Consider the following 56,267-nt stretch of genomic DNA (forward strand, 5'->3'; position numbering starts at 1 on the left):
TATGCAATTGAATTTGGCGATGGGTGCGGTGGCTGATGGGGACCGCGCACCAAAGGCATGTGATGCAGCTTGCTCAGAGGCGGCAGGGGACAAATCGGCAATGAAGCATGATGCGCTGTTTGAACGTTTTAGCGCGCGGCTCAAGGCACAGGTTGGTCCGGAAGTCTATGCGAGCTGGTTTGCACGGCTGAAACTCCATTCCGTTTCAAAAAGCGTCGTTCGTTTTACCGTTCCGACGACCTTTCTGAAGTCCTGGATCAATAACCGTTATATGGACCTGATCACCAGCCTCGTGCAGAGCGAGGATCCGGATGTGCTGAAGGTGGAGATTCTGGTCCGCTCGGCCAGCCGTCCGGTGCGCCCGGCCCAGGCTGAGGAGCGGACACAGCCCGCTCAGGAAATCGGGGCGGTTCAGCGCAACAAGCCTTTTGTCCCGCAGCAGCCCGCGGCGGCGCCTTCTGCGCAGCCCGTGGCCGCGCAGGCAACCCTGCGTCAGGGAGGCTCCGGTCCGCTGTTCGGGTCACCGCTGGATACCCGTTTCACCTTCGAGACGTTTGTAGAAGGTTCCTCCAACCGTGTTGCGCTTGCAGCCGCAAAGACGATCGCAGAAGCCGGCGCTGGCGCCGTGCGTTTTAATCCGCTGTTCATCCATGCGGGTGTGGGCCTCGGCAAGACACATCTTCTGCAGGCCATCGCGAATGCGGCCATCGACAGCCCGCGCAATCCGCGCGTGGTTTATCTGACGGCCGAATATTTCATGTGGCGTTTCGCAACCGCGATCCGTGACAATGACGCTCTGACGCTGAAGGATACGCTGCGCAATATCGATCTGCTCGTCATCGATGACATGCAGTTTCTGCAGGGCAAGATGATCCAGCACGAATTCTGCCACCTGCTGAACATGCTGCTCGACAGCGCCAAGCAGGTCGTGGTTGCGGCTGACCGCGCTCCATGGGAACTGGAATCGCTCGATCCGCGCGTGCGCTCCCGCCTTCAGGGCGGCATGGCCATCGAGATCGAAGGGCCCGATTACGACATGCGTTATGAAATGCTCAACCGCCGCCTCGGTTCGGCCCGTCAGGAAGATCCTTCCTTTGATATTTCGGACGAAATCCTGACCCATGTCGCCAAAAGCGTTACGGCGAGCGGTCGCGAACTTGAGGGTGCGTTCAACCAGCTGATGTTCCGGCGCTCTTTCGAACCGAATCTGTCGGTCGATCGGGTCGATGAACTACTGTCGCATCTCGTCGGCACGGGCGAGGCCAAGCGCGTGCGTATTGAGGATATTCAGCGGATCGTCGCCAAGCATTACAACGTGTCGCGGCAGGAACTGGTGTCCAACCGCCGCACCCGAGTCATCGTCAAGCCACGCCAGATCGCCATGTATCTGGCGAAGATGCTGACGCCGCGGTCTTTCCCGGAGATCGGCCGCCGTTTTGGCGGACGTGACCATACCACGGTTCTGCATGCGGTGCGCAAGATCGAGGAGCTGATCTCCGGCGATACCAAGCTCGGTCATGAGGTCGAACTGCTGAAGCGCCTGATCAACGAAAACAACGCATGAAAAAAGCGGCCTCCGGGCCGCTTTTTTATTCTCTTCTTGTTTGATGACTAAAGCCGGATGCGCGGGTGTCAGCAGGCGAGGTCGGCGACGACGGCGTCCAGAATGAGCATGCCCGATGGGGTGCAGCGCAGCCGGGAGTTTCCGAGCCGCTCCACAAAGCCGTGCTGGAGAAGAAACTCTTCCTTTTCCGGGTCGAGGTCGCGTCCGGAAAGATCGCTCCAGCGGGCGAGATCGATGCCTTCCCGCAGGCGAAGGCCCATCAGCAGCAATTCGTCGGCCTGTTCATCGACGCCGAGGAGTTCCTGATCGATCATGCCGTGGCCTTCCCGCTCAACGGTTTCCAGCCAGGTCTCAGGGTGGCGTTCGGTCGCCGTTGCGAGCTTGGAGGAGCCGCGCGTCAGGCGCCCATGCGCGCCAGGACCGATGCCCGCGTAATCGCCATAACGCCAGTAGGTGAGGTTGTGGCGACTTTCAGCACCGGGCCGGGCATGGTTGGAAACCTCGTAGGCCGGCATGCCGTAACGCTCGGTGATTTCCTGAGTGGCTTCATAAAGCACGGCCGAATGCTCGCCATCTGGCACGATGAGTTTGCCGGCCTTGTGCAGGCCGTAGAAGGGCGTGCCCTCTTCGATTGTCAGCTGATAGAGCGACAGATGGTCAACGGCATAGGAGACGGCCTCCTTCAGCTCGGCGTCCCATTCCGCCACCGTCTGGTTCGGGCGGGCATAGATGAGGTCGAAGGACATACGCGGGAAAATCTCACGCGCCAGCCTGATGGCTTTCAGGGCGTCAGCGACATCATGCAGCCGTCCGAGGAATTTCAGGTCGCGGTCATTCAGCGCCTGCACACCGAGAGAGACGCGGTTGACGCCCGCCGCCCGGTAACCGCGAAACCGCTCTGCCTCGACGCTCGAAGGATTGGCTTCCATGGTGATCTCGATGCCATCCGGCACATGCCAGAAGCGCGAGACGCCATCAAGAAGTGCTGCGACTGTCTGCGGGTCCATCAGCGATGGCGTGCCGCCGCCCATGAAGATGCTGGTGACGACGCGCGGGCCGCTCAGCGACCGCATATGTTCCATTTCACGCAGGAAGGCAGCCGTAAACCGCTCCTGATCTACCGGCCGGTGGCGGACATGGCTGTTGAAATCGCAATAGGGGCATTTGGCCGCGCAGAAGGGCCAATGCAGATAAATCCCGAAACCGGGATCGCCCGTATCCGGCAGAAGCGATGCGCCGGGGGCAGAAAGTTGGTGCTCCCCGACCATCGGGTTCATGCCTCCAGGCAGGTTTCTACGAATTTTTTAAACGCACGGGCACGGTGCGATAGCGCAAAGCTGTCGCCATGTTTCCAGCCGTGTTTTTCGTCCGCGGTCATCTCACCGAATGTGGTGTCGTAACCCTCGGGTTTGAAGATCGGATCATAGCCAAATCCGCTCGTTCCGCGCGGTGGCCAGACGACAGTGCCTTCCACTTCGCCACGGAAATACTCGACATGACCGTCGGGCCAGGCCAGGCACAGCACGCTGACAAAGCGGGCCGTGCGATCTTCCGGTTTCGATGCGCCGTGCTCGGCCAGCGCATCTTCAACTTTCCGCATCGCCATGGCGAAGTCGCGTGTGCCGTCGGCCGTCTCCGCCCAATTGGCGGTGTAGACACCGGGCGCACCGTCAAGCGCGTCGATAACCAGACCGGAATCGTCGGACAAAGCCGGAAGACCGGATGCCTTCGCTGAGGCAAGCGCCTTGATGGCGGCATTTTCTTCGAAGGTCGTACCTGTCTCGTCCGGCTCTTCGAAGTTGAGCTCAGCCGCCGACTTGGCGGAAAAGCCGAAAGGGCCGATGAGATCGGCAATTTCGGCAATCTTGCCTTTGTTGTGGCTGGCGACGACGATGGTTCTGGTATCGAGCTTGCGCATCACGCTTTCCTGTCGGCTCAGGCGATGGCCTGTTTCTGAAGGGCGACCAATTCGCTGCAGCCGGCTTTGGCCAGGCCGAGCAGCGTCAGGAATTCTTCTTCGGAGAAGGGCGCGCCTTCAGCAGTACCCTGAACCTCGACGATGCCGCCCGAGCCGGTGATGACGAAATTCGCATCGGTCTCGGCGGAGGAATCTTCGAGATAGTCGAGATCGATAACCGGCTGGTTGGCGAATATACCGCAGGAGATCGCCGCGATATGATCCTTCAGGACTTTCTCGACCTTGATCATGTTGCGGGTTTCCATCCACTTCAAGCAATCGTGCAGCGCGATCCACGCGCCGGTAATGGAGGCGGTGCGGGTACCGCCATCGGCCTGGATGACGTCGCAATCGATGCTGATCTGGCGTTCGCCGAGCGCCTGCAGGTCAACGACGGCGCGCAGCGAGCGGCCGATGAGGCGCTGGATTTCCTGCGTACGGCCGCCCTGCTTGCCGGAAGCAGCTTCGCGCTTCATGCGTTCATGGGTGGAGCGCGGCAGCATGCCATATTCTGCGGTAACCCAGCCCTTGCCGCTGTTGCGCAGCCACGGCGGCGTCTTTTCTTCGAGGCTTGCGGTGACGAGCACATGCGTGTCGCCGAATTTCACGAGACAGGAGCCTTCGGCATGTTTCGAGAAATTGCGCTCGAAGGAAACCTTGCGCATCTGGTCGGTTTTTCTGCCTGAAGGCCGCATATGATCCACTCTCCATGTTGGTCCCTGCCTTCTAAGGCGAGGTCCTGGCTTTTGCAAAGCCAATTTCCATTTTGCCGCGGCCGCGCGACGCATTATATTGATGGCAGACAGGATATGGACGACAAAGAACGGACGAATGGGCTTTTCTGCACCGCTTTCAAAAGATCAGGCATCGCTTCTCGATGAACGGTCGCGGGAAATTTTCCGGCGCATCGTCGAAGGTTATCTCGATACCGGCGAACCGTTGGGCTCACGCAGCCTGTCGCGGCTGCTGCCGATGTCGCTTTCACCGGCCTCCGTCCGGAACGTCATGAGCGATCTGGAGGAACTGGGCCTCATCTATTCCCCTCACATCAGCGCTGGGCGCCTTCCCACCCAGACTGGGTTGCGCTTTTTCGTTGATGCCTTCATGCAGGTAGGCGATCTGCCCGCGGAGGAACGCGCAAGCATCGATCGTCAGATCGGGCCGGTCGCCGGTCACGAGCAATCGCTGGAAGGGCTGCTGACGGAGGCGAGCCGCATGTTGTCCGGGATGTCGCGGGGCGCAGGCCTGGTGCTGACGGCCAAGAACGATGTGGTGCTCAAGCATGTCGAATTCATCAGGCTCGAACCCACCAAGGCGCTCGCCGTGCTGGTGGGTGATCATAATCAGGTCGAGAATCGCATCATAGAGTTACCGACTGGCATTTCTTCGTCACAGTTGACCGAGGCTGCGAATTTCATCAATGCCCATCTGTCCGGCCAGACGCTGCAGGAATTGCGCGGCCAGTTCCAGAAACAGCAGGCGGAGCTGCAATCCGAACTCGGCACGCTGGCACAGGATCTCATCGAACGCGGTCTGGCTGTCTGGGCGGGCGATAGCGAGGACGGCAAGCTTGGTCGTCTCATCGTTCGCGGACGGTCCAACCTGCTGGAGGGACTGGCCGGCGAGGAAGACATCGATCGTGTTCGCCTGCTCTTTGACGATCTGGAGCGTAAGGAAAACCTCATTGAAATCCTCAACCTCGCGGAAAGTGGGTCGGGAGTGAGGATTTTTATCGGTTCGGAAAACAAGCTCTTTTCGCTGTCGGGTTCCTCGCTCATCGTCGCGCCATATCGTGACGAGGACAATCGTGTCGTTGGTGCGGTCGGCGTCATCGGGCCCACCAGGCTGAATTATGCCCGTATCGTGCCTATGGTGGATTACACCGCGCAGATCATGGCCCGCCTTTCCCGCAAACAGAGATAGACAAGCCGGCAAGGAACGAGAATGCGGCAAGCTTTTCGCCGCAAGCCTTGATTTTTGCCCGCCAAAGCTCGATATCGGGCGCAACCACTAACAGTCTAATCTGGAGAACGTCATGACCGACGATACAAAAAAGCCCGGACCTGACGCGGACGTCGCGGAAGAGTTTGTCGAACCTGTTCAGGCAGGCGAAGAACAGGCTGAAACGGCGGAGCCCGATCCGGTCGAAGCGCTCAAGGCGGAAAATGCCGACCTGCGCGACAAGTTCCTGCGCCTTGCCGCGGAAATGGATAATCTTCGTCGTCGCACGGAACGCGACGTAAAGGATGCCAAGACCTATTCCATGGCTGCTTTTGCCCGCGACATGCTGGCGGTTTCAGACAATCTTCGCCGCGCTCTCGAGGCCATTCCTGCTGAGCTCAAGACCAATGGCGAAGCCGGTCTGAATGGTTTGATCGAAGGTGTCGAAATGACCGAGCGCTCGATGCTGTCGACGCTGGAACGCCATGGCGTGAAGAAGATCGATGCCGAAGGCCAGAAGTTCGACCCGAATTTCCACCAGGCCATGTTTGAGATTCCCAACACGACGGTTCCCAACAATACCGTATTGCAGGTAATTCAGGCCGGTTTCACCATTGGCGACCGCGTTCTGCGCCCCGCCATGGTCGGTGTCTCCAAGGGCGGCCCGAAGGCGGAAACCGCTGCCTCGGCCGAACCGGGCACCGCATCCGTGAACGAAAAAGACGCATGAGGCCATCTGTGCCGACGTAACGAAAAACGCGCCTTCAGGGCGCGTTTTTTATTGCCATTCACTGGGAAAAGAAGGCCTGTCGTCAGGCAGCCGTTGCCTGTTCCTGATTAAGGAAGGCGTAGATCGCCGTATCGGAATCTGTAGCACGCAGCTTGGCCACCAGTTCAGGGTCGCGCAGGGCACGCGCAATGCGTGAAAGTGCCTTCAGATGGTCGGCGCCGGCACCTTCTGGCGCCAGCAGCAGGAAAACCAGATCAACAGGCTGGTCGTCCAGCGCTTCGAAATCGACCGGCGTTTCAAGACGTGCGAAAACACCGGTGATCTGCTGGATGCTGTTGAGCTTGCCATGGGGAATGGCAATGCCGTGGCCCACACCGGTGGAGCCGAGCTTTTCACGCTGGAGGATGACGTCGAACACTTCCCGTTCCGAGACTCCGGTAATTCTGGCTGCCTTTGCGGCCAGCTCCTGAAGCAGCTGCTTTTTGGAATTCACCTTGAGGGCGGGAATAATCGCATCTTGTTGCAGCAAATCTGCCAACGCCATTCTCTTTTTCCTTCATGCCATCGAGACGAGGCGGAAGGCAGATGCACTTTCGCGTCCTGCCTTCCACGTCTTGTCAGACTGTTCAGCTCTTGATCGTTTCCGCGTCGATCCAGCCGATATTGCCGTCGTGACGCCGGTAGACGATGTTGAGATATTCCTTGCCCGGGCTGCGGAACAGCAGAACCGGTTCGTCGGTCATGTCGAGCGCCATTACGGCACTGGCAACAGACATGGTCTTAATCTGTTTCGAACTCTCGGCCACAATGGTGGGTGCGTAATCTTCGGGGACCTCGTGGTCCTCATCGGGAATAGCATCCATCACCGTATAGGCGATTTCCTGCGACACGCCGTTCGCACCATTGTGATGGTCCTTGAGCTTGCGTTTGTAGCGACGCAGGCGCTTTTCGATCCGCTCGGCGGCGGCATCGAAGCTCGCTTGCGGATCATTCGCCTGACCCGCCGCATGCAATACAACGCCCGTATCGAGATGCAGCTTGCAATCGGCCGCAAAACGCGATCCGGACTTCTCTACGGTCACTTGGCCTGAATACCCCCCATCGAAGTATTTGGTAACCGCCAGACCTATATTGTCCTCAATCCGCTGACGGAAAGATTCACCGATCTCCATATGTTTACCAGATACACGCACACTCATGGAAATTTTCCTTTTTGTAGTGATTTGCGAGTACCAGCTTACGTCAAGCCGCGCGCGCATCCAAGCGTTTCGAAGACCTTAAAAAGCCCTCATTCGAATTTTACGCCCATGGACGGTGGAGATGAATCCGTTACAAATGACCTTGCTTACGTGTGCGGCGGGCTTCTAGCCCTTGCCGCGACAAGAGTCAATGGTGCGGCAAAAAACCGCCATAAACGTGATCGGGTTCATCGCTCAGAAGGCGGACAACCTGGCAAGAGCCTTCTTTTCCCGGCGTCTCTGCACGGAGGAGGGGATGTTCATCGCCTCCCGATATTTGGCGACGGTGCGGCGGGCGAGATCGATACCGTTCTTCTTTAGATTGTCTACGATATCGTCGTCGGAAAGCACCGCATCAGCCGCTTCCTGCGCAATCATGGCCTTGATGCGGTGACGAACTGCTTCCGCTGAATGGCTGTCACCGCCTTCCACAGCGCTGATCGATACGCTGAAGAAATATTTGAGCTCGAACAGCCCGCGTGGCGTCAGCATGTATTTCTTTGATGTCACGCGGCTGACGGTGGATTCGTGCATCTTGATGGCGTCCGCAACCGTCTTCAGGTTCAGCGGCCGCAGGTGATCCACGCCATTGAGGAGAAAGGCATCCTGCTGACGCACGATCTCCGTCGCAACCTTCATGATCGTCCGGGCGCGCTGGTCGAGGCTGCGGGTCAGCCAATGGGCGGTCTGCATGCATTCAGCCAGAAAGTCCTGGTCCTCTCCTGCGCGAGCCTTGTGTTTCGAGACTTCGGCGAAATAGCTCTGGTTGATGAGCACGCGTGGCAGGGTCTCGGGATTGATTTCCACCAGCCAGCCGCCGGAAGAGGAGGGACGAACGATGATGTCGGGAACGATGGTCTCCGAAACCGCTGAATCGTAGCCTGCACCGGGGCGTGGATTGAGCGTGCGGATTTCCGCCAGCATGTCGAGCAGGTCTTCCTCATCGACCCCACAGAGTTTCTTTAAGGAGGCGAAATCCCGCTTCGCCAGAAGCTCGAGATTGTCGATGAAAGCCCGCATGGCCGGGTCGAGCCGGTCCTTCTGCGCGAGCTGGATCGCCAGACACTCGCTCAGTGAACGTGAAAATACGCCGGGAGGATCGAAGCCCTGGAGTGTCTTCAAGACCCGCTCGACAGTCGAAGGAGCCGCTCCCAGCCGCTCGGCGACCTCGTCGACAGCGTCTGCGGCGATATAGCCGGTCTCATCGAGTTGGCCGATAAGCACATCGGCGATCATCCTGTCTTCGGGGGAAGAGATGGAGAGCGGCAATTGCTGACTGAGATGGTCGCCCAGGCTCTGTTTTGCAGCGACGAAGTCATCGAGATCGTAACTTTCGCCGGATTCCTGCCCCGGCATCGATTTCCACTGGCTCGCCAGTTCGGGCGCATCGGCCTTTCTCGGCTCGCCATCGTCGGGAAAGACGTTTTCGAAGCTCGTGTCGAGTTGCTCGCCAAGATTGGCGGCGCGATCCCCGTACCAGTCTTCACTATCCGCGGTCACGCTGGGGGATTTTCCCGCGCCGTCACCATCGCTGTCGCCGAAATTGTCGGCTTCCGCCGGCATGTCATTGCTCAAATCGCCATCGTTTGCCGCAATTTCCAGCAGCGGATTACGTTCCACCTCCTGCGCGATAAACTGCGTCAACTCAAAATGCGTCATCTGAAGCAGCTGGATGGACTGCATCAGTTGCGGTGTCATCACGAGAGACTGGTTTTGACGCAGCAAAAGGCTGGCAGACAATGCCATGGCGAACGCGAAACTCCCTTTACAGCTTCTCCGTCGCCAGATTTTCCAGAAATTTTACCGAGACGACAGAACTTGGCCCAAAAATTGCTTTTTTATTTTGTTTGGTCAAGCGTCAGGGCAGGGCGCGATGAAAAATCTTTCGCGCCCTACAGCTTACAGGCTGAAATTATTGCCGAGATAGAGGCGACGCACATCCGGATTGTTGACGATATCGTCGGGACGTCCATGCGTCAGCACCTCGCCTGCATGGATGATGTAAGCGCGGTCGATGAGGCCAAGCGTTTCTCGGACATTATGATCAGTGACGAGAACGCCGATGCCGCGCGCTGTCAGATGCCTTACCAGATTCTGGATGTCGCTGACCGAAATCGGATCGACGCCTGCGAAGGGCTCGTCGAGCAGCATGAAGGTCGGATCTGTCGCAAGCGCGCGTGCGATTTCCAGACGGCGGCGCTCGCCACCCGAAAGCGCCACGGCGGGCGACTTGCGCAGTTGGGCGATATGGAATTCTTCCAGCAGCTCATCGAGCTTGCGGTTGCGCTTGGCTGCGTCCGGCTCGTGCACTTCCAGTACGGCGCGGATGTTCTCCTCCACGGTCAACCCGCGGAAGATCGAGGCTTCCTGCGGCAGGTAACCGACGCCGAGACGGGCGCGCCGATACATCGGCATGGTGGTCACATCATTGCCGTTGATGGCGATCTTGCCGGTATCGACCGGAACCAGGCCCGTGATCATATAAAAACAGGTGGTTTTGCCGGCGCCGTTCGGCCCGAGCAGGCCCACGGCCTCGCCGCGACGAACGACCAGCGAAACACCGTTGACCACGCGACGCGTATTATAGGTCTTGGTCAAACCATGCGCGATCAGCGTGCCCTGATAGGGGGTCTTGTCCGCCGGTGAGGCGGCGTCCGCGGATCGGTGGCGCCCGCCGCCGAATATTTTTGAGATCGAGGGTATCTTCACGAGGAAAGACTACTGTTTCTTCTGCGATTTCGGATCGAGCATGATCCGGACAGGACCGCCGCAGCTTTCGAGCTTGGCCTGTCCCGTATTCATCAGAACAGTGAGCTTGCAGCCGGTGAAGACATTGGTGCCTTCGGACAGCACGACCTGCTTGCCCGTCAGAATGAAGGTCTGCGCCGCCATGTCGAATTCGCCGTGATCGGCCGTCGCCTTCTGGGTCTCGGACGTCAGATAGACATTATTGTCCACGAAGATTTTTTCGATGTTGGCGTCGCCACTGGTGAGCGAGGAACCCTCGCCCTTGTAATTCACCGTCATCTTGCCGGCCTGCAGGGTGGTCGTTCCCTGCACAACCTTCACGTTGCCGGTAAAATATGCCTTGCGCTCCTGATCGCGAATCTCGAGCTGGTCACTTTCAATCGCAATCGGCTGATCGCCGGAAAGCTTGACACCCTGCATGTTGCTGGTGGTGTTCTGGGCGAAAGCCACAGTTGCAAGACACGAAAAAACAAGACCTGCGGCTGTTAAGCCTGCGGATTTGCCAAGGAAAACGGGACGGGAAATTTGCATCATCTGGACCGGGCTCTCACTTGCCTTCATTTTTGATATTGGATGCAGCGATACGTGCCCGTACCTGCCCCGAAAATGTAATTGTCTTGCCATTATCGGCGATGTCAATCGATTGCGCAACAATCGAGCCGTCGTTTGTTTTGATTGAAACCGGCTGCTGGCTGCTCATTTTCCCGGCCTTCAGATCGACTTCCGCAGACTGGAATTTCGCTTGTATGCCATTGCTGAGATTGATGTCAAAAGGGGCGGTCATCTTTAGTTTGTTCGTGGCGCGGTCGAAAATGCCTTCCTGGGCGATCACCTGCGCGACACTGTCGTTTACCGGAACCGCCGCCAGAACCTTTTCGAGCGTCATCAGATTGGGGTTGGCAATGTCCTGCAACGCGCGGTCGGCGTTCATGGAGTAATCGATTCCCTTCTCGTTGCGGCCCGCAACGGCAGGTTTTTCCATCACGATCTTGCCGTCTTCTATCCTCGCGCTTTCGAGGGAGACTTCTTCAGGCGCCCAGGTTCGGATAACCGAGACAGCGATGAAGGCAAGCGAAACGATTGCCGCCCCGAGCGGCAGAATGATTTTCAGCCGTTTCACACGCGCTGAATGCCGGAGCGCACGCCCGTAAGCGCCGTTCTGGTCATTGGGCAGCGGAAATGCTGGCGCGGGTTCGCGGAGTCTTTCGAGCATAAGAGCGGGTCCGGAATGCTTCTCGGCGCCTTTCAGGCGCACAATTGAAGCTTGTGTCTCTATCTAAATGTCTTTGGCACGAGTGCTTTGTCCTGCCAATATGGTTTTTGTCTGGAAAGGTGCAAGGGAAATGCGAATTTTATCGTAATTCTGGTTTCCTTATTGTTTCCTTGCGGCTTCGCGTTAGAAGAACCATGTGGCCTGAAGCGCAAGAGCGGATGACAGAGGTTTTTATGGACAATATGGCGATAGCGGATCGCAGGCGGTTGCGCCGCAAGCTGACTTTCTGGCGGATTGCCGCCGTTCTTCTGCTCGTTGCCGGTTTCTTCGGCCTCTACCGTTTTTTCTGGGATGGACCGCAGCAGAGTGCGAAGCCCCATATTGCCCGCGTCGAGGTCTCTGGCCTGATCACCGACAATACCGAACTTCTCGAGCGGCTCGACAGGATCGCCAAGAGCGACAATGTCAAAGGACTGATCGTGTCGATTTCTTCGCCAGGCGGCACCACCTATGGCGGTGAGCGCATCTTTAAGGCCATTCGAGGGGTCGCAGAAAAGAAGCCGGTCGTTTCGGATGTGCGCACGCTCGCTGCTTCCGCAGGTTACATGATCGCATCGGCGGGCGATGTCATCGTTGCCGGCGAAACCTCGATCACCGGTTCGATCGGCGTGATCTTCCAATATCCCCAACTTGGCCAGTTGATGGACAAGCTCGGCGTCTCGTTGCAGGAAATCAAGTCGTCGCCGATGAAGGCGGAGCCTTCACCGTTCCACGAGGCGCCGGAAGAAGCAAAGACGATGATCCGCGCCATGGTGATGGACAGCTATGGCTGGTTTGTGGACCTTGTGGCAGATCGCCGCAAACTGCCACGCGAGGATGTGCTGAAACTGGCTGATGGATCGATCTATACCGGCCGTCAGGCTCTTGCCAACAGGCTGGTCGACACGCTCGGCGGCGAAAAGGAAATTCGCACCTATTTCGAAACCCGCGGTGTGGCAAAGGATTTGCCGATTGTCGAATGGCGTGCGCCGTCCTCCAATTCGCCTTTCGCGCTTTTCAGTGTTGCGCAAATAGCGAAGTTTCTGGGATATGACGATTTAATTCCCTTCGCAGGGCCTGGCCAGCTCGGTACGGACAAGTTGTTTCTTGACGGTCTTGTTTCCGTTTGGCAGGTTGAGCCGCGTTAAAAATCCAATTCTTTCAGGGGGCAACCGTGATCAAATCTGAACTGGTGCAGATCGTTGCTGCGCGTAACCCGCACCTTTATCACCGTGACGTGGAAAACATCGTCAATGCGGTGCTGGATGAAATCACCGACGCTCTGGCGGCAGGAAATCGTGTTGAGCTCCGCGGTTTTGGCGCGTTTTCGGTGAAAAACCGTCCGTCGCGCTCGGGCCGGAACCCGCGCACGGGTGAGTCGGTTTTCGTCGAGGAAAAATGGGTGCCCTTCTTCAAGACGGGTAAGGAACTGCGTGAACGCCTGAACCCCGGAATGGGTGACGAAGAGGACGATTGATCGTTCTTGACGCCGGCGACTGAAACGGAGCCGGCCTTCCTCGCGGCGATGGAGTATTTTCGGATGTCAAAAAAAATCATCAACCTCATCATCCTGCTTCCGCTGGCGATCATCCTCGTCATCCTGTGTGTCGCCAATCGTCAGTCCGTGACGTTGGCGCTCAACCCCTTCCGACCGGAAGACGGCGTTCTGTCCTTCACCGCGCCATTTTTCGTTTTCCTGTTTCTGGCGGTCATTTTTGGTGTACTGCTGGGGTCTGCGGCCACCTGGTTCGCTCAGGGCAAACATCGCAAACGCGCCCGTATCGAGGCGAAGGAAGCCGTTCGCTGGCACGACGAGGCCAACCGTCAAAAGGCTGCCGCGGCCGGCCAGCTTCCACAGGCGGGACAACTCCCGGCAAAGTGATGGCGCCAGCATTGGTCCCGGCTCTAGTCGAGCGGCCTACGGAATGTTATTTGCTGGCGCGATAAGACGCGGGCAAAAGCGGAAAGATTTCCATTGAAGAAAAAAGACAGCCGGCCGGGCAATCGCGCGCGAGCCGGAAACGAGAAAAAACAGGTTCATGCCGCAAAGCCGGCGCGCCGCGCGGATGCCGCGCCGAAAAAGCGCGAGCCGGATGCGGTGCGCAGCGTGCAGAAGGCCGCACCGAAGGAAAAAACCGTTGTCGCCGCCGCCATCGAACAGGTTCCTGCGCGCGCACTGATGCAGCGCACCGGCGCACTGCCTGCGGAACAGGTTCCCGTCATTCTGGAATCGAGCGGCGCCGGTGATTTTCACCTCATCGATAGCGGCAACGGCCTGAAGCTCGAGCAATATGGCGACTATCGCATCGTCCGTCCCGAGGCGCAGGCGCTCTGGAGACCTTCGATCCCCGACCGCGTATGGCAGAATGCCGATGCCGTCTTTACCGGCGATACGGACGAGGACGGCATGGGCCGCTGGCGGTTTCCCAGGGAAGCGCTCGGAGAAACCTGGCCCCTGTCGCTCTTGGGCGTCGATTTTCTCGGTCGCTTCACGGCTTTCCGGCATGTTGGCGTCTTTCCCGAGCAGATCGTTCATTGGGAGTGGCTGAAACATTCCATCGAGACGGCTGACCGGCCGCTGAAGGTGCTCAATCTGTTCGGTTATACAGGCGTCGCCTCGCTGGTTGCGGCGGCTGCGGGCGCTGAAGTCACCCACGTCGATGCCTCCAAAAAGGCGATCGGCTGGGCCAAGGAAAATCAGGCCCTTGCCCGGCTCGAGCACGCGCCGATCCGCTGGATCTGCGAAGACGCCATGAAGTTCATCCAGCGTGAGGAACGCCGCGGCAACAGCTACGATATCATCCTCACCGACCCGCCGAAGTTCGGCCGCGGGACCCACGGCGAGGTCTGGCAATTGTTCGACCATCTGCCTCTGATGCTGGACATCTGCCGGGAAATCCTGTCGCCCAAGGCGCTCGGCCTGGTGCTGACAGCCTATTCGATCAGGGCGAGCTTCTATTCAATGCATGAGCTGATGCGTGAAACCATGCGCGGCGCCGGTGGCGTCGTCACGTCCGGCGAACTTGTCATCCGTGAAGCCGGGCTGGACGGCAAGACGCCGGGCCGCGTGCTTTCCACATCGCTGTTCAGCCGCTGGGAGCCGAAATGAAGGATATGCGCGAAAATACAACGCGCCGGGTTGGTCAGGTCAAGGAAGTGACCAGCCTCGCCAATCCCATCATCAAGGACATTAAGGCGCTCACCCAGAAAAAGGGCAGGGAGGAGACCGGCACTTTCATGGCGGAAGGCCTGAAGCTGGTCATCGATGCCCTCGAACTCGGCTGGACGATAAAGACGCTGGTTTACGCCAAGGCCGCCAAGGGCAAGCCGCTGGTGGAGCAGGCGGCGGTGAAGACGGTCGCATCCGGCGGGCTGGTGCTCGAAGTCAGCGAAAAGGTCATCGCCTCGATCACCCGCCGCGACAATCCGCAAATGGTCGTCGGCATTTTCGAGCAGAAATGGAAGCCGCTGAAGGATATCCGGCCGGAAAAGGGCGAGACCTATATCGCACTCGACCGGGTTCGTGATCCCGGCAATCTCGGCACCATCATCCGCACAGCGGACGCGGCTGGTGCCTCGGGGGTCATTCTGGTCGGGGATTGCACGGACCCATTTTCGCTGGAAACGGTACGCGCCACCATGGGTTCGGTCTTCGCCACGCCCGTTGCGCGCGCCTCGGTCGAGGAATTCCTGTCCTGGAAAAAATCGGCACATGTCAGCGTCGTCGCCACCCATCTTGCCGGTTCTGTGGATTATCGAAAGATCGATTATGCCAGCAAGCCGGTCGTGATCCTGATGGGCAATGAACAATCCGGCCTTCCGCCGGAGCTTGCCGGCAAGGCCGACCAGCTGGCGCGCATTCCCCAGCAGGGTCGCGCAGACAGCCTTAATCTCGCCATCGCAACCGCCGTCATGCTGTTCGAAGCACGGCGACATCTCCTCGAACTCGCACCGGTGACGTAATGGCCAAGGCGGCATTGTTCTCGAAATTCGGCCCGGCCTTTGCCCTGATCGTCGCCGCGCTGGTGCTGGATCAAATCGTCAAGCAGCTGGTCGAAGCCTATCTGCCGCTGCAGGAGATGGTGCCTGTCGCGCCGTTTCTGGCGCTTTACCGCACCTACAATCTTGGTGTCGCCTTTTCCATGCTCGAAGACATGCACGGGTGGTTCATCGTCAGCATGCGGCTCGTCATCGTTGTCTTCGTTCTGTGGCTATGGCGCAAGACGGCTGACGATCGCACCTTCGCCCATCTCGGTTTTGCCTTCATCATCGCCGGAGCAGCGGGTAATCTTCTCGACCGCTTCTTTTACGGGCACGTCATCGACTATATCCTGTTCCACACCCAGACATGGTCCTTCGCTGTTTTCAACCTTGCTGACAGTTTCATAACCATCGGTGCAGGCTGCGTCATTCTCGACGAGTTTTTGCACGCCCGGGCGGCAAAAAAGTAAAATTTTACCGTTTCGGCCAAACATATCAAAACCGCTGCCGTGGTAGCGGTTGCCTATGAGCGAACTGGCAAAACTTCGGCAAAAAGTCTCGGATGGCCTTGGCCTGGCTGCCACGGCGGTGCAGCCTGCGGATCGTCTCGATACGACGGCACGCCCTGCAGATGAAGAACATGCGACCGGTACCGGGTCGATTGCGCTCTATGTCGCCGTGTCGTTATCGGTCGGGGCTTTTTCCGCTGCCCTTATCGCGCTTGCAGTGCCTTATGCTGTCACTGTTGCGATGGCGATCTTCTTCGGCGCAGTGCTCGTCGGTGTCCTTTTCCATGCGCTCTTTGATGAGTCTTTGCATCGGCCCGATGCCCTGGCTGCAGAAGCAGATCTCCGGCTGCGCCAGACGCAAAACCGCTCTCTGATTGCCGAAATGCAGGAGTTCATGGGCGATATAGTCGTGATCCGCGACATGAACCGGCGTATTGTCGAGGCGAATAGAGTGTTTCGCGAAATGACCGGCTGCACGGCCCCGGAAGGGTTGAGCTGCGAGGAAATCGGCATCGCTTTCCGCCCGGGCGAAAAGGTCCACGCTTATGATGTGGAGATCGCGACCCCGTTCGGTCAGCGCATCTTCTCCTGGCATGATGTCGTGACCCGCGATCTGGCAAGCAGCCGTCTTCACATCAGCAGCATCGCCAGAGATGTGACTGAGGAGCGGCTTGCACTTGCCGAAAGGGAAGATGCCCGCCTGCGCGCCGAAAAGGCCGAGGCGGAAAAGGCGAGGCTGCTTGCCACGGTAAGTCATGAAATCCGCCTGCCGCTTTCCGGCATGCTCGGCATGAACCATCTTCTGTCGCAGACGAAACTCAGCGACGAGCAGCGCAACTATCTCGATGGCATGCGGCAATCCGGCCAGTCGCTGGTGCAGCTGGTCGAGGATCTGCTGGATTATTCGACCATGGAGGCTGGCCGCTTCAGGCTCAATCCGCGCGCGGAGAACCTGCGGCGGCTGATTGAGAGCATCGTTGAGATGCTCGCCCATCGCGCCCATGAAAAAGGTATAGAGATTACATCCTTCGTTGCGCCTGAAGTACCCGATCATCTCGATTTCGATCCGGCGAGGCTGCGTCAGGTCCTCTTCAATCTCCTCGGCAATGCCGTCAAATTCACGCGCGAAGGCGGCGTCGTCATCCGGGCGCGCATGATCGGTGACGAATTGTACATCGCCGTCGAAGACACCGGCCCGGGCATGAGCCGGGCGGAACAGGCCCGTATTTTTGGGGAATTCGAACAGGCTGGCCCGTTGTCGCAGCGAAGCGCAGGCACGGGCCTTGGACTTGCGATCTCCGCCCGTATCGTGCGGGAATTCGGCGGCCGTCTCACGGTTTCCAGCCGCAAGGGCAAGGGTAGCACTTTCAAGCTGGCGTTTCGCCCGGGAGGCGCGCCTGCCGAAATGGCGGATCCGGCGCGGCGCCATTGCCTGCGACATACAAATGTCCTGCTCGTCGCACCAAGGGGCGTGGCGGCAGCGGTCACGATGGAGGCGATCGAGGCCTTCGGCGGCCAATGCACACTTATCCATCAGCCTGAAGATCTGGAAAAGCTGAGGAAGAGTTCCGCCATCGGGACCGCCCCCCTTACCGATGTCATCGTCGACCGGCGCATTTCGCCGTTGTTCAAAGATGCACTGAAGGATTGGCCGGACGGCAATGTCCGCCGCACGCTGCTCGTCAGCCCCGAAGAGCGGCCGTCGACAATGCATGTGGCCTTCGACGCGTGGTTGATCCGGCCGCTGCGGGAAAAATCCCTGATCGACGTGTTGTGCGGTCGTCTGCGCGGCATAGAGCGACGGGACGCCATCAACGACAACCACCCGGATGTGGGATTTTCCTCGCGGGTGGTGGAGGGGGCGAGCGGTATCGAGATACTCGTGGCGGAAGACGATGCTGTTAATCAGCGCATCATCCGCGCCGTTCTGGAAAAAAGCGGCTATATCGTCCGCGCCGTCGGGGATTTTACGGCGTTGCGGCAATCTCTGGAGCAGGGCGTATCCCGTTTGCCTGATCTCATAGTCTCCGACCTCAACATGCCGGGCGGCGACGGGCTCCAAGCGCTCCCTGACCTCCTCCATATGCTGCAGGGCGAAAGAAATATTCCTGTCATCGTGCTCAGCGGCGATACCAGTGACGCGACCGCCGAAATCCTGCTGAAGGCTGGTGTTGGCGCGATTTTGACGAAACCTGCCGACCCGCGACGGCTGGTTGAGGAAATCCGTCGTCTGATGGAGGCGAAACGCCTGTCGCTATCGTAAATTGACAGACTCGCTCTGGCTGCATTTTGTCACTATTCTGTCGTTAAATAGTGATTTATGACAGGAAAATTCTTTGGTGGCGGAGCGATTCCCCATGGTTGCCGAAATCCTCAATCACGACATTTGTGAAAACAATGTTGTCATTACTCCTCGTCCGGAGACAGCTCAGGACAATGAGGGCCTTTTCGGTCGCATCGGCACGCTGGAAACCCGGCTTGCCAGAAATGAACGCGAGATTGATGCTGCGCAGTCCGTACGGTACCGGGTATTCGTCGAGGAGATGAAGGCAAGGCTTCCGGCAGAAGCGATGCGGCGCCAGCGCGACTTCGACGCCTGGGACAGTGTGTGTGACCATCTGCTCGTGCTCGACAAGTCGATCGAGGGCGACAGCGAAGATCAGATCGTCGGCACCTATCGCCTGCTGCGTCAGGAAGTCGCGCTCGCCAATAATGGCTTTTATTCCGCCAGCGAATTCGACATCGCCGGTCTCGTTGCGCGCCACCCAGGCAAGCGCTTCATGGAGCTTGGCCGCTCCTGCGTGCTGCCGGAATATCGCACCAAGCGCACCGTCGAGCTTCTGTGGCAGGGCAACTGGTCCTACGCCGTTAAACACCGGATGGACGCCATGATCGGCTGCGCCTCCTTCCCGGGTGTGCAGCCGGAAGCACATGCGCTCGCCTTGTCTTTCCTGCACCATAACTGCCTTGCTAAGGGGGAGTGGGAGGCGGTTGCTCTTCCTGAGCTCTACCATGAAATGGACCTCGTTCCGGCAGAAGCCCTGAACGCCCGCAAGGCGCTGAACGCCATGCCGCCGCTCATCAAGGGTTATATGCGCCTCGGCGCCATGTTTGGCTCCGGCGCGGTGGTAGACCACGCCTTCAACACGACCGACGTGCTGGTGGTCCTGCCGGTTTCGTCGATCGCCGGCCGATACATCAGCTATTATGGCGGCGAGACCGAACGTATCAACGGCTGAGCGGGTTCTGCGTAGCCGGAGGGGATGTTCCTGTGGGCAGCGGTGCCGTGCGTGTTGTCTTGGAGTAGCCATTCCCGTTAGTGTCAGCGCTCCTTTTCCGCAACACGATATGACATCGGCAGGCCATTGACGGACGTTCTGACAACCGCTTCCCTGATCTCGGAAGAGAGCCGTGCGACGGCCACTCCGATGATGGAGCAATATATCGAAATCAAGGCGAACAATCCCGGTTCGCTGCTGTTCTACCGCATGGGCGATTTTTACGAATTGTTCTTTGACGATGCGGTGGAAGCTTCCCGCGCTCTCGGTATCACGCTGACGAAACGTGGCCAACACATGGGTCACGATATTCCCATGTGCGGCGTTCCCGTCCATGCTGCGGATGATTATCTCCAGAAGCTCATCATGCGCGGCTATCGCGTTGCCGTCTGCGAGCAGGTCGAAGACCCGGCCGAGGCGAAGAAGCGCGGATCGAAATCCGTGGTAAAACGCGATGTGGTGCGGCTTGTCACGCCTGGCACTCTCACCGAAGAAAAGCTGCTTTCGCCAACGGAATCCAACTATCTGATGGCGCTTGCTCGTATTCGCGGCAGTGCGGAGGCACAGTTCGCGCTTGCCTGGATTGATATTTCCACCGGCGTCTTCCGTCTGGCGGAAACGACGCTGACGCGGCTTCTTGCCGATATCTGGCGTATCGACCCGCGCGAGCTGATCGTTGCCGACAGCCTGTTCCACGACGAGGAATTGCGCCCGGTGTTCGATGTGCTGGGCCGCGTGGCGGTGCCGCAGCCGGCCATTCTGTTCGACAGCGCTACGGCTGAAGGGCGGATCGCGCGTTACTTCAACGTCTCGACGCTCGATGGTTTCGGCACGTTTTCGCGCGTGGAAATGGCCGCGGCCGCTGCCGCCGTTGCCTATGTCGAAAAAACGCAGATCGCCGAGCGCCCGCCGCTCGGCGCGCCGGAACGCGAAAGCGCTGCCTCCACGTTGTTCATCGATCCCGCCACCCGAGCCAATCTGGAACTGGTAAAGACTCTCTCGGGTGAGAGGGACGGCTCGTTGCTGCATGCGCTGAACCGAACGGTCACCGGCGGCGGTGCGCGGCTTCTCGCCGAGCGGCTGATGTCACCCTTGACCGATCCGGAGAGGATCAATGCCCGTCTCGACGCGGTTGCTTATCTGATTGACGATGTCTCCCTCTGCGACGGTCTGCGCGATGCGCTGAAGCAGGTGGCCGATATGCCGCGCGCGCTTTCCCGCCTTGCGCTGGAGCGCGGCGGCCCGCGCGATCTCGGCGCGATCCGGCAGGGCTTGGCGTCGGCCGAGAGAATTGCCGCCATTCTCGATCAGGGGCTGTTGCCGGAGGAGCTTGCCTCAGCCCTTGCGGATCTGAAAGCCTTGCCGAGCGGGCTGGAAGCGATGCTCGGCTCGATGCTGGCCGACGATCTGCCGCTTCTGAAGCGCGATGGCGGCTTCCTGCGTGAGGGCGCCAATCCCGAACTCGATGAGGTGCGGGCGCTGCGCGATCAGTCGCGTCGGGTGATCGCCGGCCTGCAGCTGCAATATGCCGAGGAGACCGGCATCAAGTCGCTCAAGATCAAGCATAACAATGTGCTTGGCTATTTTATTGAGGTGACGGCGGGCAATGCCGATGTGATGACGGCGACCGACGAGGCGAAGGCCCGCTTCATCCACCGCCAGACGATGGCCGGCGCCATGCGTTTCACCACCACCGAGCTTGCCGATCTCGAAAGCCGCATCGCCAATGCTGCTGCCGAAGCCCTGACCATGGAGCTGGAAGCCTTCGAACGGATGGTCAAGGCGGTGGTGCAGCAGGCCGACGCGATCAAGGCCGGCGCGCTGGCGCTTGCGGTCATCGATGTCGCCTCGAGCCTCGCCTATCTCGCAACCGAACAGGCCTATTGTCGGCCGATCGTCGACGCCTCCATGACCTTTTCGATCAAGGGTGGGCGACACCCGGTTGTAGAACAGGCGCTCAGGCGGCAGTCAGCTGGGCCCTTCATCGCCAACAATTGCGACCTATCGGCGGTCAATGGCGGCAAGAACGGCGCGATCTGGCTGCTCACCGGTCCCAACATGGGCGGTAAATCGACCTTCCTGCGCCAGAATGCGCTGATCGCCATCCTTGCGCAGATCGGTTCCTTCGTGCCGGCGGAAGCTGCCCATATCGGCGTTGTGGACCGGTTGTTTTCGCGTGTCGGCGCGTCTGACGATCTGGCGCGTGGCCGCTCGACCTTCATGGTGGAGATGGTGGAAACTGCCGCCATCCTCAATCAGGCGACGGACCGCTCGCTGGTCATTCTGGACGAGATCGGCCGGGGCACGGCGACCTTCGACGGACTTTCCATCGCCTGGGCGTCGGTGGAGCACCTGCATGAGGTCAATCGCTGCCGTGGCCTCTTCGCGACGCATTTTCATGAGCTGACGGTGTTGTCGGAAAAACTTGGCCGCCTTTCCAATGCCACGATGCGGGTGAAGGAGTGGGAAGGTGACGTCATCTTCCTGCACGAAGTCGGACCGGGCGCTGCGGATCGTTCCTACGGCATTCAGGTCGCACGGCTTGCGGGCTTGCCGGCTTCGGTGGTGGAACGCGCCCGCGAGGTGCTGACGAAGCTCGAAGATGCCGACCGCAAGAACCCGGCAAGCCAGCTGATTGATGATCTCCCGCTGTTCCAGATCGCGGTTCGCCGCGAGGAAACCCGCAAGGCAGGACCATCAAAGGTGGAGGAAGCCCTGAAAAGCTTCAATCCGGACGAAATGACACCGCGTGAGGCATTGGACGCGCTCTATGCGTTGAAGAAAGAACTTGGCAAGGCTTGAAGGCATAGAGTGCCTGTCCATAGCCTCTGAAACTCTTTATAGGACACTCCCATCGCAAGCGGTGGGGTTTCCCACAGGACATGGATAACGGCATAGATGGCCATCAAGGACCTGGATTTTTCCGACATTCTCGATGTATCGGCGCTGAAGCGAGACTGCGACGTCATCTTCAAGGAAGACGGCAAACGCATCGCCGATATCAAGTCCGATTTACTGCCGATCTTCCGCAAGGCCAGTACGGAAGGCCGGGAAAAGGCCAGGGAACTGCTCAAAGCCGATGGCAGCGGTATTGATTGCGCCCGTCGCATCTCCTGGCTGCAGGATCGGCTGATCGAAACGCTCTATGATCTCTCCTGCCAATACGTCTATCCGAAAGATGCGCCGCAGATCGCTGTCGCCGCGGTTGGCGGTTATGGACGCGGCACGCTGGCGCCGGGATCGGATATCGACCTCCTGTTCCTGCTTCCCACCAAGAACACGCCTGACATGCACAAGGCCGTGGAGTTCGTTCTCTATCTCCTCTGGGATCTCGGCTTCAAGGTCGGCCACGCCACCCGCACCGTGGATGAATGCATTCGGCTTTCCAAATCCGACATGACGATCCGCACCGCTATTTTGGAAGTGCGGGCGATCTGCGGCAAGAAATCCCTGATCGACGATCTCGAAAAACGCTTCGAGTCAGAAGTCGTCACCGGAACTGGCCCGGAATTCATCGCCGCCAAGCTCGCCGAGCGTGACCAGCGCCACCGCAAGGCCGGCGATACGCGTTATCTGGTGGAGCCGAACGTCAAGGAAGGCAAGGGCGGCTTGCGTGACCTGCACACGCTGTTCTGGATTGCCAAATATTATTATCACGTTCGCGACACGGCCGATCTGGTGAAGCTCGGCGTTTTGTCGCGGTCAGAACTGAAACTGTTCGAAAAGGCGGATGATTTTCTCTGGGCCGTCCGTTGCCAGATGCATTTCATCACCGGCAAGGCGGAAGAACGCCTTTCCTTCGATATTCAGCGCGAAATTGCCGATGCGCTGAACTATCAGCCGCGCCCCGGCCTTTCCGCCGTCGAGCGCTTCATGAAGCACTATTTCCTCGTGGCGAAGGATGTCGGCGATCTGACCCGCATCGTCTGCGCCGGGCTGGAAGACAGGCAGGCGAAGGACGTGCCGGGCCTTTCCGGCGTGCTCAGCCGCTTCGCCCACCGCGTTCGCAAGATTCCGGGTTCCGTGGAATTCGTCGAGGACCGGGGGCGCATCGCGCTCGCGAAACCCGACGTCTTCAAGAACGACCCGGTCAATCTCATCCGGCTCTTCCATATCGCCGATATCAACAATCTCGAACTGCACCCCGATGCCTTGCGCGTGGTCACCCGTTCGCTTTCGCTCATCAATGACGAGCTGCGGGAAAACGAGGAAGCAAACCGGCTTTTCCTGTCGATCCTCACCTCGCGGCGCGATCCGGCGCTGACATTACGGCGCATGAACGAGGCCGGCGTGCTCGGCAAATTCATCCCCGAATTCGGCAAGATCGTCGCGATGATGCAGTTCAACATGTATCATCATTACACGGTCGATGAGCATCTCATTCGTTCCGTCGGCGTGCTGTCGGAAGTGGATAAGGGAACGGCTGTCGATGCCCATCCGCTCGCCAATCAGTTGATGCCCGGCGTCGAGGAACGCGAGGCGCTTTATGTGGCGGTACTGCTGCACGATGTCGCCAAGGGCCGGCAGGAAGATCATTCGATCGCCGGTGCCCGCGTCGCCCGCAAGCTCTGCCAGCGCTTCCGTCTCACCGGCAAGCAGACCGAAACCGTCGTTTGGCTTATCGAGCAGCATCTTCTGATGTCCATGGTTGCCCAGACGCGCGACCTGCACGACCGCAAGACCATCACCGATTTTGCCGACAAGGTGCAATCCATGGAGCGGCTGAAGATGCTGCTCATCCTGACCGTCTGCGATATCAGGGCTGTCGGTCCGGGTGTGTGGAACGGCTGGAAAGGACAGCTGCTGCGCTCGCTCTATTATGAGACGGAACTGCTTCTCTCCGGCGGTTTCTCGGAAGTTTCGCGCAAGGAGCGCGCACAGATTGCCCGGCAGGCGCTCTACGACGCCCTTGATGACTGGGGCCAGAAGGCGCGGCGCAAATACACCAAGCTGCATTACGAGCCTTATCTCCTGACGGTGGCGCTGGAAGATCAGGTGCGACACACCCGCTTCATCCGCGAGGCGGACAAGCAGGAAAAGGCGCTCTCGACCATGGTGCGCACCCATTCCTTCCACGCCATCACGGAAATCACCGTTCTGGCGCCCGACCATCCGCGCCTGCTTTCGATCATAACCGGCGCCTGCGCCGCGGCCGGCGCCAACATTGCCGATGCGCAGATTTTCACCACCTCAGACGGGCGGGCGCTCGATACGATCCTCATCAACCGCGAATTTCCGATCGACGAGGACGAGACGCGGCGCGGCAACAATGTCGGCAAACTGATTGAGGAAGTTCTCTCCGGCAAGCAGCGCCTGCCGGAAATGATCGCCACCCGCACCAAGAGCCGGAAGAAAAAGAGCGCCTTCACCATTCCGCCTTCGGTGACGATCTCGAATGGCTTGTCCAACAAGTTCACCGTGATCGAGGTCGAGTGCCTCGACCGGCCGGGGCTTCTGGCCGACATGACGGCTGTCATCGCCGACCTGTCACTCGACATTCACTCCGCCCGCATCACGACATTTGGTGAAAAAGTCATCGATACCTTCTACGTCACTGATCTCTTCGGTCAGAAGGTGACGAACGACAACCGGCAGGCCAGCATCGCGCAACGTTTGAAGGCGGTCATGAGCGAGCAGGAAGACGAATTGCGCGACCGCATGCCAAACGGCATCATCGCCCATCCAGACGTGGCGGCGCTGCCGGCCGCGCGCACGGCAAAGGCTTGAAAGTCCCATGAGTCTCATCGGCAAGTTCGCCACAGTCGGCACAGCCACGCTCGGCAGCCGCATCTTCGGCTTCCTGCGCGAAACGCTGATGGCAGCCGCCGTCGGCACCGGGCCGGTGGCGGATGCTTTCAACGCCGCTTTCCGCTTTCCCAATACCTTCCGGCGGCTTTTCGCCGAGGGTGCATTCAACTCTGCCTTCGTGCCGCTTTTCGCCAAGGAAATCGAAGCGAATGGCATGGAAGGCGCAAGGCGCTTTTCGGAAGAGGTCTTCGGCGTCCTGTTCACGGTGCTGCTGGCCTTGACGATCCTGATGGAACTGTCGATGCCTTTCATCGTGCGCACGGTGATTGCTCCCGGTTTCGTCGATGACCCGGTGAAGTTCGAAAACACCATCCACCTTGCCACCATCATGTTCCCCTATCTCGCCTGCATGTCGCTGGCGGCGATGATGGGCGGCATGCTGAACTCTCTGCACCGTTATTTTGCGGCTGCGATTGCTCCCGTCTTCCTCAACATCATTCTCATCGGTGTGCTCGCGCTGGCATGGTGGAAAAATTACGATCCGCTTCAGGTCGGTTACGCGCTCTCATGGGGCGTTATGGTGGCAGGTCTTGTGCAGCTCGCCATCGTCTGGATTGCGGTGCGCAATGCCGGCATGCGCATTGGTTTCCGCAGACCACGGCTGACCAAGAACGTGCAGCGTCTTCTGGTCCTTGCCCTGCCGGCAGCCATCACCGGCGGCATTACCCAGATCAATCTGCTTATCAACACCAACATCGCTTCCGGCGGCGAAGGCGTTATATCCTCGCTTGCCTATGCGGACCGAATCTATCAACTGCCGCTCGGCGTCGTCGGCATTGCTGTTGCCACGGTGCTCCTGCCGGAACTGGCGCGGGCGCTGCGCGGCGGCCATATGGTGGAGGCCGGAAGCCTGCAGAACCGCTCGGTCGAGTTCGTGCTGTTCCTGACCCTGCCCGCTGCGGCCGCTCTTCTCGTCATGGCCGAACCCATCGTTCGTTTCCTTTACGAGCGCGGCAATTTCTCGCCCTCGGCCACCTTCACCGTTGCGCAAATTCTTGGCATCTACGGTCTGGGCCTGCCGGCTTTCGTGCTCATCAAGGCCTTCATTCCCGGTTTTTTCGCGCGCGAGGATACTCGTACGCCAATGATTTTCGCGGCGATTTCGGTTGTCGTGAATGTCTCGCTGGCACTCACGCTCTTCCCGCGCCTCGGCGGTCCCGGCATTGCCATTGCCGAAATCACCGCCGGCTGGGTGAATGCCGCCCTGCTGTTCGGCATGCTTTTGTGGCGCGGTCACTGGCACCTGGATATTCCGCTACTCACCCGTATCCCGCGCCTGCTCCTGGCTGCGGCACTGATGGCCGTATTTGTGCATTATGCGCTGACGTGGCTGACCTTCGAGCTGTCTTCCGCCTCGTCCATTTTCGTGCGGGCCGGCACGATCATGGGCCTCGTCTTTGCCGCCATGCTGGTTTATTTCGTCCTGGCTTTCGTGTCTGGAGGTGCCGACATCGGCATGGTGAAGCGAGCCGTCCGCAAGCGCGGAAAAAAGAACGTCGAGACGGAGGCTGGCTGATGTCCTTTGCTGAAAACCGCCGCATCGCCCTCGTTACCCTCATGGTTGATGATTACGATCGGGCGAAGACGTTTTATTGCGATGTTCTCGGCTTCGAGTGCCTCTCCGATCAGCCACTGGACGACGGCAAGAGGTGGCTGGTGGTCAAGCCGCGGGGCGCTGACGGTGGCGCCCTTCTGCTCGCCGAGGCCGATGGTGAAGAGCAGCGCCTTGCCATCGGCAACCAGACCGGCGGCCGTGTCGGATTTTTCCTGCACACCGACAATTTTCAACGCGATTATGAGACGATGCTTGCCCGCGGCGTGCGCTTTCTGGAACAGCCTCGCCATGAGGTTTACGGTTCCGTTGCGGTCTTTGTCGATCCCTATGGAAATCGTTGGGATCTTCTGGAGCCGCGCGGCTGACAGGCCCTGAAAGCGCTTGATTGCGAGGGGCTGCGGGTGCATAAGCGCGCGTGCAATTCCAATCACGGGGCGGGGCCCTCCACAAGCCTTTTCGAGGACGACAATGAACGCATTCAAGCCGCTGGTTTTCTCGGGCGTCCAGCCGACCGGCAATCTGCATCTCGGCAATTATCTCGGCGCGATCCGCAAATTCGTGGCGCTGCAGGAAGATAATGATTGCATCTATTGCGTCGTCGACATGCACGCCATCACCGCCCAGCTCGTTCACTCGGACCTGAAGGCGCAGACCCGCTCTATCGCGGCCGCCTTCATCGCCTCGGGCATTGATCCGGTGAAGCATATCGTCTTCAACCAGTCGGCCGTGCCGCAGCATGCGGAACTGGCCTGGGTGTTCAACTGCGTGGCGCGCATCGGCTGGATGGAGCGCATGACGCAGTTCAAGGACAAGTCCGGCAAGAATGCCGAACAGGTGTCGCTCGGCCTCCTTGCGTATCCGAGCCTGATGGCTGCCGACATTCTCGTTTATCGTGCCACCCATGTTCCTGTTGGTGACGACCAGAAACAGCATCTGGAACTCGCCCGCGACATCGCCCAGAAATTCAACATCGATTTCAGCGACCATATCCGCAAGGCGGGCCTCGGGCTCGATATAACGGTCGGCGATGAGCCGGTACACGCCTATTTCCCGATGGTGGAGCCGTTGATCGGCGGTCCGGCCCCGCGCGTGATGTCGTTGAAGGACGGCACCAAGAAGATGTCGAAGTCCGACCCGTCCGATCTGTCGCGCATCAACCTGATGGATGATGTCGATGCCATCTCGAAGAAGATCAAGAAGGCAAAGACCGATCCTGATGCGCTGCCGAGCGAAGTGGAAGGCCTCAAAGGTCGCCCCGAGGCCGACAACCTCGTTGGCATCTATGCCGCGCTTTCCGACAAGACGAAGGCCGACGTTCTTTCCGAATTTGGCGGACAACAGTTCTCGGCTTTCAAGCCGGCCCTGGTCGAGCTCGCGGTGAATGTGCTGGCCCCCGTCAACAATGAGATGCGCCGCCTTCTCGATGACCCGACCCATATCGACGCCATCCTCAAGCAGGGCGGCGAACGGGCGGGCGCCATTGCCGAAAAGACAATGAACGAGGTGCGCGACATCATCGGCTTCCTGCGCTGACAGGTCGCTGCTGCTCGAATGCGTCGGGCGGTTTGCGCCTGTCGTGATTTGATATAATCTCCGCCCGAACCGTCGGGCGGTTTACGGATCACGGCGGACCTAGGGAGTGCAGAATGGTTTCAAAACGGCTGTCGCGTCTGGAAGGGCATCGTCGCAAGTTTCTTGCAGTTATCGATGACACGCCGGAATGCGAGAGGGCCGTGCACTATGCCGGTCGTCGCGCCAAGAACTCCAATGGCGGGCTGGTGCTGCTTTACATGATCCCGGAAGGCGATTTCCAGCAGTGGCTTGGCGTCGAGCAGATCATGCGGGCCGAGGCGCGCGAGGAGGCGGAAGCCACGCTTGCCAAGATCGCCCAGAAGGTGCGCGAGACGATCGGCATCGAGCCGGACGCGGTGATCCGCGAAGGCAGCGCCACCGAGCAGATCCACGGGCTGATCGAGGAAGACCGCGATATCGCCATTCTCGTTCTGGCGGCGGGATCGACGAAGGAAGGTCCGGGACCGCTCGTTTCCTCCATCGCCGGGCGAGGGGCAGCCTTCCCGATCCCCGTCACCGTGTTGCCGGATACTTTGTCCGATGAGGAAATCGACGCTCTCTGCTGATCCGGTTTCGGGCGAGATTCAGGGTCTGACGATTTCTTGAATGTAATTATCATGTCAGGGCTTGAAGTGTAGCTTCGCCGGGCGTATTTTTTGGAAGAATTCTAAATTGCGGGGCGTGAACGGCGACCTCGAAGGAGACAGACGATGTTCATTCAGACGGAAGCCACGCCGAACCCGACAACGCTGAAGTTCTTGCCGGGCAAGGTCGTGCTCGAAAGCGGAACGGTGGAGTTCCTCAACCCGTCGCAGGCCCAGGCTTCGCCGCTGGCAGAGCGCCTCTTCATGATACCGGGTGTGACCGGCGTTTATTTCGGTTTCGATTTCATCACCGTCACCAAGGACGGCGCGGAATGGCAGCACCTGAAGCCCGCCATTCTGGGCGCGATCATGGAACACTTCATGTCCGGACGCCCGATCATGGGCACTGCCATTGCGGCCGAAGTATCGGATGAGGAAGGCGAGTTCTTCGAAGAGGGTGATGAAACCATCGTCGCCACCATCAAGGAACTGCTGGAAACCCGCGTCCGTCCCGCCGTGGCGCAGGACGGCGGCGACATCACCTTCCGCGGCTTCCGCGACGGCACGGTGTTCCTGAACATGAAGGGCGCGTGCTCGGGCTGCCCATCCTCCACCGCCACGCTGAAGCATGGTGTTCAGAATCTGCTTCGCCATTTCGTGCCGGAAGTGCGCGAAGTCGAAGCGGTATAATGCTGTAAAGCCAGATCATGATTGTTCTCGCACTCGACACCGCAGGTGTGGATTGTTCCGCCTGTATCTATGACAGCACCTCGGACAGGGTGCTTGGAGAAGTCTGCGAAACAATTGGAAAGGGCCATGCCGAAAGGCTTATGGCCGTGATCGATGGAGGCTTGGAGCAGGCGCAACTGTCGCTGCGGAATGTCGGGCGTATTGCCGTGACCATCGGCCCCGGGTCCTTCACGGGCATCCGGGTCGGTGTTGCCGCGGCGCGCGGTTTCGCCCTGTCGCTCGGCGTCGAGGCCGTCGGCGTCACCACGCTTGAAACGCTCGCCCTGCATCATCTGCTGCAAAACCCCGACCGGCCAGTGGCGGTCGGTCTGGATGCCAAGCGTGGCGAAACCTATCTCCAGACATTCGGCATGGACGGATTACCACTCAACGAGGCGGCGCTTCTGTCTCTGGATGACGCCAAGAGTGTTCTTTCCGGTTTTAATGGTTCCGTCATCGGCTCCGCCGCGCCGCTGTTTGCAGGAGAGGAAAGCGGGTCCGGGCCGGACCACTTTCCGATTGCCTCCGTTGCCCGTGCTGGCGCGTGCAAGCCGGAAGGGCAGCCGAAACCGGCACCGCTTTATCTGCGTGGGCCGGATGCCCGGCCACAAACCGGTTTTGCGCTGGCACGTCAGGACGTTGCCTGATACGGCATGCATGAGTGCATGTTTCTGATTCTCGATTCCTGTTATGTTTGACGAATATCTAAGCTGGAAGCCCTATTTCGAGATCGTGCCGATGCAGCATGAGGATTGCGCCGCGGTTGCGGAACTGCATGCGCTGCGCTTTCCGCGCCCGTGGAACGACGGGGAGTTTTCGGGACTGCTGACGCAGGGATCGGTTTTCGGTGCCGTTGCCCGGCAGACAAACGCCTTTTTCAGCAAGCCGCTCGGTGGATTCGTGCTGGCGAGGGAAGTGGCGGGCGAGGCGGAAATCCTGACCGTGGCCGTTGCCGACAAGTTCGCACGTGCGGGTCTCGGCTGGCGTTTGATGCAGTCGGCCATCCGCGAGGCGATGATGCGCGGCGCAGAGACCATGTTCCTTGAAGTTGATAATAACAACGCGTCCGCTCTGGGTCTTTACAGGAAGCTCGGGTTCAAAACCGTCGCGGAACGCAAAGCCTATTACACCGCCAAGGATGGAACGAAGTCGACGGCGCTTGTCATGCGCCGCGATCTTCGCTAGTTCCCTGCGACAGGCATTTTTTCGGCGAAAGCCGCAAACCGGAATTCTCAAAAGGCCATAAGACGTGACAGACCTTTCGAAAACGCTGGAGGAGCTTTGTGCCGAACGCGGTATGCGGATGACCGACCAACGCCGTGTCATCGCCCGCGTCCTTCAGGAATCGGCCGACCATCCAGATGTCGAGGAGCTTTACCGCCGTTCCTCCGCCGTGGACCCGCGCATCTCGATTTCCACCGTCTATAGAACGGTGAAGCTGTTCGAGGATGCCGGCATCATCGAGCGTCACGATTTTCGCGACGGCCGTTCACGCTACGAGACCGTGCCTGAAGAGCATCACGATCACCTGATCGACCTGAAGAATGGCGTCGTCATTGAATTTCACTCGGCCGAGATCGAAGCTCTGCAGGAGAAGATCGCCCGCGAACACGGCTTCAGGCTCGTGGATCACCGGCTGGAACTTTACGGCGTGCCATTGAAGCCTGGCGAACACTGAGACGCCGGTGAACAAGCGGGCGTTCCCATCATGATGTGGCTGCGGACAGCCTATATTGCGGTCGTACTCCTGATCGTCACGCTTGTTTTGCTGCCGCTTCAACTGCTGGGCCTTGCCTTCGACTGGCGGCTCCGCCGCCGCATTCCCCGCGTCTGGCATCGTATCGCCTGCCATGTTCTCGGCATACGCGTGCATGTCCACGGGGAAGTGGAGCGGGCAAAGCCGTTAATGCTCGCGGTCAATCACGCCTCATGGAAAGACATCCTCGTTTTGGGCAGCATTGCCGACGTGGTGTTCATCGCCAAGACCGAGGTGCGCGACTGGCCGGTTTTCGGCTGGCTCGCGCGGCTGCAGAAAAGCATCTTCGTTCAACGCGAGCAGAAACGCAGCACCGGCATGCAGGTGAGCGAGATCGCCAGCCGCATGGCCGATGGCGAGATCGTTGTCCTCTTTCCCGAAGGAACCACCTCGGACGGAAACCGCATGCTGGCCGTCAAATCCTCGCTCTTCGGTGCGGCGTCCACCGCCGCAGAACAGGTACCGGGCAAGCTTGTTTATGTCCAGCCGGTCGCCATCGCCTATACGCGGCTGCATGGCATGGCGATGGGGCGCTACCATCGCGTCATCGCCGCCTGGCCGGGCAGCATCACGCTCGTGCCGCATCTGCTCGGCATCATCAAAGCGGGCGCCATCGATGTCGACGTGACATTTGGGGACAGCGTCCCGTTCCACAGCACCGACAACCGCAAGCGACTGGCGACCGATATCGCCGCCTCCATCCGCTCAATGCTGGCCTTCAGCCTGCGCGGCGGCTGGCGGAATTCGTGAGATCGTAGCTTTTCCGGCATTTTTCTGTTTAATCTGGCCGTGAAAAACACTAGATAGCCGCCATGACCCAGGAAACGCTTGGCCTTGACGCCCCACCCATGATCGCCCGCGAGGGTTCGAACAGCCAGCCCGCATCCATCGCGCGCGATGGGGCAAACAGCAGAAAGGTCTTCATCAAGACTTATGGCTGTCAGATGAACGTCTACGATTCCGTCCGCATGAGCGATGCGCTGGCGAAGGACGGTTATGTTCAGACGGAGGATATGGGCGAGGCGGACCTGGTTCTGCTGAATACCTGTCACATTCGCGAAAAGGCGGCGGAAAAGGTCTACTCCGCGCTTGGCCGCCTGCGGGACATGAAAAAGTCGCGCGAAGAGCAGGGTCGGGAATTCATGATCGGCGTTGCCGGCTGCGTGGCGCAGGCGGAAGGCGAGGAAATCCTTCGCCGGGCGCCCGCCGTGGATGTCGTTATCGGCCCGCAGACCTATCACCGCCTGCCGGAAGCACTGAAACGGGTACGTGGAGGCGAGCGCGTCATCGAGACCGAATACGCGGTTGAGGACAAGTTCGAACACCTGCCGGTTGCCGAGAAATCCACGCTGCGAACGCGTGGTGTTACGGCTTTTTTGACCGTGCAGGAAGGTTGCGACAAGTTCTGTACCTTCTGTGTCGTGCCCTATACGCGCGGTTCGGAGGTTTCCCGTCCCGTGCGCCAGATTGTTGATGAGGCGATGAAGCTTGTCGATGCCGGCGTGCGTGAGATCACGCTGCTCGGCCAGAACGTCAACGCCTGGCAGGGCGAAGGCCCGAAGGGCGAAAAATGGGGCCTTGCCGAACTGCTTTACCGGCTGGCGGAAATTCCGGGCCTTGCGAGGCTTCGCTACACCACCAGCCATCCGCGCGACATGGACGATCGCCTGATCGGCGCCCATCGCGACCTGCGCATCCTGATGCCTTATCTGCATCTGCCGGTTCAGTCCGGTTCGGACCGAATTCTGAAAGCGATGAACCGTCGCCATACGGGCGAGGAATACATCCAGCTTATTGAAAAAATCCGCGCCGCCCGCCCTGATATTGCCATGTCTGGAGACTTTATTGTCGGTTTCCCCGGCGAGACGGATCGCGATTTCGAAGATACGATGGCGATGGTCGAAACGGTGAAGTACGCGCAGGCCTTCTCGTTCAAATACTCCACCCGTCCCGGCACGCCGGGGGCCGACCTCACGGACCAGGTTGCGGAAGACGTGAAGGCCGAGCGGCTGGAAAGATTGCAGGCTCTCTTGCTGCGGCAACAGAAGGAATTTGCGGAGTCGCTGGTCGGAAAGACCATGGATGTGCTGCTGGAAAAGCCCGGCCGCATGACTGAGCAGTTGATAGGTCGTTCTCCGTGGCTGCAATCCGTGAATCTTGATGCAAAGACTTTGAAAATCGGTGACATTGTTAATGTACGAATCACCGCAACGGGTCCAAACAGCTTGTTTGCCGAGGTGGCAGAGAGTTAGAGTGGGGAGCCGACACTGATTGGGACAGGAGCCTGACCGCTTGAACGCACACGAATTGGTATCAAATTCATCGCGCCAGCCACGCCAAGCCGCGACCGACGCCAATCACTTCGTCCTCACGTTCGAGAATAACAGGATAGCGGGAGAGCTATTCGGTCAGTTCGATCAGAACCTGAAGCTTCTGGAGCAGCGCCTCAATATCGACGCTCGTCCGCGTGGAAATTCAGTCGCCATCACCGGCGATGTGGTCTCCACCAATCAGGCCCGCCGCGCGCTTGATTTCCTTTACGAGCGTTTGCTGAAGGGTGGCGCCGTCGAGCTTTCTGACGTCGAGGGGGCGATCCGCATGGCCGTCGCAGCGGACGACCAGCTGACGCTGCCGACCATGGAGCGCAAGGCGAAGATTTCCATGGCGCAGATTTCCACGCGCAAGAAAACCATTTCGGCGCGGACGCCCACGCAGGACGTCTATATGCGCGCCTTGGAACAATCCGAACTCGTTTTCGGTGTTGGCCCCGCCGGCACGGGCAAGACCTATCTGGCCGTGGCGCATGCCGCGCAGCTGCTGGAGCGTGGCGCGGTCGATCGCATCATCCTTTCGCGTCCCGCCGTTGAAGCGGGTGAGCGTCTGGGCTTCCTGCCTGGTGACATGAAGGAAAAGGTCGATCCGTATCTCCGCCCGCTTTATGACGCGCTGTATGACATGATGCCCGGTGATAAGGTGGAGCGCGCCATTCAGGCAGGCGTCATCGAAATTGCACCTCTGGCTTTCATGCGCGGCCGCACGCTTGCCAATGCCGCCGTCATTCTGGACGAAGCCCAGAATACGACGACGATGCAGATGAAAATGTTCCTGACGCGCCTTGGCGAAAACGGTCGCATGATTGTGACCGGCGACCCAAGCCAGGTGGACTTGCCGCGCGGCGTGAAGTCTGGCCTCGTGGAAGCCCTGCAGATCCTCACGGATGTGGAAGGCGTGTCCGTTGTGCGGTTCAAGGATGTGGACGTTGTCCGTCACCCGATGGTGGCGCGCATTGTCCGGGCCTATGAATCCCATACGGCTGTGCCGGATGAGAGCCTGCTGAAGGGCGACTGACGAAAAGACAATGACAGCTCTGGATATTCAAATCAGCGTCGAGGCCGAAGGCTGGTCCTCGGAAGAGGACCTGTCTGCCTTTGCGTCAAAGACGCTGGATGCGGCGGTCGATTTTCTGAAGCGGGAAGAGGATCAACCCTTCCCGAAAATGCCGGTCGAGCTCTCGCTGGTCTTCACCGACGATGAAAATATCCGGGAAATCAACGCCGAGTGGCGTGACAAGGACAAGGCGACCAACGTCTTGTCTTTCCCTGCTTTTCCGCTGGAGCCGGGCGGAATGCCCGGCCCTATGCTGGGCGATATCGTCGTCGCGAGAGAAACGGTAGAGCGAGAGGCCCTTGAACTTGAGAAGAGTTTCGAGGATCATCTGACCCATCTTCTCGTTCATGGGTTCCTGCATTTGTTTGGTTATGACCACATGGACGAGGAAGAAGCGGAAGAAATGGAGTCGCTTGAGACTCGCATTTTGGCGGTGCTTGGCCTATCTGATCCCTATGCGGGTCAAGAACCGCTTTGAATATTGTCTGGAGCCATGAACGAACATTCTGCACGACCTGCCAATGAGGGCAGAGAAAACGGCGAGCAGTCCTCTTCGGAGGAGGGCAGTAGTCACTTACGTCAGGACTACAATGCCAAACCGAGATTGACCATCTGGTCGCGCATCGCGCGGTTGCTGAAACCGTCTCAGGGTGAGCGCCTGCGCGAGGATCTGACCGATGCGCTGATGGACGACACTGAAATAGGCGCCGCCTTTACGCCCGAAGAACGGGCGATGCTACACAACATCCTCCGTTTCCGTGAGATCAGGGTCGAAGATATCATGATCCCGCGGGTGGATATTGACGGTCTCGATCAGAATATGACGATCGGTGACGCGCTGATCCTGTTTGAGGAAACCGGACGTTCCCGCATGCCGGTTTATGAAGAGACGCTGGACGACCCCAAGGGGATGATCCATATCCGCGATCTGCTTGCCTATGTTGCCAAACAGGCTCGCAACAAGCGCCGGGTGGGATCGCGTGGCGTCGCTTACGGTGAAGTGAAGGCGCCGCGGTCGCCGCGGCCGAATTTCGATCTGGCGCGGGTCGATCTGGAAAAGACGGTTGCCGATGCCGGGCTGGTGCGCAAGATTCTTTTCGCGCCGCCGTCCATGTTGGCCTCCGACCTTCTGAAGACTATGCAGGCCCAGAGAACCCAGCTCGCCGTGGTGATCGATGAATATGGCGGTACCGACGGTCTTGTCAGCCATGAAGACATCGTCGAGATGGTGGTTGGGGACATCGACGACGAGCACGACAAGGACGAGGCGATGTTCTCGCGTCTTTCTGCCGATGTGCTCGTGGCGGATGCCCGCGCGGAACTCACCGAACTTGCCGAGGCTATCGGTCCGGAATTCGACGTGCGCGAACATCTGGAAGAAATCGATACGCTCGGTGGACTCATCTTCTTCGCGCTGGGCCGTATTCCTGCCAAGGGCGAGGTCGTTCGCGCCGTGCCCGGTTTCGAGTTTCAGATCCTCGATGCGGATACGAGGCGTATCAAGGGCGTTCGTATCGTACGCGATCACGGCTCCGAAGGGGAAGATGACCGCGCCCCCGGCGATGCCGGTGAGGTGATTGCATTGCCGCCGCCGGAGACGCGGTTGATCGCCCATCAGCAGAACGTGGACTGAAAGGATAGACGGGTAGCCCCCGTCGATCCCGCCGTTTGATCTTCCGGATTCTGCGGGTTCGACTACCCGGGCATGAGATCCCGCTCCATCTGCCCTGCCTGATGTGGACGGCGAATCTTTTTTCCTTTACGTCGAAACAAAGGGAAATTTCGCGGAATGGCTTGCCTGGAGCGGGTTTCCGGATGCGCATGATACGGAGATGGCATGGAGCGTCTTGCAGGCAGAGTGATGCTGGCCGGCGGCATGAGCCGCGCAGTGATGGCGATTGCTGCAGGCGCGGTCGGAGCGCTCGCCCTGCCTCCATTCGGTTTCTTCGCAGCGCTTTTCCTGTCTTTCACCCTGTTGGTCTGGCTCGTGGATGGCTGCACCGGCAAGCCGGGCGGCGGCCTCTTCAGCCGCATCCTTCCCGCTTTTGGTATAGGCTGGTGTTTCGGTCTCGGTTATTTCGTGGCTGGCCTGTGGTGGCTGGGCAACGCGCTTCTGCTTGAAGCGGACGAATTTGCCTGGGCGCTGCCGCTTGCCATCCTTGGGCTTCCGGCCTTTCTGGCGCTGTTTTACGGTTTCGCGGTTGCTGCGGCCAATCTTGTGTGGTCAAACGGTCTAGGTCGGATCGCCGCCCTTGCCGCCGCATTCGGATTTGCGGAATGGCTGCGCAGTTTCCTGGCGACGGGCTTTCCGTGGAACGCCATAGGTTACGGCATCATGCCGATCCCGGTCATGATGCAGTCGGCGCATCTGATCGGTCTTTTCGGTGTGACCACGCTTGCCGTTTTCATCTTCGCCTCCCCCGCGCTCATCGCCACGAGAAAAGGCATGTGGCCCGGCCTTTCCCTGGCGACGCTGCTGCTGGCGAGCCATGTGGGTTATGGCTTCTACCGCCTCCAGACACCCGCGGAGACACCGGCAGATGCGGTGACAGTCAGAATTGTCCAACCGTCCATCGATCAGTCTCGCAAGATGCTGAATGATGACCGCGCCGAGATTTTCGGCGAGCATCTGCGGCTGACAGCCCTGCCTCCTGGCGAAGGCAAAAAGCGCCCCGACATCATTGTCTGGCCCGAAACCTCGGTGCCGTTCATCCTGACGCAAAATCCTGACGCGCTGGCCGAGATCGCAAAGACGCTGCAAGACGGGCAGGTACTCTTCACCGGAGCCGTCAGGATGGAAGATGCGGGTGCTGGCAGGCCGCCGCGTTATTATAACTCGGTCTACGCCATCGACAGTCAGGGAGAAATCATCGGCGCGACGGACAAGGTCCATCTGACCCCCTTTGGAGAATATGTTCCCTTCGAGGGTATCCTGCGGGAGTTTGGCATTGATAATGTCATCGCCCTGCCCGGGGGCTTTTCAGCAGCCTCTTCGCGCACGCCCCTGACGCTTCCATCCGGAAAGACCTTTTATCCGCTGATCTGTTACGAGATCATTTTTCCCGGTGAGATGACTCCGGCTCTCGCTGGCTCGGCGGCGATCCTCAACGTGACGAATGACGGCTGGTTTGGTGATACGCCTGGGCCGTATCAGCACTTTCTTCAGGCCAGGGTGCGGGCGGTTGAGACGGGTGTGCCGGTGATTCGCGGTGCCAATACGGGTATCTCGGCGGTTATAGACCCTTATGGGCGCATTATTGCCGGATTGGATTACGGTCGGGTGGGCATTGTTGACGCCACTTTGAGTGGTGGGTCAAACGACGCATTTACTTACGACACACATCGGACGTATTTCTGGTTGATTTTTTCCGTGATGATGATCGCTGCGGTATTTCCTGCCTGGAGTTTTGCCCGGCGCCAGAATTGACCGGGAACTCCTGCAATTGCATAGTGAATACGTCAGTCGTAAAACAAGTTTAGCTGCTGTCGAAATACCGGCTCATTTCTTCGAATAGTAATGAAGCGAGATATCAACCCATCCGAGTGTCAGGACCGCATGATGACCGAAAATAAGAAAAAGCCTAACCCCATCGACATTCATGTCGGAAGCCGAATTCGTCTTCGCAGAACCATGCTCGGCATGAGCCAGGAAAAACTGGGTGAAAGTCTCGGAATTACCTTTCAGCAAATTCAGAAGTACGAAAAGGGCACGAACCGTGTTGGCGCCAGCCGCCTGCAGAATATCTCGGCGATCCTCAATGTACCGGTTTCCTTTTTTTTCGAAGACGCACCCGGCGATCAGGCTGGCGGTACATCCGGCATGGCGGAAGCCTCGAGCTCCAATTACGTCGTCGACTTCCTGTCTTCGGCTGAAGGTTTGCAGTTGAACCGCGCCTTCGTGAAGATCGCCGACCCGAAGGTCCGTCGCCGTCTGGTCGATCTCGTCAAGGCGCTCGCCGCCGAGGGCGATGCCGAGTAGGGGCTGGCCCCTGCAGCGCAGAAAATTTCCGGCACGGGATGCCGGGCACTCAACGGTCCGCAGGGACCGTTTTTTTGTGCCAGATTAGAAAGGAATTCTCACATAAAGATATATTTATGTGGTTGTGTCCTTGTTTTTCGCGGCCGAAATGACTAACAAACTCGAAGACCGTTCTTTGAGGGGAATCCCGCATGCGTGCCAATTATCTGTTCACCAGCGAGTCCGTGGCCGAGGGTCATCCGGACAAGGTTTGTGATCGTATTTCCGATGAAATCGTGGATCTCATTTACCGTGAAGCGGCCAAAACGGGCGTGGACCCGTGGACCGTGCGCATCGCCTGCGAAACGCTTGCAACGACCAACCGCGTCGTGATTGCGGGCGAGGTTCGGGTTCCCGATACGCTGCTGAAGAAGGACAAGGACGGCAAGGTCCTCAAGGACGCAGCCGGCCATCCGGTTATCAATCCCTCGAAGTTCAAATCCGCCGCCCGCAAGGCTATCCGCGATATTGGCTACGAGCAGGATGGTTTCCACTGGAAGACCGCCAAGATCGACGTTCTCCTGCATCCGCAGTCGGCTGATATCGCGCAGGGTGTGGACAACGCGTCCGACAAGCAGGGCGACGAGGGTGCCGGCGACCAGGGCATCATGTTCGGTTACGCCTGCAAGGAAACGCCTGACCTCATGCCGGCGCCGATCTATTATTCCCACCGTATCCTGCAGCTGCTGGCCACCGCCCGTAAAAGCGGCGAAGGCGAGGCGGCGAAGCTCGGCCCCGACGCCAAGAGCCAGGTGACGGTTCGTTACGTCGACGGCAAGGCTTCCGAAGCCGTGTCCATCGTGCTGTCCACGCAGCATCTCGATGCAAGCTGGGATTCGAAAAAGGTTCGCGCCGTTGTCGAACCCTATATCCGCGAAGCTCTCGGTGATCTGAAGATCGCTGACGATTGCCAGTGGTATATCAACCCGACGGGCAAGTTCGTCATCGGCGGTCCCGATGGCGATGCCGGTCTGACCGGCCGTAAGATAATCGTCGACACCTATGGTGGTGCCGCCCCCCATGGCGGTGGCGCATTCTCTGGCAAGGACACGACCAAGGTCGACCGTTCCGCCGCCTATGCCGCGCGCTACCTTGCGAAGAACGTCGTGGCTGCCGGTCTTGCCGAGCGGTGCACCATTCAGATTTCCTATGCAATCGGCATTGCCCAGCCGCTGTCGATCTATGTCGATCTGCATGGAACCGGCAAGGTCAGCGAAGATCAGGTCGAGGCCGCGATCCGCAAGGTCATGGACCTTTCGCCATCGGGCATTCGCCGTCATCTCGATCTCAACAAGCCGATCTACGCCAAGACGTCTTCCTATGGTCATTTCGGCCGTAAGGCTGGCCGCGACGGCTCCTTCTCCTGGGAGAAGCTCGATCTGGTGAAGCCGCTCAAGGAAGCTTTGAGCGCTTAAGCATTTCCAGTAAAAGTGCGTAGCGGTTTTACGTCCGGAAAATGCGTCAACTGGATATCGCGCTTGTTATTTGGCGGCGATTGAGAGATACCGTCACCGAGTTTTGTAACCCGCACAGTGCCTCACGGGGTGCTGTGCGGGTTAAGTCTATTTGGTCTTGAGAGTATGAGATGACGGAAGAACGGCGTTCGCGCGCGACGGAAGCGTTTTTTGGCAGGCGCAAGGGCAAGCCCCTGCGCAATCAGCAGGTCGATACGATCGAAAATCTGCTGCCTTTGCTGAAAATCGATCTGGAAAGCGTGCCCCCGCAAAATCTCGCCGCACTCTTTCCGGCAGATGTGCGATCGATCCGTCTTGAGATCGGTTTCGGCGGTGGCGAACATCTCGCCCACCGTGCGGTCGAAAATCCCGAGACGGGTTTCATCGGTGTCGAACCCTTCGTCAATTCCATGGCCAAGCTGCTCGCCACGGTTCGCGAACGTGAACTGATGAATATCCGCCTTTACGACGATGATGCGACGCAGCTGCTCGACTGGCTGCCTGAGGGATCGATCGATCACATCGATCTGCTTTATCCCGATCCCTGGCCGAAAAAGAAGCACTGGAAGCGGCGTTTCGTGTCAGACGTCAATCTCGCCCGTTTCCATCGTGTGTTGAAACCCGGCGGCAGGTTCTGCTTTGCGTCTGACATCGACACTTACGTCAACTGGACGCTGCAGCATTGCGCCCGGCACGGCGGCTTTGAATGGACGGCGACAAGCGCTGATGACTGGCGCACGCCCTATGCCAACTGGCCGGGCACGCGTTACGAGAACAAGGCGAAAAGAGAAGGCCGCAGCTCGGCCTATCTCACCTTCATCCGTCGCTAAAGCATTTCCAGTAAAAGTGCGCAGCGGTTTCACGTCTGGAAAATGCGCTAAAGGCAAGACCCCTTAAAGGGCCGCGTCAACTTCCGCTGCCTGCGGAATGGAAGGCTGCGCGCCGGCACGCGTGCAGGCGAGCGAGCCCGCAACCGCGGCGCGCTTCAGAGCCCTTTCGAAATCCATTCCCTGATCAAGGCTCGCGGCGAGGTATCCGCAGAAGGTATCGCCCGCACCAACCGTATCGACCGGCTCGATCTTCAGGCCGGAAGCCCTGTAGAGCTTGCCATTACGAATGGCGATCACGCCATCCGCACCGAGCGTGACGATCAAAGTCTGGCCGGTCCTCTCGTGAAGGGCCTTGAGTTCGTTTTCCCGCTCGTCGCTGGAGAGGCCATTCTTGCCGATCAGCAGCTCGAACTCGGTTTCATTGGCGATGACGATATCGGCAAGGCCGGCGAGACGCGGTCCGTCCGCGGTCAGCGGTGCTGTGTTAATAACGGTGGTGACGCGTTTCGCCTTTGCGGCCGTCAGTGCAGCTTCGATGGCGGGTGCCGGTATCTCGAACTGCAGCATGAGAATATCGCTTGCAGCCATTTCGGATATGGTCTTCGCCGCGTCGGATGCCGAGACCTCACCATTCGCAGCGGGAATGACCGAGATCATGTTCTCTCCGCCTTCACCGATCAGGATAACCGCCGTTCCAGTCGGGCCGGGCGCGGTTTTGACCAATGACAGATCGGTTCCCGCGTCGCGTAGCAAGGTCAGCGCTGGTGCGGCAAAGGTGTCATCACCCGCAGCGCCCGCCATCTTGACCGTGGCGCCCGCACGCCGTGCGGCCAGCGCCTGATTGGCTCCCTTGCCGCCGGCGGCCGTGGAGAATGTCTCTCCCGTTACGGTCTCACCGGGCTTGGGCAGACGTTTGGCGGTCGCGACGAGGTCCATGTTGATGGAGCCGAAAACAGTAATCATGGGGCGCTGGGTCCGTATGAAATTTAAGCAAGGCGGCGACTTTGCCCGAGACGATCACTCGTCGTCAACTACCCGCAATTTCGCCGCACCGGCTCGGTTTTCGGCAAAGCGCCGGGCCTGCTCGATTTCTCCGTGCGGCGCGTCCTTTTCCGTTGTTGAGAAATCGAGCCCCTCGATTTTCTGTCCGCGCGCCAGTACCTTGTCAGAGGAGATAAGCATCATGTCGACGTCCTTCTGCGCCAGCCCGAAATGGGCCTGCAGCTTCCGCGTCCGATCGTCCAGCCGCCGCACATCGTCCATGAGCAGCGCCACTTCACCCTGAATGAGATGCGCCTGTTCGCGCATGCGCTGGTCTTTGAGCACGGACTGGATGACCTGTACCGACAGCATCAGCAGCGATGGCGAAACGATGACCACCCGGGCGCGATGGGCGCGCTGCACTAGATATTCGAAATGCTGGTGGATATCGGCGAAAATCGATTCCGACGGCACGAAGATGAAGGCGGTATCCTGTGTCTCGCCGCGAATGAGATATTTCTCGGCGACATCGCGAATATGCACTTCCATGTCCCGGCGGAACTGCTGCACGGCCGCGCGTTTGGTTTCCGGCGTCTCGTCCGCCTTGATGGCGTTCCAGGCTTCCAGCGGAAACTTGGCATCGATGACGAGCGGCGGCGCATTGTTCGGCATCTTGATCGTGCAGTCCGGCCGGTAACCGTTGGAAAGTGTCGGCTGCAGCTGGAAGGAACCCGGCGGCAGGGCGTCGGCGATCAACGTCTCCATGCGCGCCTGTCCGAAGGCTCCGCGTGTCTGCTTGTTGGAAAGTATCGCCTGAAGCCCGACCACGTCCTTGGCCAGATCCTGAATATTGCCCTGTGCGGCATCGATGACCGCCAGGCGCTCCTGAAGGCGGCTCAGATTTTCATGGGTAGACCGGGTCTGCTCCGTCAGCGTTTCGCCCAGCCGCTGCGACATGCCATCAAGACGCTGATTCAGCGTCTGGCTCATCTCCGTCTGACGCGTGCCGAGCGTTTCCGCCATGGCCGCGATCCGGCCATGCAGTTCGGACTGGGTTTTGAGCAGGTCGGAGATCTCGCCATCGGCCCCAGCTTTCTTCGACCGGTTCGCCGTCACAAGCCATGTAACGAAAAGGCCGAAAATCGCGGCAGCGAGAAGCGCGCCGAAGCTGATGTCGACTGAGCCGGCCCGCAGCGCGGGTTGAAGGAGAACGGAGAAGTCTATGTTCATGACTAAATCTAGCAGATTTCGATTGATTCGGAAGATCAAAACAAGAACATTCCTGCGGCGGAAATGAGTCCGGCAGAACGGATGCCGCCAGCCGTTTTCATCGTCGTGTTTTTTATTTCCTCCGCGCGAGAGATACGTTATGGGAAGCCATGACCATCAAACCGCTTATCATTTTGCCCGATCCCGTGCTGCGCCAGCAATCGAAGCCCATCGAAAAGGTGGATGCCGAGGTGCTGCGTTTGGCGGACGACATGCTGGAAACGATGTATGATGCCCCCGGCATCGGCCTTGCCGCCATCCAGATAGGTGTGCCGCGCCGGTTGCTGGTGATCGATGTTGCGCGTGAAGGCGAAGAAAAGACCCCGATCGTCTTCATCAATCCGGAAATCCTCAAGGTTTCCGATGACATTTCCACCTATGAGGAAGGCTGTCTCTCGATTCCCGATTATTATGCCGAGGTGGAGCGCCCTGCGTCGCTCACGGTGCAATATGTCGGTCGTGACGGCAAGCAGCAGACGGTCGAGGCGGATGGTCTGCTGGCAACCTGCCTTCAGCATGAGATCGATCACCTGAATGGTGTTCTGTTCATCGACCATATCTCGCGGTTGAAGCGGGACATGGTCATCAAGAAATTCACGAAAGCAGCCCGCGCAAAAGTCTGATCCGTCGCACAGCTGACGGAGCGGAAGACAGGGCAGGGGGCAATCATGGCTCTTCGCATCATATTCATGGGCACGCCGGATTTTTCCGTTCCGACGTTGCGTGCACTGGTGGAAGCGGGCCACGAGATTGCTGCCGTCTATACCCAGCCACCGCGTCCAGGCGGCCGTCGCGGCCTTGATCTGCAGAAATCGCCGGTGCATCAGGCTGCGGAACTGCTGGGTTTACAGGTACTTACACCCTTGAATTTCAAGGCGGAGGAAGATCGCCAGCAGTTTCGGGATTTCAATGCCGATGTGGCTGTTGTCGTGGCTTATGGGCTGCTTTTGCCAGAGGCCATTCTCTCCGGCACACGGCTTGGCTGTTATAATGGTCACGCTTCGCTGCTGCCGCGCTGGCGCGGCGCGGCTCCCATCCAGCGGGCGATCATGGCGGGTGACACCGAAACCGGCATGATGGTCATGAAAATGGAAAAGGGTCTGGATACCGGCCCTGTTGCACTTACGGCAAAGGTCACGATCGGCGAGAACATGACGGCCGGCGAGCTGCATGACAGCCTGATGCTGACAGGCGCTCGGTTGATGCGTCAGGCGATGGACAAGCTGGAAGCAGATGACCTGCCCCTCGTCACACAGGCGGAAGAGGGTGTGCTCTACGCCGCAAAGATCGACAAGGGTGAAACCCGTATCGATTTTTCAAGGCCGGCGCAGGATGTGCATAATCATATTCGCGGCCTTTCGCCGTTTCCCGGCGCATGGCTGGAGATGGAGATCGGCGGCAAGCCCGAGCGCGTCAAGGTACTGGCGTCCGAGCTCGCCAGCGGAATGGGTGAGGCAGGCAGCGCACTGGATGATGTTCTCACCATTGCCTGCGGCAGCGGCGCCGTGCGGCTTACCCGTTTGCAGAAGGCGGGTGGCAAGCCGATGTCGGCGGCCGATTTCGTGCGCGGTACCCCGGTTCCGGCCACTACGAGGCTCGGCTGATGCCACGCTTCCGCATGACCGTCGAATATGACGGTACGCCCTATTATGGCTGGCAGAGACAGGAAAACGGCCCCTCGGTTCAGGGTGCGCTAGAGGCTGCGGTTCGGTCGCTGACCGGCGAGAGCGTTTCCATTCGCGGCGCCGGCCGCACCGATTCCGGCGTGCATGCCGTTGGGCAGGTTGTCCATGTCGATCTCTCGCGAGACTGGGAGCCCTACAAGCTACGCAATGCCATCAATGCGCATCTCGCCATGGCGGGTGAAGCGGTGGCCGTGCTCGATGCCGCCTCCGTGACTGAGGATTTCGACGCCCGTTTTTCCGCCCTTCGTCGGCACTATCTCTACCGCATCATCTGCCGCAAAGCCCAGCTGGCGCTGGAGCACAAGCGGGCTTGGTGGGTGTCGAAGGACCTCGATCACGAGCGCATGCATGAAGCCGCCCAGATGCTCGTCGGCCGGCATGATTTCACCACCTTCCGCTCCGTGCACTGCCAGGCGAACAGCCCCGTGCGCACGCTCGACCGGCTGGATGTGACGCGCAATGGCGATCTCATCGAGATACGCGCGACGGCGCAGAGCTTCCTTCATAACCAGATCCGCTCTTTCGCCGGCACGCTGAAACTGGCAGGCGAGGGCACGATGACGCCAGAGGACGTGCGTGCCGCACTGGAGGCACGCGATCGAAAGGCCTGTGGCCCGGTCGCGCCACCGGACGGTCTTTATTTCATGCAGGTCGATTATCCCGACGTCATTCCGCCGCGCCGCCACCCCGAAGCCGAGGTGATGCAGGATGCGGATTGACGTCTAATTCTCTCAGGCCGGATAGACACCGAGAAAGCGCTGCAACGCTTCCGACAGAAGCATGCCGGGCACCAGTAGCGTCATGACGATGGCGGAGACGAGCAGCGACTGGTCGCGGATAAAAAACCGCACGATCCGTGAAAAGGCAAAGACCAGCGACAGAAGCAGCGCCAGCCACAAAATCGCGATCAGCCCCTGCAACGGTGGCAGGAAGAACGCAATCAGGATCAGAACGGCGTAGGCGTATGAGAAGGGCAGCGACAGCCAGTTCATGGTGGTGACGAGAGGCGTGAATTTTTCACGTGCGCCAAAGGCAAAGAGCAACATGCCGATCAAAAGCAGCGGCACGATCCAGCAAATGGCCTCCACCATCGCCAGGCGGAAGAAGAAGATGAACCCCGTTCCTGTTCCCGGCGGGTAGCTGGCGAGAAACGCTGCCCGCAGCCACAGCCAGGAAACCAGCATGGCGGGCAGGCACCAAAGGACGGAATAGAAGGACCGCCACATGCCGCGTTCGGTCAGGTCCAGATAACGTGCGCCATTATGGTCGCCGAGCAGCAACAGCCACAGGCCCGTCAGATAGAGCCTTACTTCACTTGCCGTCGGCATGGGCGAACCAGCGCTCGATAAAGGTTTCGTAAATGCGCGTCAGCGTCTCAAGATCGGCAATGGCTACCCGCTCATCGACCATGTGCATGGTCTGCCCGACAAGGCCGAACTCCACGACAGGGCAATAGTCCTTGATGAAGCGCGCATCCGACGTGCCGCCGGTGGTTGAAAGCTTCGGCTCCTTGCCGGTCACGGCCTCCACCGCGCCTGACAGCGACGAAATGAGGGCATTGTTTCGGGTCAAAAAGACATGGGCCGGTCGGTCCGCCCAGACGATCTCGTACTTTACCGGTGTGCGGTCGGGGCGAAGCTCGCCGTCTGCCGCAGCGGCATCCAGGCGGCGGATGATTTCCGCCCGAAGGCTCTCCGCGGTCCAGGTGTCGTTGAAACGGATGTTGAAGGCGGCTGTCGCCCGCGCCGGGATCACATTGGTGGCGGCATTGCCGGTATCGACGGTCGTCACTTCCAGATTCGATGGCTGGAAATCATCTGTGCCGTGATCGAAGGCCGGATGCATCAGCGCATGCGTCAACTGCAGCAGACCGCGAATTGGGTTGTCGGCGAGATGCGGATAGGCGGCGTGGCCTTGCACGCCATGGACCGTGATGCGACCGGAGAGCGATCCACGGCGGCCGATCTTGATCATGTCGCCCAGCTGGTCGGGATTGGTCGGTTCCCCGACGACACAGGCGTCCCACGTCTCGCCCTTTGCAGCAGCCCATTCCAGCAGCTTGGAAGTGCCGTTGATTGATGGGCCTTCCTCGTCACCGGTGATCAGGAAGGAGACGGAGCCCTGCGGCTTGCCGTGTTTTTCAATATGGCGGGCAATGGCGGCAACAAAACAGGCAATACCGCCCTTCATGTCCACCGCACCGCGACCGAACATTTCGCCACCGGCAATCTCTGCGGCAAAAGGCGGGTGACTCCATGCGGCCTCATCCCCAACGGGAACCACATCCGTATGGCCCGCAAACATCAGATGTGGCCCCTCGTTGCCGAGACGGGCATAGAGGTTCTCTACATCGGGTGTTCCCGCCTCGCTCGCCACCATTTTTTCCACCACAAAACCGAGCGGCGAAAGCAGGTTGTCAAGCAGAGTAAGCGCGCCGCCTTCCGCAGGCGTCACCGAAGGGCAACGGATGAGGGCGGCGAGATTGGCAACGGGATCGGTCGTGGTCATGGTATCAGCTTTATATCAGTCGCGCAGAAGCTCGTTGATGCCGGTCTTGGAGCGGGTCTTTTCATCGACGCGCTTGACGATCACGGCGCAATAGAGGCTGGGGCCGGGCTCGCCATTCGGGAACGGTTTGCCCGGCATGGTGCCGGCAACGACGACGGAATAGGGCGGGACTTCGCCATAGGTGATCTCGCCGGTGGCGCGATCAACGATCTTGGTTGATTTGCCGATGAAGACGCCCATGCCGAGAACAGCACCCTCGCGCACGATGCAGCCTTCAACGACTTCCGAACGCGCGCCGATGAAGCAATTGTCTTCGATGATGGTGGGCCCTGCCTGCAGCGGCTCCAGAACGCCGCCGATACCGACGCCGCCGGAGAGATGCACGTTCTTGCCGATCTGCGCGCAGGAGCCGACCGTTGCCCAGGTATCGACCATCGTGCCTTCATCGACATAGGCGCCGAGATTGACGAAGGAAGGCATCAGCACGACGTTCTTGGCCACGTAAGCCGAGCGGCGCACGACGGCGTTTGGCACCGCGCGGAAACCGGCGGCGCGGAACTGGTTTTCACCCCAGTTTTCAAACTTCGACGGAACCTTGTCCCACCAGGTGGCTTCGCCCGGACCACCGGTCACGATTTCCATGTCATTGAGACGGAAGGAGAGAAGCACGGCCTTTTTCAGCCACTGGTTCACCTTCCAGTTTCCATCCGCCTGCTTTTCAGCAACGCGTGCCTCGCCGCTGTCGAGAAGTTGAAGAGATGTGTCCACGGCGTCGCGAACCTCGCCCTTCGTCGATACATTCACGCTGTCGCGGTTGTCGAAGGCGGTTTCGATGATCGTTTCGAGGGAAGAGAGATCCGTGAGGCTCATGGAAAATTCCTTAAAGTCGCGTGTGTTCGTGGTCACGGCGGGTTCCGTGCCGCTGGAAGGCTTTGGCCATTTGATCTAAGGGAGTGTTGGAAAGGCGTCAATGCGATTTGGGTGATTTGGCGCCGCAGATGAAAGGCATGGAAATGACACGACTGAAAAACGGCAAATTGCGGCGCAAGGACGGGGTATGGGACCCGTTGAAGCGCAGCGCTGTGGACAAGCAGCAGGCCGAGGTCGTTGTCAAGACGCCGCAGTCGGACTCCCCGTCCTACCGGCTGGCCTATGTGGATACGGACTTTCTCTGCCGCGAGGAATTGCGACCCGTCAGGCTGCAGCTGGAACTTCTGAAGACGGAAATGGCGCTCACCGAACGCGGGATCAATTCCACCGTCGTTATGTTTGGCGGCGCCCGCATTCCCGAACCGGGAGGAGAGGCCTGGGCCGCGCGCAACGAAACGCAGAAGCGCAATCTCGAGCAGTCCTCGGTTTATTACGACGAAGCGCGCAAATTCGCCCGCCTTTGCACCGACTACGGCGCGAAATCCGGTCACCTGGAATATGTGGTGGTCACCGGCGGCGGTCCCGGCGTCATGGAGGCGGGTAACCGGGGCGCCATGGATGCCGGCGGCCCTTCCATCGGCCTCAATATCGTCCTGCCGCACGAGCAGGCGCCCAACCCTTATGTAACGCCGGAACTGAGCTTCAATTTCCACTATTTCGCGATCCGGAAAATGCACTTCCTGATGCGGGCAAAGGCCGTGGTGGTTTTCCCCGGCGGTTTTGGCACGCTCGATGAGCTTTTTGAAGCCTTGACGCTGATCCAGACCAAGCGCATGGCCCCGATCCCTCTCATTCTTTTTGGAGAAAAGTTCTGGCGATCCGTCGTCAATTTCGAGTTCCTGGCGGATTTCGGCACCATCGCTCCCGAGGATATGAATCTCTTGCACTTTGCCGAAACGGCGGACGATGCCTGGAAGATCATCTCCGACTACTACGAACACTGAAGATGCATGGCGCGGCGAAGTAATATTAGGGCTTAATTAGCAATCATATTCTAACTTCGCCCTGTCGCGCTGCAGCGCACTGTCCCATGCGGACGGGCCTCCATGACGGAGATTGTCATCCGTTGACGTCAGCTCCTTCGGGTTGACGATTTCCATTGGGGCCTAAATGTTCAATCTCAAAGTGAAGTCGCTTGCGACCAAGCTGATCCTCGTAACCGGCTGTGCCATCACCACGGTTCTCGTTGCATCCAATTCTTTCCTCATCTCCCAGACCAGTGAGCGCGTGCACGCGTTGACCATGGATCAGGCCAATACGGAAGCCCGCGCCATCGCCAACGTCATCGCCGCCGATGTCGGTGAACTCGGCAGCGCTGCCCGCTCAATGGCTGGCGTCATCGGTCGGGCGCATCAGGCGAAGTCGATGGATCGCCCTGGCATCGTCAACATCCTCAAGGCCAATGTCGAGCAGAATACTTTTGCATTCGGCAGCTGGTTCTGCGAACAGCTCGGTCTTTTCGATGGTCAGACGACAGAGATCGCCAACAGGCTCGATCTCGGCACCAACGCGACCGGCGCCTTCGCACCTTACTGGTCCAAGACCCAGAAGGGCGATATCCAGTTCTCCACCTTCAAGAACGATTACGCAGCGGAGTGGTATGCGCTGGCCGCCAAGACCGGCAAGGGAGCGATTACCCAACCTTATCTCGCCGAAGGCACGGAAGTGCCGACCACCATGACCTCGCTTGCCTATCCCGTCATGTCTGATGGCAAGATGATCGGCGTGGCGGGTGTCGATATTTCGCTCGCGTCTCTCACCCAGAAGCTGCAGGCTCTGCATCCTTTCGAGACCGGCCGTGTGACGCTCGTCTCCCAGGGTGGCCAGTGGCTGGTGCCGCCGACGCCCGAGCAGAACATGAAAGCCTATGACGGAGAGGGCGCAGCCACTGTCCAGACCGCGATCGCTTCGGGTAAGCAGGGCCTCATCGAAGACCTCGGCCTTGATACCGACGCGCCGTATAACCGTCTCGTTTATCCCTTCGCCGTTCCAGGGCTCAACGCAACCTGGGTCGTCCTTGTTGATATTCCCCATCAGGCCTTGAACGCTCCGGTTCAGGAGCAGACCTATCTGATGATCATCGGTGCGATCGTCATTCTTGCCGCCGTCATTGCAGCGCTTTATTTTGCAGTCCGTTATTTCGTTCGCAACCCGCTTGCATCGCTAGTTACCGACGTCAGGACGCTGAGCGACGGTCGCTACGATGTGCCCGTCTCCGGTCAAGACCGGCAGGATGAGACCGGTTCGGTTGCGACAGCGCTTGAAGGTTTCCGCGCCAAGCTTGCCGGCATCCGTGAGATGGAGGCCGAAGCCGACGCCCAGCGTGGTCACGCCGAAACGGAGCGCCAGCGCTCTGAATTCGAGCGCAATGAAAACAGCCGCATGCAGCAGCACATTGTCAGCGTTCTCGGTTCCGGCCTGAATGCCCTGTCGCAGGGCAATCTGACCTACCGCATTCAGGACGAGTTCCCGGGTGAGTATGCAAAGCTGCGCGAGGACTTCAACTCGGCGCTTGCCAGCCTCGAGGAAACGGTTTCCACCGTCAACGCAACCGTCGTCAGCATCGGCAATGGCACCGGTGAGATCACCCGCGCCGCCAGCGATCTCTCGCATCGCACGGAACAGCAGGCCGCCAGCCTTGAAGAAACTGCCGCTGCGCTTAACGAGCTGACCGCCCAGGTCAATTCCAGCGCCGAAAACGCCGCAGAGGCGGCCGGTGCCGTCAGCCATGCCTGTGAAGACGCCGGCAAGTCTGGCGAGGTCGTGCAGCAGGCCGTGAACTCCATGCAGGGCATTGCGCAATCTTCGGCGGAAATCTCTCGCATCATCGGGGTCATCGACGAGATCGCCTTCCAGACCAATCTTCTGGCGCTGAACGCCGGGGTGGAAGCGGCCCGCGCGGGTGATGCCGGCAAGGGCTTTGCCGTTGTCGCACAGGAAGTGCGCGAACTCGCGCAGCGCTCTGCAACTGCTGCCAAGGAGATCAAGGGTCTGATCAATACCTCGGCCACGCAGGTGGGCGAGGGTGTTCAGCTGGTCGGCAAGGCCGGCGACACGATGAAAAAGATCGCCGATCAGGTTCTGCAGATCAACCAGCTTATACGGCAAATTTCGGCCTCAGCCAGTGAGCAGGCGGTGGGCCTGAAGGAAATCAACTCCGCCGTTACGCAGATGGATCAGGTCACCCAGCAAAATGCGGCGATGGTGGAGGAAACCACTGCGGCCAGCGTGACACTCAACAGCGAGGCCGAAACGCTCAAATCGCTTGTCGCCGGTTTCGTAGTTTCCGGCGGTCAGCCCAGCCAGCAATTGCGTGCCGCCGCTGCGGCCATGCGCGCTCCCGCTGCGGCCATGCGCGCTCCCGCTGCGGCCATGCGCGCTCCCGCTGCTGCCGCCCCGACGTCCGCCCGTCCAGCTGCGCCCCGCGCGCGTCCTAGAACCAGCGGCGCAAATGCGCTGGCTCAGGATGACTGGACGGAATTCTGATGCGGTTTTCCGTTTGAAATATAAAGGGCCGCTGGTATCGCCAGCGGCCTTTTTTATTATCAGCGTCCGTCAAAGACGCGCGAAACGCTCCGTCAGCAACTCGAAGAAACCATCCGCATCCACCTTTCGCATCACGCGGGCATTGGCGGGGCGATCAGTCACGCGCCACCAGTCCACCACGGTCATGCCCATGGTCAGTTCGGAATGGACCTCGATCTCGACATTGCATTCGCGGCCCTCGAACAGTTCGGGCTTGATGAGATAGGCAATAACGCTTGGGTCATGCAGCGGACCGCCATCCGAACCGTACTTCTCGATGTCGAACCGCTCGAAGAATTCCAGCATTTCCGCCATGGCGATCGCCGGCCTCGTGCCGATCTCCCGAATGCGATTGACGCGTGCCTTGGTCGTCAGCAACTGATGCGTGACATCGAGCGGCATCATGACGATGGGCATGCCGGAGCGGAAGACGATGTCGGCAGCCTGCGGATCCACATAGATGTTGAATTCCGCCGCGGGCGTGATGTTGCCGCCCTCGAAGAAGCCGCCGCCCATCATCACCAGTTCTTTGACGCGATCAGCGATCTCCGGCGCCTTCAGGAGCGCTAGCGCCACGTTGGTCAAGGCCCCGAGGGTGCAGAGGGTAACGGTGCCCTCAGGCTCCCGCATCACCGTCTCGATGATGAAATCGACCGCGTGCTGCTTTTCTGCCTCCATGGTCGGTTCGTCGAGAACCGGGCCGTTGAGACCTGTACTGCCGTGGACATGTTCGGCGGTGATGGGCCTGCGCACCAGCGGCTTTTCGGCGCCCTCGTAAACGGGTATGTCGGTGCGACCGCACAATTCGCAGATGATGCGAATGTTACGGCTTGTCAGCTTCAGGGGAACATTGCCGGCAACTGCGCACAACCCCAGAATTTCGATGTCTTCCGGGCTGCCGAAGGCCAGCATGATCGCGGCTGCGTCGTCCTGTCCGGGATCGGTGTCGATAATGATTTTTCTGCGTTCTGCCATGTCTTGCCCGCCGTTGAGATGAGCGCTTTTTTCGAGCCGCGGGTGCTCACTTGTCAAGCCTCATTCCTGCCGCCGCTCACCGGTCACTTTGACTTGCGCATCGCGGTTCGGCTTCCCATATTGCAGGGGCCGGTGCGATTGACCGGCGAGGTTGCCGGAAGCGGGGCCGCTAAACGTCGCTTGGTTGCAAGGACAGAACAGATATGAGTCGCATGACGCCATTCACCCACCCGCTTTTGCTGGGTTTCGATGCCATGGAAAAGACGCTGGAGCGCATGGCGAAGGCCAATGACGGCTATCCTCCCTACAATATTGAGCGCCTGCCCGGCAGCGATGACGTACCGGAACGCCTGCGCATCACCATTGCCGTGGCGGGGTTCTCCGAGGACGATCTCGACGTGACGACGGCTGATAATCAGCTCGTCATTCGCGGACGCCAGCAGGAACAGGAGAAGCGCGATTTTCTCTATCGAGGCATCGCGGCACGCCAGTTCCAGCGGGTCTTCGTGCTTGCCGATGGCATGCAGGTCAGGGAGGCGCGCCTGCGCAACGGCCTTCTTTCCATCGATCTGGTCCGGCCCGAAATTTCAAACGTGGTAAAGAAAATTAATATTTCCGTCTCAGAGTAGACCATGAACGCCGGAATCGGACATGAATCGCTCGGCGTGAAGAAGGAGGCTGAAATATGCTTTTGAAAGAAGCGCATGCGCGTCTCACCCAATCCCAGCTCGCCCATATCGGCGAAGGAGAAGTGGGATATATCCGCAAGATCCGAGCGGAAGACGTCAGCCGCTGTTTCCCGGAGGCGCCCGATCTCGATCCGCAATTGGACCTTTGGGCATTGTTCGGCGCGGACGGGACGCCAATTCTCCTGACAGACAATCGTTCGAGCACCTTCTTCAAGGCGGCGGAAGACGATCTTAAAACCGTCAGCCTGCATTAAGAAAAAGCCCGCCGGTTGAGCGGGCTTTCTGCTTTTTTGGATTAGAGGAACGGCCGGTCCGGCATGTCGTCGATGGAGATGACGCCGTCCTTGTTCTTGTCCAGCCGTTCAAACATCTTTTCTCCGGCGGCGGCGAATTCGGCCTTGCTGACCTGGCCGTTCTCGTCAGTATCGGCCCAGCGGATCAGCGCGAAGCCGCCACCTTTACCGCCGTGCTTGCCCCAGCCCTGATGGCCGAAACGACCACCATGGTCACGCTCGGCACGCTTGCCCTCAGGGGCTTTGGCTTCATCCGCCTTGGCCTCTTCCCGCTCGGGGCGCGGGTGAGCGGCCCGGAAGGCCTCCATCTTTGCGTGACGATATTCGCGCATTTCCTTTGGCGTGATCGAGCCGTCCTTGTCCTTGTCGATCTCAGCGAACAGGGCATCCTGACGGGCGGTGAATTCCTCCTTGGAAATCTTGCCATCCTTGTTCGTGTCGGCCACCTTCAGCAGGTGAACGAAGGCAGCCTCCTGGCGGATCGGCATGCGATCCTTATGGCCTTTACCGGGTGCGGCGAAACTGGCCGTTGCGGCCGTGCTGAGCACAAGGGCTGCGCCAAGAGCAGACAGGGCGATTTTGCGTGTGGTCATCGTCATTACCTTTCTTTGGTGTCCCTGAAGAAAAGATAGTGACGTCCAGCAAGCCCCACCACTTAAACATCCGTAAGGTGCATGAAGCTTCGGTAATGTTCGCTACTCAGCGGGCGATGGTTTTTGTCAGGAACCCGGTCAGATCGTCGGTAATGTAGTCGATATGCTCATCCGTCACATCAGGGATTTCCCAACGTTCCATTATGACGCCCTCAAGATTTGATGGCACGAGTAGCACGGTCTTCATGCCCAGCGCTTTCGGGGCCGCGAGATTGCGCGGCAAATCCTCGAACATCGCAGCCTTTTTCGTATCGAGTTTTGCAAGTGCTGCAAACTTCTCGTAGGTTGCGCTGGCAGGTTTCGGCAAATAACCCGCGGCGACGATATCGAAAATATCCTCGAACTGATCGAGAATGCCGAGCGCTCCGGCGGCAGCCTGCGCATGCTTGACGCTGCCATTGGTGAGGATGAACTTCCGACCCGGCAAAGCCTTGATGGCCTCACCCAGTTCCGGATGCGGTTTCAGCGCCGAGTAGTCGATTGCATGGGCGCGTTCCAGAAACTCGTCCGGGCTGATGCCGTAATGGATCATCAGGCCCTGCAGCGTCGTGCCGTGGTCGTGATAATAACGCTTCTGCAAGGCGCGCGCTTCGTCGGGGTCGAGCTTCAGAAGCTCCGCCACATAGGCCGTCATGTTGCGGTCGATCTGGGAAAACAGATTGACGTGATGCGGATAGAGCGTGTTGTCGAGATCGAAGACCCATTCGCTGACATGGGCGAAATCGGCGGCGTCTGGCAGGTTTTTCGGCTTTGTGTCCATGGGGCAGCTTTATGCCTGTTTCGAATGCGGAAGAAAATCGAAAAGAGGACGATTGATCAGAAATTCGGGCTTGGCTGCGGCCTCGCGCGCATGATACCGCCAAAGCCATGGAACTCTGGATAGGCATTACTTTCGCAAGCGCGTTTTTGCAGAACCTGCGCTCGACTTTGCAAAAACACCTCAAGGGCATGATGGGCACCACGGGTGCAACGTTTGTGCGCTTCGTGTTCGGCATGCCCTTCGCTCTCGCTTATCTTGCATTCCTGCATCTTGGGCTTGGGCGTCCGCTGCCGGTGCCGAACATGGCCTTCGCCGTGTGGGCAACGGTCGGGGCCATGGCGCAGATCGCCGCCACATTCCTTCTGGTGCACCTGTTCTCTTTCCGCAATTTCGCTGTCGGCACGGCCTATTCCCGCACGGAGCCGGCACAGGCGGCGCTGTTTGCTCTCATTTTCATAGGCGAGAGCGTCACGGCCGGTACATTGGCGGCGATAGCGATTTCGGTCGCCGGCGTCATGCTGATTTCCGTGGCGCGCACGGAAGTAACGCCCGCTTCCTTCCTGACCTCGATCTTCAGCCGAACGGCGGGTATCGGCCTCGCCTCGGGTGCGTTCTTCGGACTGTCGTCTGTTGCATATCGGTCGGCATCGCTGGCGTTAGCACCAAGCCTGGCTGCCCCGGATGCGATGATGCAGGCGGGCTTCACCCTCGTCATCGTCATCGTCATGCAGACGGTATCGATGTTCCTGTGGATCATCTGGCGGGAAAGGGAAGAACTGCGGCGCATCGCCAGGGTGTGGAAACCGTCGCTTGCGGTCGGTTTCGTGGGTGCCACGGCCTCGTTCGGCTGGTTCACGGCAATGACCCTGCAGCAGGCCGCCGTGGTGAAGGCACTGGCGCAGGTGGAGATGCTGTTCGCCTTCGCTTCGACCGTGCTTTTCTTCAAGGAGAAGATCAACCGGCTTGAACTGTCCGGTTGCCTGCTGATTGTGGTCGGTGTGCTGTCGCTCCTGGCATTCGGGTGAATGCCTGATGTGGCGGACAGATTTGCCGTCCGCCACCCTGAAGCACATCAGGGCACGATGAGCGTGCCGGCGCCTTCGGTAAA

Annotated in this window: 56 protein-coding genes (1 of these 56 running past the window's edge); 38 read left to right on the forward strand and 18 right to left on the reverse strand. The window is 59.3% G+C overall.

What is annotated here, in order from left to right; genetic code table 11:
* Positions 1-100: 100 nt before the first annotated feature.
* On the forward strand, positions 101-1,564 hold the full coding sequence (dnaA, locus tag ACZ47E_RS00005) for a chromosomal replication initiator protein DnaA (RefSeq protein ID WP_006699682.1): 1,464 nt from the start codon (positions 101-103) through the stop codon (positions 1,562-1,564).
* Positions 1,565-1,632: 68 nt separating this feature from the next.
* Here dnaA and hemW read toward each other — a convergent pair whose 3' ends face one another.
* Genes hemW through rph form a run of 3 tightly spaced genes read right to left on the reverse strand, consistent with a single transcriptional unit; the run spans position 1,633 to position 4,216 of the window.
* Positions 1,633-2,832 carry a radical SAM family heme chaperone HemW gene (hemW, locus tag ACZ47E_RS00010; RefSeq protein ID WP_035206815.1) on the reverse strand — a complete coding sequence of 400 codons (1,200 nt, stop codon included), beginning with the start codon at positions 2,830-2,832 and terminating at the stop codon, positions 1,633-1,635.
* 5 nt (positions 2,833-2,837) lie between these two features.
* Positions 2,838-3,482 (reverse strand): RdgB/HAM1 family non-canonical purine NTP pyrophosphatase, encoded by a 645-nt coding sequence (gene rdgB / locus ACZ47E_RS00015; RefSeq protein WP_004439530.1) that lies wholly within the window; start codon positions 3,480-3,482, stop codon positions 2,838-2,840.
* A gap of 17 nt (positions 3,483-3,499) precedes the next feature.
* Positions 3,500-4,216 (reverse strand): ribonuclease PH, encoded by a 717-nt coding sequence (gene rph / locus ACZ47E_RS00020; protein ID WP_003503798.1) that lies wholly within the window; start codon positions 4,214-4,216, stop codon positions 3,500-3,502.
* 136 nt (positions 4,217-4,352) lie between these two features.
* On the opposite strand from rph, the gene hrcA reads away from it, so the two are divergent.
* The gene (gene hrcA / locus ACZ47E_RS00025; protein ID WP_022555500.1) at positions 4,353-5,444 is read left to right on the forward strand and encodes a heat-inducible transcriptional repressor HrcA; all 1,092 of its coding nucleotides are present in this window, start codon (positions 4,353-4,355) and stop codon (positions 5,442-5,444) included.
* Positions 5,445-5,556: 112 nt separating this feature from the next.
* Positions 5,557-6,192: a nucleotide exchange factor GrpE gene (grpE, locus tag ACZ47E_RS00030; protein ID WP_022555501.1), complete on the forward strand. Its 636-nt coding sequence runs from the start codon at positions 5,557-5,559 to the stop codon at positions 6,190-6,192.
* A gap of 82 nt (positions 6,193-6,274) precedes the next feature.
* Here the strand turns inward: grpE and ptsN are convergent, their stop codons facing one another.
* The 6 genes from ptsN to lptC form a co-directional block, all read right to left on the reverse strand.
* Positions 6,275-6,736 (reverse strand): PTS IIA-like nitrogen regulatory protein PtsN, encoded by a 462-nt coding sequence (ptsN, locus tag ACZ47E_RS00035; RefSeq protein ID WP_004439537.1) that lies wholly within the window; start codon positions 6,734-6,736, stop codon positions 6,275-6,277.
* A gap of 82 nt (positions 6,737-6,818) precedes the next feature.
* Positions 6,819-7,391, reverse strand: coding sequence for a ribosome hibernation-promoting factor, HPF/YfiA family (hpf, locus tag ACZ47E_RS00040; protein WP_003520085.1), 573 nt, complete (start codon positions 7,389-7,391; stop codon positions 6,819-6,821).
* Between the two features lie 234 nt (positions 7,392-7,625).
* Positions 7,626-9,176, reverse strand: a complete 1,551-nt coding sequence (gene rpoN, locus ACZ47E_RS00045; RefSeq protein WP_072493870.1) for an RNA polymerase factor sigma-54 — start codon at positions 9,174-9,176, stop codon at positions 7,626-7,628.
* Positions 9,177-9,329: 153 nt separating this feature from the next.
* Positions 9,330-10,139, reverse strand: coding sequence for an LPS export ABC transporter ATP-binding protein (lptB, locus tag ACZ47E_RS00050; protein ID WP_004439542.1), 810 nt, complete (start codon positions 10,137-10,139; stop codon positions 9,330-9,332).
* Positions 10,140-10,148: 9 nt separating this feature from the next.
* On the reverse strand, positions 10,149-10,712 hold the full coding sequence (locus ACZ47E_RS00055) for an LptA/OstA family protein (RefSeq protein WP_004439544.1): 564 nt from the start codon (positions 10,710-10,712) through the stop codon (positions 10,149-10,151).
* Positions 10,713-10,725: 13 nt separating this feature from the next.
* Positions 10,726-11,391 carry an LPS export ABC transporter periplasmic protein LptC gene (gene lptC / locus ACZ47E_RS00060; RefSeq protein ID WP_006698894.1) on the reverse strand — a complete coding sequence of 222 codons (666 nt, stop codon included), beginning with the start codon at positions 11,389-11,391 and terminating at the stop codon, positions 10,726-10,728.
* Positions 11,392-11,624: 233 nt separating this feature from the next.
* Between lptC and sppA the strand changes: the two genes are divergently transcribed.
* The 27 genes from sppA (at position 11,625) to trmB (ending at position 40,891) form a co-directional block, all read left to right on the forward strand.
* The gene (gene sppA / locus ACZ47E_RS00065; RefSeq protein ID WP_044459981.1) at positions 11,625-12,578 is read left to right on the forward strand and encodes a signal peptide peptidase SppA; all 954 of its coding nucleotides are present in this window, start codon (positions 11,625-11,627) and stop codon (positions 12,576-12,578) included.
* 26 nt (positions 12,579-12,604) lie between these two features.
* Positions 12,605-12,907, forward strand: a complete 303-nt coding sequence (locus tag ACZ47E_RS00070; RefSeq protein ID WP_003493505.1) for an integration host factor subunit beta — start codon at positions 12,605-12,607, stop codon at positions 12,905-12,907.
* 63 nt (positions 12,908-12,970) lie between these two features.
* The gene (locus tag ACZ47E_RS00075; protein ID WP_004439562.1) at positions 12,971-13,312 is read left to right on the forward strand and encodes a LapA family protein; all 342 of its coding nucleotides are present in this window, start codon (positions 12,971-12,973) and stop codon (positions 13,310-13,312) included.
* 93 nt (positions 13,313-13,405) lie between these two features.
* A complete protein-coding gene (locus tag ACZ47E_RS00080) occupies positions 13,406-14,539 on the forward strand; it encodes a class I SAM-dependent methyltransferase (RefSeq protein ID WP_278067177.1) in 1,134 nt (377 codons plus the stop codon).
* Positions 14,536-15,393, forward strand: a complete 858-nt coding sequence (locus ACZ47E_RS00085; protein ID WP_278067178.1) for a TrmH family RNA methyltransferase — start codon at positions 14,536-14,538, stop codon at positions 15,391-15,393. The genes ACZ47E_RS00080 and ACZ47E_RS00085 overlap by 4 nt, the downstream gene beginning before the upstream one ends.
* Complete coding sequence (gene lspA, locus ACZ47E_RS00090; protein ID WP_022555505.1) at positions 15,393-15,881, forward strand: signal peptidase II; 489 nt, start codon at positions 15,393-15,395, stop codon at positions 15,879-15,881. Before ACZ47E_RS00085 ends, lspA begins: the two co-directional genes overlap by 1 nt.
* A gap of 55 nt (positions 15,882-15,936) precedes the next feature.
* Positions 15,937-18,183 (forward strand): hybrid sensor histidine kinase/response regulator, encoded by a 2,247-nt coding sequence (locus ACZ47E_RS00095; RefSeq protein ID WP_107339951.1) that lies wholly within the window; start codon positions 15,937-15,939, stop codon positions 18,181-18,183.
* A 94-nt stretch (positions 18,184-18,277) separates the two neighbouring features.
* Entirely contained in the window at positions 18,278-19,159 is an 882-nt protein-coding gene (gene olsB, locus ACZ47E_RS00100) for a l-ornithine N(alpha)-acyltransferase (RefSeq protein ID WP_004439575.1), read from the forward strand.
* Positions 19,160-19,348: 189 nt separating this feature from the next.
* Complete coding sequence (mutS, locus tag ACZ47E_RS00105; RefSeq protein ID WP_142182216.1) at positions 19,349-22,000, forward strand: DNA mismatch repair protein MutS; 2,652 nt, start codon at positions 19,349-19,351, stop codon at positions 21,998-22,000.
* Positions 22,001-22,096: 96 nt separating this feature from the next.
* On the forward strand, positions 22,097-24,925 hold the full coding sequence (locus ACZ47E_RS00110; protein ID WP_142181958.1) for a [protein-PII] uridylyltransferase: 2,829 nt from the start codon (positions 22,097-22,099) through the stop codon (positions 24,923-24,925).
* A gap of 7 nt (positions 24,926-24,932) precedes the next feature.
* Positions 24,933-26,522 (forward strand): murein biosynthesis integral membrane protein MurJ, encoded by a 1,590-nt coding sequence (gene murJ / locus ACZ47E_RS00115; RefSeq protein ID WP_004439581.1) that lies wholly within the window; start codon positions 24,933-24,935, stop codon positions 26,520-26,522.
* Entirely contained in the window at positions 26,522-26,926 is a 405-nt protein-coding gene (locus ACZ47E_RS00120; RefSeq protein ID WP_278067179.1) for a VOC family protein, read from the forward strand. The genes murJ and ACZ47E_RS00120 overlap by 1 nt, the downstream gene beginning before the upstream one ends.
* A gap of 103 nt (positions 26,927-27,029) precedes the next feature.
* Positions 27,030-28,094: a tryptophan--tRNA ligase gene (trpS, locus tag ACZ47E_RS00125; protein WP_004439588.1), complete on the forward strand. Its 1,065-nt coding sequence runs from the start codon at positions 27,030-27,032 to the stop codon at positions 28,092-28,094.
* Between the two features lie 113 nt (positions 28,095-28,207).
* Complete coding sequence (locus ACZ47E_RS00130; protein ID WP_278067180.1) at positions 28,208-28,699, forward strand: universal stress protein; 492 nt, start codon at positions 28,208-28,210, stop codon at positions 28,697-28,699.
* Between the two features lie 144 nt (positions 28,700-28,843).
* Complete coding sequence (locus ACZ47E_RS00135; protein ID WP_006698903.1) at positions 28,844-29,407, forward strand: NifU family protein; 564 nt, start codon at positions 28,844-28,846, stop codon at positions 29,405-29,407.
* Positions 29,408-29,424: 17 nt separating this feature from the next.
* On the forward strand, positions 29,425-30,093 hold the full coding sequence (tsaB, locus tag ACZ47E_RS00140) for a tRNA (adenosine(37)-N6)-threonylcarbamoyltransferase complex dimerization subunit type 1 TsaB (protein WP_174150621.1): 669 nt from the start codon (positions 29,425-29,427) through the stop codon (positions 30,091-30,093).
* A gap of 43 nt (positions 30,094-30,136) precedes the next feature.
* Complete coding sequence (locus tag ACZ47E_RS00145; RefSeq protein WP_006698905.1) at positions 30,137-30,631, forward strand: GNAT family N-acetyltransferase; 495 nt, start codon at positions 30,137-30,139, stop codon at positions 30,629-30,631.
* Between the two features lie 64 nt (positions 30,632-30,695).
* Entirely contained in the window at positions 30,696-31,124 is a 429-nt protein-coding gene (locus tag ACZ47E_RS00150; RefSeq protein WP_004439602.1) for a Fur family transcriptional regulator, read from the forward strand.
* Between the two features lie 30 nt (positions 31,125-31,154).
* Entirely contained in the window at positions 31,155-31,952 is a 798-nt protein-coding gene (gene olsA / locus ACZ47E_RS00155; RefSeq protein WP_045532949.1) for a lyso-ornithine lipid O-acyltransferase, read from the forward strand.
* Between the two features lie 62 nt (positions 31,953-32,014).
* Positions 32,015-33,454 carry a tRNA (N6-isopentenyl adenosine(37)-C2)-methylthiotransferase MiaB gene (miaB, locus tag ACZ47E_RS00160; protein ID WP_022555517.1) on the forward strand — a complete coding sequence of 480 codons (1,440 nt, stop codon included), beginning with the start codon at positions 32,015-32,017 and terminating at the stop codon, positions 33,452-33,454.
* 40 nt (positions 33,455-33,494) lie between these two features.
* Positions 33,495-34,550 carry a PhoH family protein gene (locus ACZ47E_RS00165; protein WP_004439610.1) on the forward strand — a complete coding sequence of 352 codons (1,056 nt, stop codon included), beginning with the start codon at positions 33,495-33,497 and terminating at the stop codon, positions 34,548-34,550.
* Between the two features lie 10 nt (positions 34,551-34,560).
* A complete protein-coding gene (ybeY, locus tag ACZ47E_RS00170; RefSeq protein WP_006698908.1) occupies positions 34,561-35,067 on the forward strand; it encodes an rRNA maturation RNase YbeY in 507 nt (168 codons plus the stop codon).
* Between the two features lie 15 nt (positions 35,068-35,082).
* Positions 35,083-36,222 (forward strand): hemolysin family protein, encoded by a 1,140-nt coding sequence (locus ACZ47E_RS00175; RefSeq protein ID WP_022555520.1) that lies wholly within the window; start codon positions 35,083-35,085, stop codon positions 36,220-36,222.
* Between the two features lie 204 nt (positions 36,223-36,426).
* On the forward strand, positions 36,427-38,016 hold the full coding sequence (gene lnt, locus ACZ47E_RS00180; RefSeq protein ID WP_107339957.1) for an apolipoprotein N-acyltransferase: 1,590 nt from the start codon (positions 36,427-36,429) through the stop codon (positions 38,014-38,016).
* 132 nt (positions 38,017-38,148) lie between these two features.
* On the forward strand, positions 38,149-38,568 hold the full coding sequence (locus ACZ47E_RS00185; protein ID WP_004439621.1) for a helix-turn-helix domain-containing protein: 420 nt from the start codon (positions 38,149-38,151) through the stop codon (positions 38,566-38,568).
* A 191-nt stretch (positions 38,569-38,759) separates the two neighbouring features.
* Positions 38,760-40,022 (forward strand): methionine adenosyltransferase, encoded by a 1,263-nt coding sequence (gene metK, locus ACZ47E_RS00190; protein WP_004439623.1) that lies wholly within the window; start codon positions 38,760-38,762, stop codon positions 40,020-40,022.
* Positions 40,023-40,192: 170 nt separating this feature from the next.
* The gene (gene trmB / locus ACZ47E_RS00195; protein WP_006698911.1) at positions 40,193-40,891 is read left to right on the forward strand and encodes a tRNA (guanosine(46)-N7)-methyltransferase TrmB; all 699 of its coding nucleotides are present in this window, start codon (positions 40,193-40,195) and stop codon (positions 40,889-40,891) included.
* 63 nt (positions 40,892-40,954) lie between these two features.
* Here trmB and ACZ47E_RS00200 read toward each other — a convergent pair whose 3' ends face one another.
* Both ACZ47E_RS00200 and ACZ47E_RS00205 read right to left on the reverse strand, forming a co-directional pair.
* Positions 40,955-41,854 carry a ribokinase gene (locus ACZ47E_RS00200; RefSeq protein WP_035206699.1) on the reverse strand — a complete coding sequence of 300 codons (900 nt, stop codon included), beginning with the start codon at positions 41,852-41,854 and terminating at the stop codon, positions 40,955-40,957.
* 54 nt (positions 41,855-41,908) lie between these two features.
* Positions 41,909-43,102 (reverse strand): DNA recombination protein RmuC, encoded by a 1,194-nt coding sequence (locus ACZ47E_RS00205; RefSeq protein WP_006698913.1) that lies wholly within the window; start codon positions 43,100-43,102, stop codon positions 41,909-41,911.
* Positions 43,103-43,251: 149 nt separating this feature from the next.
* On the opposite strand from ACZ47E_RS00205, the gene def reads away from it, so the two are divergent.
* Genes def through truA form a run of 3 tightly spaced genes read left to right on the forward strand, consistent with a single transcriptional unit; the run spans position 43,252 to position 45,545 of the window.
* A complete protein-coding gene (gene def, locus ACZ47E_RS00210; RefSeq protein WP_004439632.1) occupies positions 43,252-43,764 on the forward strand; it encodes a peptide deformylase in 513 nt (170 codons plus the stop codon).
* Between the two features lie 45 nt (positions 43,765-43,809).
* A complete protein-coding gene (fmt, locus tag ACZ47E_RS00215; protein ID WP_278067181.1) occupies positions 43,810-44,745 on the forward strand; it encodes a methionyl-tRNA formyltransferase in 936 nt (311 codons plus the stop codon).
* Positions 44,745-45,545 carry a tRNA pseudouridine(38-40) synthase TruA gene (gene truA, locus ACZ47E_RS00220; RefSeq protein WP_278067182.1) on the forward strand — a complete coding sequence of 267 codons (801 nt, stop codon included), beginning with the start codon at positions 44,745-44,747 and terminating at the stop codon, positions 45,543-45,545. The genes fmt and truA overlap by 1 nt, the downstream gene beginning before the upstream one ends.
* A gap of 12 nt (positions 45,546-45,557) precedes the next feature.
* Here the strand turns inward: truA and ACZ47E_RS00225 are convergent, their stop codons facing one another.
* From ACZ47E_RS00225 to dapD, 3 genes are read right to left on the reverse strand one after another with little or no spacing between them, the layout of a single operon-like run.
* Entirely contained in the window at positions 45,558-46,154 is a 597-nt protein-coding gene (locus tag ACZ47E_RS00225) for a hypothetical protein (RefSeq protein WP_004439642.1), read from the reverse strand.
* Complete coding sequence (gene dapE, locus ACZ47E_RS00230; protein ID WP_006698916.1) at positions 46,138-47,334, reverse strand: succinyl-diaminopimelate desuccinylase; 1,197 nt, start codon at positions 47,332-47,334, stop codon at positions 46,138-46,140. Before dapE ends, ACZ47E_RS00225 begins: the two co-directional genes overlap by 17 nt.
* A gap of 15 nt (positions 47,335-47,349) precedes the next feature.
* Positions 47,350-48,204: a 2,3,4,5-tetrahydropyridine-2,6-dicarboxylate N-succinyltransferase gene (gene dapD / locus ACZ47E_RS00235; protein ID WP_006698917.1), complete on the reverse strand. Its 855-nt coding sequence runs from the start codon at positions 48,202-48,204 to the stop codon at positions 47,350-47,352.
* A gap of 143 nt (positions 48,205-48,347) precedes the next feature.
* On the opposite strand from dapD, the gene ACZ47E_RS00240 reads away from it, so the two are divergent.
* Positions 48,348-49,208, forward strand: a complete 861-nt coding sequence (locus tag ACZ47E_RS00240; protein ID WP_004439649.1) for an LOG family protein — start codon at positions 48,348-48,350, stop codon at positions 49,206-49,208.
* 166 nt (positions 49,209-49,374) lie between these two features.
* A complete protein-coding gene (locus tag ACZ47E_RS00245) occupies positions 49,375-51,750 on the forward strand; it encodes a methyl-accepting chemotaxis protein (protein ID WP_464016880.1) in 2,376 nt (791 codons plus the stop codon).
* Between the two features lie 69 nt (positions 51,751-51,819).
* On the opposite strand, the gene ACZ47E_RS00250 is transcribed toward ACZ47E_RS00245, so the two are convergent.
* Complete coding sequence (locus ACZ47E_RS00250; RefSeq protein WP_004439655.1) at positions 51,820-52,764, reverse strand: nucleoside hydrolase; 945 nt, start codon at positions 52,762-52,764, stop codon at positions 51,820-51,822.
* 203 nt (positions 52,765-52,967) lie between these two features.
* Between ACZ47E_RS00250 and ACZ47E_RS00255 the strand changes: the two genes are divergently transcribed.
* Entirely contained in the window at positions 52,968-53,393 is a 426-nt protein-coding gene (locus tag ACZ47E_RS00255; RefSeq protein ID WP_006698921.1) for an Hsp20 family protein, read from the forward strand.
* Between the two features lie 56 nt (positions 53,394-53,449).
* Positions 53,450-53,707: a BQ00720 family protein gene (locus ACZ47E_RS00260; RefSeq protein ID WP_003503706.1), complete on the forward strand. Its 258-nt coding sequence runs from the start codon at positions 53,450-53,452 to the stop codon at positions 53,705-53,707.
* 41 nt (positions 53,708-53,748) lie between these two features.
* Here the strand turns inward: ACZ47E_RS00260 and ACZ47E_RS00265 are convergent, their stop codons facing one another.
* Positions 53,749-54,345, reverse strand: a complete 597-nt coding sequence (locus tag ACZ47E_RS00265; RefSeq protein WP_464016881.1) for an EF-hand domain-containing protein — start codon at positions 54,343-54,345, stop codon at positions 53,749-53,751.
* Positions 54,346-54,445: 100 nt separating this feature from the next.
* Entirely contained in the window at positions 54,446-55,159 is a 714-nt protein-coding gene (locus ACZ47E_RS00270; RefSeq protein WP_022555532.1) for a pyrimidine 5'-nucleotidase, read from the reverse strand.
* A 107-nt stretch (positions 55,160-55,266) separates the two neighbouring features.
* Between ACZ47E_RS00270 and ACZ47E_RS00275 the strand changes: the two genes are divergently transcribed.
* On the forward strand, positions 55,267-56,184 hold the full coding sequence (locus tag ACZ47E_RS00275; RefSeq protein ID WP_278067184.1) for a DMT family transporter: 918 nt from the start codon (positions 55,267-55,269) through the stop codon (positions 56,182-56,184).
* Between the two features lie 47 nt (positions 56,185-56,231).
* On the opposite strand, the gene argB is transcribed toward ACZ47E_RS00275, so the two are convergent.
* On the reverse strand, positions 56,232-56,267 hold the end of the coding sequence (gene argB / locus ACZ47E_RS00280) for an acetylglutamate kinase (protein WP_004439672.1). Its footprint extends 849 nt past the window's final position; 36 of the gene's 885 nt are visible here — the last part of the coding sequence; its start codon lies off the right edge, out of view; the stop codon is at positions 56,232-56,234.

Source organism: Agrobacterium sp. 5Ca39, from assembly GCF_055382365.1.

What these genes read in the sequence shown, in the direction of transcription:
- dnaA (WP_006699682.1), top strand. Translation starts at nt 101, where the DNA reads ATGAAGCATGATGCGCTGTTTGAACGTTTTAGCGCGCGGCTCAAGGCA.
- hemW (WP_035206815.1), bottom strand. Translation starts at nt 2,832, where the DNA reads ATGGTCGGGGAGCACCAACTTTCTGCCCCCGGCGCATCGCTTCTGCCG.
- rdgB (WP_004439530.1), bottom strand. Translation starts at nt 3,482, where the DNA reads ATGCGCAAGCTCGATACCAGAACCATCGTCGTCGCCAGCCACAACAAA.
- rph (WP_003503798.1), bottom strand. Translation starts at nt 4,216, where the DNA reads ATGCGGCCTTCAGGCAGAAAAACCGACCAGATGCGCAAGGTTTCCTTC.
- hrcA (WP_022555500.1), top strand. Translation starts at nt 4,353, where the DNA reads ATGGGCTTTTCTGCACCGCTTTCAAAAGATCAGGCATCGCTTCTCGAT.
- grpE (WP_022555501.1), top strand. Translation starts at nt 5,557, where the DNA reads ATGACCGACGATACAAAAAAGCCCGGACCTGACGCGGACGTCGCGGAA.
- ptsN (WP_004439537.1), bottom strand. Translation starts at nt 6,736, where the DNA reads ATGGCGTTGGCAGATTTGCTGCAACAAGATGCGATTATTCCCGCCCTC.
- hpf (WP_003520085.1), bottom strand. Translation starts at nt 7,391, where the DNA reads ATGAGTGTGCGTGTATCTGGTAAACATATGGAGATCGGTGAATCTTTC.
- rpoN (WP_072493870.1), bottom strand. Translation starts at nt 9,176, where the DNA reads ATGGCATTGTCTGCCAGCCTTTTGCTGCGTCAAAACCAGTCTCTCGTG.
- ACZ47E_RS00055 (WP_004439544.1), bottom strand. Translation starts at nt 10,712, where the DNA reads ATGATGCAAATTTCCCGTCCCGTTTTCCTTGGCAAATCCGCAGGCTTA.
- lptC (WP_006698894.1), bottom strand. Translation starts at nt 11,391, where the DNA reads ATGCTCGAAAGACTCCGCGAACCCGCGCCAGCATTTCCGCTGCCCAAT.
- sppA (WP_044459981.1), top strand. Translation starts at nt 11,625, where the DNA reads ATGGACAATATGGCGATAGCGGATCGCAGGCGGTTGCGCCGCAAGCTG.
- ACZ47E_RS00075 (WP_004439562.1), top strand. Translation starts at nt 12,971, where the DNA reads ATGTCAAAAAAAATCATCAACCTCATCATCCTGCTTCCGCTGGCGATC.
- ACZ47E_RS00085 (WP_278067178.1), top strand. Translation starts at nt 14,536, where the DNA reads ATGAAGGATATGCGCGAAAATACAACGCGCCGGGTTGGTCAGGTCAAG.
- lspA (WP_022555505.1), top strand. Translation starts at nt 15,393, where the DNA reads ATGGCCAAGGCGGCATTGTTCTCGAAATTCGGCCCGGCCTTTGCCCTG.
- ACZ47E_RS00095 (WP_107339951.1), top strand. Translation starts at nt 15,937, where the DNA reads ATGAGCGAACTGGCAAAACTTCGGCAAAAAGTCTCGGATGGCCTTGGC.
- olsB (WP_004439575.1), top strand. Translation starts at nt 18,278, where the DNA reads ATGGTTGCCGAAATCCTCAATCACGACATTTGTGAAAACAATGTTGTC.
- mutS (WP_142182216.1), top strand. Translation starts at nt 19,349, where the DNA reads ATGATGGAGCAATATATCGAAATCAAGGCGAACAATCCCGGTTCGCTG.
- ACZ47E_RS00110 (WP_142181958.1), top strand. Translation starts at nt 22,097, where the DNA reads ATGGCCATCAAGGACCTGGATTTTTCCGACATTCTCGATGTATCGGCG.
- murJ (WP_004439581.1), top strand. Translation starts at nt 24,933, where the DNA reads ATGAGTCTCATCGGCAAGTTCGCCACAGTCGGCACAGCCACGCTCGGC.
- ACZ47E_RS00120 (WP_278067179.1), top strand. Translation starts at nt 26,522, where the DNA reads ATGTCCTTTGCTGAAAACCGCCGCATCGCCCTCGTTACCCTCATGGTT.
- trpS (WP_004439588.1), top strand. Translation starts at nt 27,030, where the DNA reads ATGAACGCATTCAAGCCGCTGGTTTTCTCGGGCGTCCAGCCGACCGGC.
- ACZ47E_RS00130 (WP_278067180.1), top strand. Translation starts at nt 28,208, where the DNA reads ATGGTTTCAAAACGGCTGTCGCGTCTGGAAGGGCATCGTCGCAAGTTT.
- ACZ47E_RS00135 (WP_006698903.1), top strand. Translation starts at nt 28,844, where the DNA reads ATGTTCATTCAGACGGAAGCCACGCCGAACCCGACAACGCTGAAGTTC.
- tsaB (WP_174150621.1), top strand. Translation starts at nt 29,425, where the DNA reads ATGATTGTTCTCGCACTCGACACCGCAGGTGTGGATTGTTCCGCCTGT.
- ACZ47E_RS00145 (WP_006698905.1), top strand. Translation starts at nt 30,137, where the DNA reads ATGTTTGACGAATATCTAAGCTGGAAGCCCTATTTCGAGATCGTGCCG.
- olsA (WP_045532949.1), top strand. Translation starts at nt 31,155, where the DNA reads ATGATGTGGCTGCGGACAGCCTATATTGCGGTCGTACTCCTGATCGTC.
- miaB (WP_022555517.1), top strand. Translation starts at nt 32,015, where the DNA reads ATGACCCAGGAAACGCTTGGCCTTGACGCCCCACCCATGATCGCCCGC.
- ybeY (WP_006698908.1), top strand. Translation starts at nt 34,561, where the DNA reads ATGACAGCTCTGGATATTCAAATCAGCGTCGAGGCCGAAGGCTGGTCC.
- ACZ47E_RS00175 (WP_022555520.1), top strand. Translation starts at nt 35,083, where the DNA reads ATGAACGAACATTCTGCACGACCTGCCAATGAGGGCAGAGAAAACGGC.
- lnt (WP_107339957.1), top strand. Translation starts at nt 36,427, where the DNA reads ATGGAGCGTCTTGCAGGCAGAGTGATGCTGGCCGGCGGCATGAGCCGC.
- ACZ47E_RS00185 (WP_004439621.1), top strand. Translation starts at nt 38,149, where the DNA reads ATGACCGAAAATAAGAAAAAGCCTAACCCCATCGACATTCATGTCGGA.
- metK (WP_004439623.1), top strand. Translation starts at nt 38,760, where the DNA reads ATGCGTGCCAATTATCTGTTCACCAGCGAGTCCGTGGCCGAGGGTCAT.
- trmB (WP_006698911.1), top strand. Translation starts at nt 40,193, where the DNA reads ATGACGGAAGAACGGCGTTCGCGCGCGACGGAAGCGTTTTTTGGCAGG.
- ACZ47E_RS00200 (WP_035206699.1), bottom strand. Translation starts at nt 41,854, where the DNA reads ATGATTACTGTTTTCGGCTCCATCAACATGGACCTCGTCGCGACCGCC.
- ACZ47E_RS00205 (WP_006698913.1), bottom strand. Translation starts at nt 43,102, where the DNA reads ATGAACATAGACTTCTCCGTTCTCCTTCAACCCGCGCTGCGGGCCGGC.
- def (WP_004439632.1), top strand. Translation starts at nt 43,252, where the DNA reads ATGACCATCAAACCGCTTATCATTTTGCCCGATCCCGTGCTGCGCCAG.
- fmt (WP_278067181.1), top strand. Translation starts at nt 43,810, where the DNA reads ATGGCTCTTCGCATCATATTCATGGGCACGCCGGATTTTTCCGTTCCG.
- truA (WP_278067182.1), top strand. Translation starts at nt 44,745, where the DNA reads ATGCCACGCTTCCGCATGACCGTCGAATATGACGGTACGCCCTATTAT.
- ACZ47E_RS00225 (WP_004439642.1), bottom strand. Translation starts at nt 46,154, where the DNA reads ATGCCGACGGCAAGTGAAGTAAGGCTCTATCTGACGGGCCTGTGGCTG.
- dapE (WP_006698916.1), bottom strand. Translation starts at nt 47,334, where the DNA reads ATGACCACGACCGATCCCGTTGCCAATCTCGCCGCCCTCATCCGTTGC.
- dapD (WP_006698917.1), bottom strand. Translation starts at nt 48,204, where the DNA reads ATGAGCCTCACGGATCTCTCTTCCCTCGAAACGATCATCGAAACCGCC.
- ACZ47E_RS00240 (WP_004439649.1), top strand. Translation starts at nt 48,348, where the DNA reads ATGACACGACTGAAAAACGGCAAATTGCGGCGCAAGGACGGGGTATGG.
- ACZ47E_RS00245 (WP_464016880.1), top strand. Translation starts at nt 49,375, where the DNA reads ATGTTCAATCTCAAAGTGAAGTCGCTTGCGACCAAGCTGATCCTCGTA.
- ACZ47E_RS00250 (WP_004439655.1), bottom strand. Translation starts at nt 52,764, where the DNA reads ATGGCAGAACGCAGAAAAATCATTATCGACACCGATCCCGGACAGGAC.
- ACZ47E_RS00255 (WP_006698921.1), top strand. Translation starts at nt 52,968, where the DNA reads ATGAGTCGCATGACGCCATTCACCCACCCGCTTTTGCTGGGTTTCGAT.
- ACZ47E_RS00260 (WP_003503706.1), top strand. Translation starts at nt 53,450, where the DNA reads ATGCTTTTGAAAGAAGCGCATGCGCGTCTCACCCAATCCCAGCTCGCC.
- ACZ47E_RS00265 (WP_464016881.1), bottom strand. Translation starts at nt 54,345, where the DNA reads ATGACGATGACCACACGCAAAATCGCCCTGTCTGCTCTTGGCGCAGCC.
- ACZ47E_RS00270 (WP_022555532.1), bottom strand. Translation starts at nt 55,159, where the DNA reads ATGGACACAAAGCCGAAAAACCTGCCAGACGCCGCCGATTTCGCCCAT.
- ACZ47E_RS00275 (WP_278067184.1), top strand. Translation starts at nt 55,267, where the DNA reads ATGGAACTCTGGATAGGCATTACTTTCGCAAGCGCGTTTTTGCAGAAC.